This window comes from Streptomyces sp. NPDC007901 (genome assembly GCF_042959465.1).
Classification (GTDB): domain Bacteria; phylum Actinomycetota; class Actinomycetes; order Streptomycetales; family Streptomycetaceae; genus Streptomyces.
The window spans coordinates 1-57,000 of sequence record NZ_JBIBKW010000008.1 but is presented as its reverse complement, the minus strand read 5'-3'; the positions used below and the strand labels follow the sequence as shown (position 1 = coordinate 57,000).

The window sequence follows — 57,000 nt, the reverse complement described above, 5'->3', positions numbered from 1 at the left end:
CTCGGCATCCTCGGGCAGCCGCAGCGCCTGGCCGCCGCTGCCCATCACGAACGTCACGACGGCCCGGGGCGTGAGCCGCCAGGCGGGCGGGCGCGGTCCGGAGTCGTACGCGGCGAGGAAGGCCAGCTCGGTGGCGTACCGGTCCTCGGGCGGCACGATCTGGCGGAGGGGAGCGGCACTCATGGGCGGTTGTCCTTCGGCGGTACGGACTTCGGCGGTACGGACTGCGGTGGTGGGGACGTCGGTGGTACGGATCGTGGTCATCGACGGCGGCCTCTCCGGGTGGTCCGCGTCGTCAGTTCCTCGTACGCGGGCGCGTCTGCGGCCCGTACGCGCTCCCAGGCGCGGGCGAACAGCTCCGGCACCGGGACCAGCGGGAGGGTGCGGTCGCCGTCGGAGACCGGGTAGAGGGCTTCCTTCCAGGTCTCCACCGGCAGGGCCGGGGCCTTGAGGTCGCGCCAGCCGCAGGGCAGGAACAGGGTACGGCCGGCCCGTGGGCGCTTCGCCTCGACGACCAGATCCGTCGCCGCCAGTTCGGCGCGCGCCTTCTTCGTCCGGGCGGGCTTCCAGCCGGTCCAGCGTGCGCAGTTGCGGTCGGTCGGGTCGGGCAGCGCCAGCAACTGGAGGTAGAGCGCGGCGGCGTCGGTGCCGAGGCCCTTGGCCTCCGCGACCTCGGCGACCAGCGCGGGCACGCTGACCGTGGGGTCCTGGGCGGGCCCGGCGGGGCCCTCGGCGGCGAGGGCGCGGGCGAGGTCGTCGCCGAGGATCGTCCGCAGCGTGCGCGGACCGGATCCGCGGCCCGGACCGACCAGGCCTTCGAGGAGCCCGAGGACCGGGTCGTCCGGGCCGCTCAGCGCGCTAGGCCGGAGCAGCACGGTCTCGACGTCCCCGTACCAGGGGCGCAGCACCAGCGCGTCCCCGGCCCGCGTCCTGCCGTACGCGTCACCGCCGCCGGTCTTGGGCAGGCCGTACGCCTTGCGCAGTTCGACGGCGGTCGAGCCGCCCTTCTCCGTCCACTCGACGTCGATGTCGAGCAGCAGCTCGGGGTCGGTCAGCCGGTGGCGCACCGCGGCCAGTCCCGCCGGCAGCGCGGCCCGCAGCGGATGCCCGTACGGCAGGACGTACGCCAGCGCGGCGAGGCTCTCCACGGCCCCGGTCAGCGCATGCCGTCCGGGCACCGCCGAGGGGTCCTCGGGCACCAGGTCGCCGTCCTTGTCGGGGCGCAGCACGGTGGTGCGGCTGAGCCAGGGGGTGCGCGCGGGGTTGAGCACGGCCTCGGCGTACCCGCTGCCCGGCCCGAGGAGGTCGGCGCCCAGGTCCTCCGGCAGGCGCACCAGCGTGCCCAGCCGCTCGGCCCACAGCCGGCCCGAGGCCGCCGTGTCCGGCCCGACCGTCCAGAGTTCGGCCGGGTCGTCCGGCAGCAGCGCGCCGAGCAGCGCCCGCTGGTCGTCGAGGGCGAGCGTGTTCAGCAGTTCGGCGCCGAACTCCCGCTGACGGGGCTTCAGGCCGATGGCGGCGAGGCCCGCGGCGAGCGGGGCGTTCGGCAGGCCGGCCAGCAGCACGGTGGCCTGGAGGGTGCCGAGCCCGCCGTCCGTCGCCGCCACCAGGGCCTCGGGAGCGTCGGAACGCCAGGGCGCGGCGCCCTTCTCCCGGACCAGCCGGGCCAGTTCGGCGAGCCGGTCCGCGGGGATCCCCGCGGCGTACCGGGTCTCGCCGGCCAGGGTGAAGTGCCCGACGGGGCCGAACGCGCCGGACGGGTCGTGGTCCAGGGCCAGCCACTGGACCCGGTCCTCGGCGTGGTCGACGTAGTGGCAGCCGAGGACGACCACCGTGCGGCCGTCGCGGCGCAGCACCTGCCCCGCGCGCTGCTGCTTGTCGTGCTGCTCGGACAGCACGATCTCGCGCACCGTGTTCCCGAGCCCCGGGAGCGGTCCCTCGGTCAGGACCTCGAAGAGCAGGAGCAGCGGCTCCCGTTCGGCCTCGCTGAGTGCGGGCGAGGCGGCGCGGTGGGCGAGGGGCCGCAGCACGCCGAGGAGGGGCGGCCACACCATCCCGAGGCCGGGGATCGTGTGCTCGTCGCTCTGCCAGCCGTCGCCGACGGCGAGCCGGTCACGGCCGGGCAGCGGCTTGCCGTCGGCGGGCTCCCCGGACAGCACGTGGTTCACCGCGCGGATCTGCCGCAGCACGGTCCAGTCGCTTCCCCAGGCGTTCTGCAGACCGGCGACGCCCGAGACCGCGTGCGCCAGGGTCCGGTCGTCGCCGTGGCGCGGCCGGTAGCCGGCGAACATCCCCTCGGTCCGCCGCCGGGGCTGCCCCGGCCCCTTCTGCGGCGGCGCGGCGAGGGACGCGGCCGACTCGGCGACCCGCACGGCCGCCTGGACGAGGGCGGCGACCCCGGCCAGCAGCCGCCGGTCGGTGAGTTCGGGCAGCGCCCGCGCCACGGCGGCCGTCGTGACCTCGTCGGCGGCGGGCACCGCGGCCCTGGCCCGGTCGTCCTTGCCGGCCCGGGTCAGCGCCTCCTGCCGTTCGGCGAGCGCCGTCGCCGCCGCCCGCATCAGCGCACCGGCCGTCTCGTCGGTCAGAGCGCGCAGCACGCCCGAACCGCGCTCGTCGCGGGGGCGCAGCGCGTGCCAGAACGCGACCGGCGGCACCAACCGGGTGCCGGCCGCGTACGCCCCGCCGGACCCGCCGAAGGACACCTGCCCCAGCTCGGTGCCGTCGTCCGCGTGCAGGGCGACGCTCTGGTACATCTGCGAGACGAGCGGCTCGGCCCCGCCCGGCAGCCGCAGCGCGCCCAGTGGCACCCCCGGCACCCGGCCGTCGCGGCCCGCGCGCAGGGTGACCGTCCGGCCGTCCGGGGTGCCCGCGGTCGTCCGCGCCGCGGCGTCCTCGCCCGCCGTGCCCTCCGTGCGCACCCACCGGCCCAGCACCGTGCCGTCGGTGCCGAACGGGCTGTTCTCCAGCCCGGGTTGCAGCGGCAGCACCTCGCAGGAGCCGTGCTGCAGCGAGGCATCCTCGCGGACGGCCGACGCCAGCAGCGCGGGCAGCGAGGCACGTCCGTGCTCACCGGTCACCGGGTCGTACTCCAGCCACACCGTCTGCCGGCCGTGCCGGCCCTGGCGCCAGTACGTGACGCCGTCGCCCATGACCGGGCGGCTCGGCGGCAGCACCGTGTCCCCGGCGTGCAGGGTACGGCCGCCCGTGGCCCGACCGCCGCCGGGCAGCGGGATCGACGCGTTCGCCGCGTCCATGCCGGACCACCAGCTGGGGATCTGCTCACCGCCGACCGTGAACACCTCGGACGGACGCGCCGACCAGTAGCCGTACTGCTTGGAGCCGTCCCGCCACATCACCAGCAACTCGCCGTCGGCGTACCGGAGCCGGGGGCGGTGCCAGCGGTCCAGGTCGGCGGGCAGCCGCAGGTCGTGCGTGAGCAGCACCCCGTCGGGGCCGACGACGACCGCCCGGTGCCCGCGCACCAGGATCAGCGCGGGCCACGCCTCCGTGACCGACAGGGAGTCGTCCTGGTCCTTGCGGACCGCGCCGTCGAGCAGCTCCAGCGCCTCCTCCAGCGCGGGCCAGCCCAGTTCGTCCAGGACGCCGGTGCGCAGCGTGCGGCCGAGCACCGGTGTGACGTCGTACTCGGCGAGGCGCCGGACGGCGAGCGGGCTCTTCTCCAGCACCGTCCGGAACGGGCGCAGCCGGCCCAGCTCCCAGTCGGCCCCGGGCAGTCCGGTGGCGGAAGTGAACGCGGCCGTCGCCCCCTGGAGCCACTCGACCAGTACGTCGCCGAGGATCGGGTGCTCGGCCACCTTGGGCAGGTCCTTCGGACCCTGTCCCCGGCCGAACGCGTCGACGGCGCGGAACAGCAGGGTGCGGTACCGGGAATCGGTCGCGACGGCTGTCAGATCGCGCTGTCCGGGCCGCTCGTCGCGCAGCCAGTTGGTGAGAGGCAGGTGGATGTCGGTGTCCGGGACCGTCAGCGGGATCCGTTCGGCCACGCACAGGTCCAGCAGGTCGATGTCGGCGCCGTTCTGCCAGCGCCCGGTGAAGAGGTCGACGGGCCTGCCGCCCGCGCGCAGCCGGGGCGCCATCCGCTCCACCAGCGCGAGCGTGGCGGGGGAGCGGTGCGAGTACGCCGCTCCGTGCTTGCGGTGCGACGCCCAGCGGCTGAGCCAGTCCGCCGCGTCGACCTCACCGCCGCTCTCCCCCCTCTCACCGCTCTCTCCTCCCTGGTTGCTCCCGTCGCTCTCGCCGGTGAGCAGCAGGTCGGCTCCGCACTCGGCCAGCAGCGCGAGCCAGAACTCGTCGTCCGCCACCTCCCGGCCCAGCCCGGCCGGCATGATTTCCAGCAGCCGCGTGCGCACTTCGGGCCGGCGCTCGGCGAGGGACGGCAGCACGCCGCGGTAGGCGGTCCAGAAGGACGCGGGCGCCCGCACGGCGGCGGGGGAGGCGAGCAGGTCGGCGACCAGGGCGCACTCCTCGGTGGCCCGGTCGAGCCCCGCCGCCCTGATCAGCCCGCGCGCATCCTGCGGCAGGGAGGCGTACGGCGGCATCCCGGCCGCGCAGCGCTCCACCGTCAGCTGCCGGAACTGCGTCCAGGCGGTGGCCGGTTCGAGGCGCCGGGCGAGATCCCTGACGTACTCCTTGAGCGCCTTGACGGTGAGTGCCCCGGCGAAGGCGAACTCCAGGAACACCGCCCGCTGCCGCTCCTCGTCCACGCCCAGGGCGTGCACCCGCTCGGCCTCGCGGGCCTTGCCGAAGAACGCGGCGGCGTACGTCGTGTTCTCCTGCTGGAGGAAGACCCGCGCGGCCTGTTCGTAGAAGGTGGGCAGGAAGTGCGGGACCGCGCGGCCCAGTCGCTCGCCGAGCGCCTCGAAGCCCTCCTTCGCGTTGCCCGGCTTGGACTTGGCCTGCCGGGTCAGCCGCTCGACATCCTTGACCAGGGCGAGGGCGTGATGGCCGTTGGCCGGATCGTGCACCAGCGCCCAGGCCGGGAAGCCGAGCGTCTCCCGGCGCACCTGACCGACCTCGGGCGCCTCCGGCTCCCGGGCGAGACCGAGGAACTCCAGGGCCAGGTCCTCGGCCTCGCCGAGGGTGCCCGGCACCAGGCGCACCACCGCGCGGCCGTCCAGGGCGGGGTGGGTGTAGGTGCGCGCGGTCAGCACATCGGCGTCCTCGCGCGAGCTGGTGCCCGGGGGCAGGACGGCGCCGGCGTCGAGCAGCGCGGCCGTGGTGGTGTCGTCGTACCGGATCATGCCGCCCGCTCCTCGTCCTCGATGTCCCGCCCGGCGTACAGCGCCGCCGCCATCCGCATGCCCTCCGACCAGGCGACCGGGCCGACCTGACCCAGCCTCAGCGTCCGGCCCGCCGGATCGGTCCACACCAGCGGGCCGGTCTCGATCTCGGAGTAGCCGTCGAAGTCGCCGACCCAGACCCGGGCCTCGACCCCGCGGCCCCCCTCCAGCACGGAGCACACGGCGTATCCGCCGCGCACCCGGTACCCCAGCTGCGTGGCCCTGCCGTGCAGGAACCGCAGCTCCTTGAAGACCCCGCCCGCGTACTCCTCGACCTGGGTGCCCTCGGCGTCCAGGGCGGCCGGGCGGTGCCAGACCTCGCGGAAGAGCTGCTGCGCCTGCTGCTCGACCCCGAGCTCGACCGCGAACTCCCGCAACTCCGCCAGGTCTTCGAGCAGCACCGGGTGCGGCAGCCGGACCAGGTCGGGCGCGATGCGCACGGTGTCGCCGTCGAGGTCGACCAGGCCGAGCCCGCGCTCGGCGTCGGCGTCCCGCAGGAATCCGGCCACCTCGCCGTCGGCGCCGGTGACCACCACGTCGCGCAGCGCGGCCTGCCAGGCGGGGTCGGGCCAGACCCGGGCGAGGACGGCGAGCGGCACCGGCAGCGAGCGGGTCATCCATCGCTCCACATCGGCCAGACACCGCTGTTCGTGCCGCTCCAGCCACTCCGCGAGCTGCCGCAGTCCGGCCACGGCCGGATCGTCCGCCAGCTTCGCGGGCACGGACTTCAGCCGCCGCCCCGCCGCGTTGCGGCAGACCACCTTCCCGTCGTCCAGGGCCACCTCGTAGTCCCCGGCCGTCACCCACCCCATGCGTGCCTCCCCGCACCGCAGTGATCAAGTGATGGGGACTGTAGGGGAGGCCACTGACAACGCCCTGCGCGGTCTCCGCCAGGTCGGGAAAGTGCCAGGTCAACCGGGTGCGGATGGTGTGGACGGCCGCCTCGGAGCCGGCTGCCCCGGAGCCGGCCGGTACGACAACGGCCCCGGACCGCAGGCGGCAACGCCTGGACCGGGGCCGTACGACCGTCTCGGGGCCGGGACGTCAGTCCTGCCCCGCCTCCTTCTCCCGCTGCAGGCTCTTCAGCCGCGCGCCCTCCTTGCGGACCTCCGCCTGGGTGGTGCGCTCCTTCTCCAGCCACGCGGGCAGCTCGCGCTTGAGCTCCTCGATCTGCTCGGTGGTGAGCGCCTCCGTCACCCCGCCGCGGGCCAGCCCCGCGATGGACACGCCCAGCTTGGCCGCGACCACCGGACGCGGGTGCGGCCCCTTGGCCCGCAGTTCGAGCAGCCACTCGGGCGGGTTCGCCTGGAGCTCGGTCAGCTCGGCGCGCGAGACGACGCCCTCCTGGAAGGAGGCGGGTGTGGCGGGCAGGTACACCCCCAGCTTCTTCGCCGCGGTCGCGGGCTTCATCGTCTGGGCGGTCTGGTGCGAACTCATGAGGTCAAGGGTATCGGCCGGGTGCGCAGGCCCTGACCACCGCCGGTTACCCTGGTCCGGTGACAGGCTCGGAGGAAACACCGTCGTTCCGGCTCGCGTACGTCCCCGGCGTGACGCCCGCCAAATGGGTTCGGATCTGGAACGAGCGCCTGCCGGACATCCCGCTCACCCTCCACCAGGTCACGGCCGCCGAGGCGCCCGAGCTGCTGCGGGCGGGCGACGCGGACGCGGGATTCGTACGGCTCCCGGTGGACCGTACGCTCTTCAGCGCGATCCCCCTCTACAGCGAGACCACGGTGGTCGTCGTCCCCAAGGACCACGTGATCACGGCGGCCGAGGAGGTCACCGTCGCCGATCTCGCCGACGAGGTCCTCTTCCACCCCCTCGACGACGTCCTCGACTGGGACGCGCCGCCCGGCGAGCCCGCTTTCGAGCGCCCCGCCACCACCGAGGACGCGGTCGAACTGGTCGCCGCCGGGGTGGGTCTCCTGGTCGTCCCGCAGTCCCTGGCCCGTCTCCACCACCGCCGGGACCTCACCTACCGCCCGCTCACCGACGCCCCGCAGTCGACCGTCGCCCTGTCCTGGCCCGAGGAGGCCACCACGGAGCTGGTCGAGGACTTCATCGGCATCGTCCGGGGGCGCACGGTCAACAGCACGCGGGGCCGCCAGGCCGCGCAGTCGGCACAGGCAGCGCAGGGTTCACAGGACAAGCCCAAGCGGGCGCAGAAGCCGGCGGCCGGCAAGGCGACACCGGCCGGCCGCACCGCGCGCGCCCGCGCCACCGGCGCGCAGTCCGCGAAGTCCGCGAAGTCCGCGAAGCGCGGAAAGCCCCGCCGCCGGTCGTGACCGGGGGCCGGGTCCCACGCCCGCTCCCGATCTGCTCCCGCGCGCCCCGATCACCCTCCCCGATCCAAGGCCCCCGCGATGTCACGATGCCTCCGGACAACCCGGACATTCACCGCTGGAGGCGCCCGTGAGCACTGAAGCAGCCCCGGACGAAGCCGTCGATCCCCGTACGTCGTCCGCGTTCCTCGTCAACGAATCGCTCGGCTACCTCGTCCCGGCCGCGCTGCGTGCCGCCGCGGTCGTCGGGGTGGCCGATCATCTGGCCGACGGCCCCCGCACCCCGGCCGAACTGGCCGCGGCCACCCGCACCGACGCGCGGAACCTCCACCGGGTGCTCCGGCTGCTCGCCACCCGCGGCATCTTCGAGGAGGACGACAGCGGACGCTTCCGGCTCACCTCCATCGGCGACACCCTGCGCAGCGACGCCCCCTGCTCGGCGCGCACCGCCGTCCTGATGAACACCGACCGCAGCATGTGGCTGCCCACCGCCGACCTGAGCCGCTGCGTCAGCGAGGGCACGTCCGCCTTCGAGCACCTCTTCGGGCTGCCGTTCTTCGAGTACTTCGCCCAGGACGAGGAGACCGCCGACGTCTTCCACTGCGGTATGGCCGCGATGTCCGACGCGGAGAACGAGCCCATCGCCGCCGCCTGCGACTTCCCGCCCACCGGGACGGTGGTCGACGTGGGCGGGGGCCACGGCGGCTTCCTGCTGGCGGTCCTCGACCGCCACCCCGGTCTGCGCGGCATCCTGTACGACCGGCCGCACGTCCTGGCCGGCGCCCGGCTGGACACGCCCGGGACCGCGGGTCGCTGGTCCACCGCGACCGGGGACTTCTTCACCGACGTACCGGAGGGGGACGTCCTGGTGCTGAAGCGGATCATGCACGACTGGGAGGACGACCAGTGCGTGACCCTCCTGGAACGCTGCCGTGCCGCGCTGGCACCGGGCGGGCGGATCCTGGTCGTCGACGCGGTGGTCCCGCCCGGCAACGCACCCCATCAGGCCAAGGCCCTGGACCTGCTGCTGATGGCGGCCCTGGTGGGCCGGGAGCGCACCGAGCCGGAGTTCGCCGGGCTGTTCGAGGCCGCCGGTCTGAAGCTGTCGCGGGTGGTGCCGACCTCGACCGTGCTCTCGGTGGTGGAGGGGGTCGCCGCCTAGGACACCCTGGACCCGGTCTCCGGTACCGGCTCGGCCTCCGGTGCCTTCGTCCGCTCCCGCAGATCGGCTACCGCCAGGCACAGGGCCACCAGGATGAACCCGACGGACGTCAGCAGACCGAGTTGGAGCGCCTCGGCGGCCGGGCCGCGGTTCGCGAGGTGGGCGAAGTACACCGAGCCCACCACCGCGATCCCGGCCGCCGAGCCGACGCGCTGGCCGGTCTGCAGCACCCCACCGGCCGCACCGGCACGCTTCACCGGGACCCGGGTGAGGGTGAGCGTCGTGTTGGGGGAGACCGTGACGCCGGAGCCGAGCCCGCCGATGATCATGGGCACCACCGTGGCCCACCCCAGGCTCTCCATCGGCACCAGCCGCACCACCGCGACGATCCCGAGCAGCCCCAGCGCCACCCCGCTCAGGCCGATGACCACCAGTTTGCGTCCGTGGCGCACCACCAGTCGGCCTCCGAGGGCGGCGCCGACGGCCGAGGCGACCGCGAAGGGCAGCACCGTGACGCCGGCGGCCAGCGCGCTGTATCCGGCCGCGTTCTGCAGGAACAGGGCCATGACGAAGAAGACCGTGGTGAAGCCCGCGAAGTAGCTCAGGCTGATCAGCGAGCCGAGCGTGAAGGACCGCAGCGAGAACAGGTTCAGGTCGACCAGCGGGGCCCGCCCCAGCCGTCCCTGCCGCCGCTCCCACACCCAGAACAGACCGAGCAGCAGCGCGCCCACCGGCAGCAGCGCCCACTTCTCCCGCCCGGTCCACTGCTGCTCCTGCACCAGGGGCAGCATCAGCGCGAGCACCCCGCAGCCGAGGAGCAGCACCCCGACCGGGTCGAACCGCTCCCGTCTGCCCGCCGTCCCGGGGAACCGGGGCAGCAGCCGCAGTCCCGCCGCGAACGCGACCACGCCGATGGGCAGGTTGACGAAGAACACCCAGCGCCAGCCGTCGTCCGTGCCGACGGCGTCGATGATCAGACCGCCCGCCAGCGGGCCCACCGCTGTCGACACCCCGATGACACTGCCGAGCAGACCGAAGGCCTTGGCCCGCTCGTCGCCCTGGAACATCTGCTGGATCAGGCCCGAGGTCTGCGGTGCGACCATGCCCGCCGCCGCGCCCTGGACCAGCCGGAACAGCACCAGCCAGTCGGGGCTCGCGGCCAGCCCGCAGGCCGCCGAGGCCAGCGTGAACACGGCGAGCCCGAACAGGAAGGACTGGCGCCGCCCGCGCATGTCGCCGAGCCGGCCCGCCGGGACCAGCGCCAGCCCGAAGGCCAGGGCGTATCCGGAGACCACCCAGGACTGGGCGGCCTCCGTGGCACCCAGCCGGTGCTCCATCGATGGCAGTGCCACGTTCACGATCGAGGTGTCGAGCAGCGAGATGAAGCCTGCCGTCAGACAGACCCCGAGCGCCCGCCACCGCCGGTCCTCGGTGTCCGGCCGCTGCGGCTTTGCCCAGGTCGTGGTCATACGGCCACGCTATGCAGTCAGGCCTGGTCCCGCGCGGGGAGCGGGGCGATCGAATGCCTGTTTTGGTCCGACCGGGTGACGGTCCGGCTGGTGGGGTCCGGGTGATGGCCGCCCCGGCCCGGCTTCGGCGCGCCTACGACGTCTTGCGATCAGCGCGCGTACGACGCCTCCCGCGCCGTGGCCACGATCCGCTCGCCGTCCGCCCCGGCCAGCAGTCCGCCCGCCACCCACGCGTCCACCACCGACCGCACCCGCGCCACCAGCGCCCCCTTGTCCCGGAAGGGCGCCCCGGCCCAGATCTCGTCGAGCAGCGATCCGCCGTCGGCCCCGGCCGGATTGGCGACCCCCGAGTCGAGGCCGCCGAACACCACCGTGGGCTCCGAGCGGCGGAAATAGGCATGGGTTGGGTCCTCGGTGCCCTCGTGGAAGGGGGCGAACTCGGTCCCGTCCAGGGTGAAATGGAGCGGGGTCCCGGCCACCGGGGACAGCGACGGCAGCAGGTCGCCGGAGAGCCCGGCGTTGCGGTACAGCCCCAGCTCCAGGTACTCCGTCGCCGGGCTGCGGCCGACCAGGTTGACCGGCCCGTAGAACAGGGTCTGGACCGACGGATCGTCGAGGGCCCTCTCGACCCGCAGCCGGAACGGGACCGACACCCGCACGGTGTCCCCGGGCCGCCAGGTCCGGGACACCTCGAAGTAGCTTCCCGGCACCGGGGTGCCCGGCACCGCACGCCCGTTGACCGTCACCCGGAACCCGGCCGTCGCCCACGCCGGTACCCGCAGCCGCAGTGCGAAGGCGGCGGACCGCGCACTCCCGCCGACGGTGAGCGTGCTGCCCTGCTCCCGGGGATAGCCGGTGCGCTGGCTGACCGTGACGCCCTTCTCGGCCCAGGTCAGCGTGGACGGGCTGTAGAGGTTGACGTACAGGGCGCCGCCGTCGCCCGCCGCGCAGTACACCGAGTCCTGGTACTTGGTGGCGGACTCCATGCCCGTGCCCTCGCAGCAGGTCGTGCCCTGCTTGGGCGTGTAGTCCCGCACATGCCCGGGCGTCAGCCCGATGAAGTACGTGACCAGCGGCTTCTCGGCGTCGGCCCGGTCCTGCTTGGAACCGAGCACCTGGTTGTACAGCGCCCGCTCGTAGTAGTCCATGTACGCCGGATCCTGCTCGTGGAAGAACAGCGACCGGCTCAGCTTCAGCATGTTGTACGCGCAGCAGCTCTCGGCGGTGCTCGCGCTGATCGTCCCCGCGATCACGTCCCGCGCCTTCCAGAACTCGGTCGTGCTCGTGCCGCCGATCCCGTACATACGATGCGGTACGACCATGCCCCAGAAGTTCCTCGCGGCCGTGAGGTAGCGCTCCTCGCCGGTCGCGTCGTACAGCCGGACCAGGCCGGTGAAGATCGGGATGTGCTGGTTGGCGTGCAGGCCGTCGAGCGTGTCGGTGTCCGCCGCGCAGGCGTCGATGAGGCTGTCGAGGTCGAACAGCCGGGCCAGTGCGAGGTGTTCGGCCTTCCCGGTGAGTTCGTGCAGCTCACAGATGGCCTCGACGATCCCGCCGAACTCGCCGCTGGAGAAGATCCCCCACATCCGCTGGCGCGTGGTGGCGGGCAGCACGGACAGCCGCGCGTACATCCAGTCGCCCATCCCGGAGGCGAGGTCCAGCGCCCGCTCGTCGCCGGTCGCGGTACGGGCGTCCAGCAACCCCCGCAGGATCTTGTGCGCGGTGTAGTACGGTGCCCACACCTTCGTGTAGTCGCTGCCGGTCATCGACTCCAGCAGGATGAACTGCGTCTCCGGGTAGGCCGCGAGGAACCCGGGGTGGCTCGGCCCGCCCCAGGTACGGCGGAGGGCGGCGTCGAGCCCGCGCCCCGACCCGTCCGCGAGGTCCGGCCCCGACGTCTCGTCGAAGGCGTAGGAGACGAGGTCGCCGCGCGCCCGCACGCTCTGCAGACCGGCGATCTCCTCGTCGCCCAACGCCCGCGACCACACGTCGAACCCGCCGAAGGCGCCCGCGAAGATCGGGTCGTTGGCGTAGAGGGAGCGCCCGAGCCAGTGATGTGCCAGCGCCCCGAGGGCGGCCGGGGTGAGCGACATGGCCGTGTTCCGGGCCACGGCCGAGCCGTTGACGTACAGCGTGCCGGTGCCGTCGGCGATCGTCACCGCGAGGTGGCTCCACTGGTCCACGGGCAGCGCGGCCGTACCGTCGAGCCCTTGCTCGCCGCCCGCCCCGCCGGTGGTGATCGCGAAGCGCGGCACCCCACGCGCGTTCCGCGCGGCCAAGTAGAGATACCGGCTGGTGTCGTTCCCGAAGTCGAACACCCGCGCCCAGGCGTCCGCGTGACCGGGCTTCACCCACGCGGACAGCGTGACGGCCGAGGCGCCTTCGAGCACTCCGGCCGGCAACTCGACGTACTGGTACGACCCGCGCTCGTTCTCGACGGCGCGCCCGCCGAGGACCCCGTCGACGCTCAACACGGACGGATCCCGCCGCAGGGCCTCGCGCACCTCGCCCAACGCCCCCACCATGGTGCGGACCTTCGCCGCGAACACCTCCTCGCCGGTGCTCGCGTACGCCTGCGCCAGCATGGTCAGGAAGTGCCCCGTGTAGTGTCCGCGCAGATTCCCGTTGGCCTCCCCGTCCAGCCCCTCCCAGCCACCCGGCGCGACCGCACCGCCCGTGTCCAGCCCCGCGTTGGCCCGGAACACCTGCAACAGCCGGTTCTCGTCGTAACCGCGTGCGTGGTCGAGCATCAACGCCCGCTTGTCGGCGAACAGCCCCGGTTCGAGCGCCACCTCCGCGAGCCCGAACGGCCGTACCGTCCACGCCGCTTCGGCGGCAGCCGCCCTCCCCCCGACCGCGACACCGGCCCCGGCGGCGGCCAGTGCCGTCACCTGGAGGAGGGTCCTTCGGGAGAGGGACTGCGCCATGGGCTCCTCATTTCCTGCCGTTTGATATATCGAACATCGTTCGGTAAGCCGTCCAGAAGATAGGGAAGGGGCGCGGGGGCGTCAATGGTCCGGACGGGATGCGCGGTCAGGGCTGGTGGGGGCGGGGGACGCGGGCCAGCGCCGCCCTGATCGTCTCCGCGGGGTCGGGGAGGGGGACGCCGAGCCGACGGATGAGGGAGACGACCTCGGGGATGCCGGTGCGTTTGCTGAGGGCGGTCTTGTGGAGGTATTCGAGCGGGAAGTGCCCGACGTCCGGCAGCTCGCCCTCGGGCAGTTCGTCCACCCGCAGGAGCCGCAGGGCTTCGCTGAAGGCGAGCCCCTTCGGGAGAGTGTCGTGCGAGGTGGGGATGTTGCAGGCGTGCAGCCGCTTGGCCACCGCCGTGGGGCTCGCGCCGACCTCGCGGGCGGCCAGCAGGACAACGCTGAACGGCACGACCCGGTCGTCCGCGGACCACCAGCTGACGGGGCCGTTCGGTAGGAGGAGTTCCCTGTCCAGTCGGGTGGGGCGGATCGGCACCGCCAAGGGAACGTCCAGACCGAAGGCCCGCATTCTGTTGGTCTTGTGCCGCAACTCCGGAAGGTTCTCGACCTGGTGGAAGACGTTCACATAGTGGACATCGCTCTGCGGCGTGAGCCATTCGCTGTAGACCTCGTCCCACAGCAGCCAGATGTCGGCGGCGGAGGCGTCGGAGGGAAAGGGCTCGGGAGGTGCGAACCCCATGGACGCGAACCGGGCCAGCACACGTGGCGGCTTCAGTCCGAGTTTCTCCGCCACTTCCAGAACATGTCCCGCCGGCACCGAAGTGCCCTCCAGCCAGGGGCGCTTGCCGTCGGCGTTGACGCTGAGCAGGAGCAGGGTCTCGTCCGTCGGATGTGTTGGCAGCCGGTCGGCGTCGGTCCGCAGTCCGTGGGCCGAGAGTCTGCCGCACACCTCGGGCACGGGCAGGCCGAGTTTGACGCTCAAGTGGGCGATGTGGCCCAGGGGAACCGTCGCGTCGGGGTCCAGGCAGCCGGCGGACCTGTTCTCCGGATCGAGCCAGAGCAGGTCGTCCCCTTCAGCGGCCTCGCCCAGCGCCACGACGCCGTCGGCGAGGCGATAGCCGAAGCTGCGCAACAACCCGGCGGTCGACGTGACACCCGCGCCGGAGCGTTGGGCCGCATGCACGAGATCATCCAGCGTGAGGGCGTTCTTGCGGTTCAGGTAGCCGCCATAGACGTTCGTGAGCGTTCTGGCGCTACTTGTGGTGAGTTCGGCGTCTTCCGACCACCGCCGGGGGTCGTTGTCCTCGAAACCGAGATGGGCGAGGCGGTGGGCGACCTCGCGGCCCGTGAGACGCAGCCTGCTCGCCGAGCGGGCGATGGCCCCCAGGCTCGGGGCTCCCTGCCATCCTCTGTTTCCGTTCTCCGACAGCAGGAGCCACTGGTCGGACAATGTGGGCATGTGCACGGGCCTGGGATCCTCGATCTCCGGGCACACCTCGGCGAGCAGCCGCAATGCCGCGCGTGGCCGGCGAGCGAGGACCCGCCACAGGTAGATGTGATCCGGCGCTTCGCCACTGACGATGGTCCAGGTGGGCCGCCGGGCGTACCCGGCGCCTTCCGGGTGCCGGTCGCTCGGCACCATGGACACATCGGCCGGGAAGAAGCCCGTCTGTCCGCCGCCGAAGGTCATCCCTCGGTAGGTCATGTCCAGTGCCGTCGCGGAGAACGCGGACGCGACGATGTCACCCAGTACCGCGCTGCCCTCAGCGACGTTGCAGAGCCACACGAAGTCCGGCCAGTCGCCGTCGCCGTCGGTCAGCACGTCGGTTGCGGCGCCGAGCAGTTCCCGCACGGGCCGTGCCACGTCGTCGACAACGTTCCGGCGATCCACCGAGAGCCGCGCCGGGGCCGATTCACCGCTCAGATTGACCACGGCGCCGATGAGGCCGGAGCCGCTCGACGAGAGCACTCCGTCGTGTCCCGTGGGTTCCACGAGCAGACCGTCCACCAGCAGCGCGCCGCCGTGCTCGCACCAGATGACCTGGGGGTCGGCGCAGTCGCGGGGCCAGTACGCCTGACGCCCGTGGGCGTTGAGTCCGAAGGCCTCGGTCCGGGGCCCGGTATCCCTTTCCTTGAGCTGTCCCACGGTCCACGTGCTCGTCCGCCCTCCGTGCTGTGCCGACACGGGGAACTCCGCGAGGGCCAGCACCCGTTCCAGGACGTCCACGGCCGACCAGGACGCCGGATCGACATCGGACCGCAGATACAGCCGTACCCGAGTCCCCGGTTGCCGGCCCCGGGCCGCGGTCTTCACGATCCGGAAGAGATGGCCCGGACTGTAGATCGACACATCGAGGACCGCCCCTGGCAATCCGTCGGTGTCCATCCGGCAGGTGGTGACGCGGATTTCCTCGGCGAGCATGAAGTAGCTCAGCACGCCGATCCCGAAACGGCTGTTGGGATACAGCTTCACCGGCGGATCCAGCGACTCCCACCGCGCCCGCTCCAGCTTGAACTCCAGCTGCTCCGCGAAGCGCGCGCCGGCATGCGAGAAGACGCCGCGGAGTTCGGCCTCGCCCATGCCGATGCCGTCGTCCACGCAGTCGAGGTAGGCCCGGCCGTCGTCGTCGAGCCCCTGGACGAAGGAGATGCTCCCCGTGTACGGCTCGCCCGGCGCAGCGGTGGTGCGGTCGAGGTACTCCTGCCGGGCGCGCCGGTAACGGCAGGCGTCGAGCGCGTTCTGGTACAGCTCCCGGACGGCGAGATCGCGGTCCTTGTACAGCTCGATCCCCATGGCCAGATCGAGGACACGGCGACCGTCGCTGCGGAATCGCGCGTACCCGTCGAAGGCGCCCCGGCTGGGCACCACACCGTCGGCGGACAGCCGGGTCGGCAGCTCCGGCACGGGCTGGTTGACGCGTTCGCGCACCGTGCGCCGTACGGCGTGCAGCAGGGCGTCGGCCCGCCCGGTGTACTCCCGCAGCCCTTCGACGACCGCCTCGTGGTGGCACTCGGCGCGGAGCACCGGGAGATCGCGGGAGCCTCCCCAGTCCGCGTCCGCGAGCGTGCGGCGCAACTCGTCCAGGTGCACCGGGTACGGGATGGCGAGGTGCTCGGCGACGATGTCCGGCAGCGCCGTCATCTCGGCGGACATGCCGTACGCGAGAGCCAGCAGAAGGGCGACCCGCTGGAAGCGGATCTGCTGGTGGCCCGGACCGCAGCGGACCCGGTCGTCGCTGGGAAGGAGGTTCAGGAACTCCGGGTGACAGACGTCGGGCCCTCGTCGGAGCCCGTGCAGCAGGGCGGTCACCCGGTCGGCCGCGAGCGCCCCGCCCAACTCCTCCGCGGCCGGGCCCAGTTCCGCCAGGAGGCCCGGAACCGACGTCGCGTCGGTGAACTCCTCGTGCCGGGTCAGCCAGCGGTGGCAGAGCCACCAGCCGACCAGAGGCTCGGCCTCCGGGTCCCGCAGCGCCCGCTGGACCAGCGCCTCGCTCTCCTCCGTGAAGACTTCGTACGCCCGCCGCAGCGCCCCGGCGTCCGGCTCGGCCCGCAGTGACCAGGGCCGGATCTCCATGAGCTCCGCCGTCCGCCGCAGGGAGTGGACCCGGTGGAGGAAGGGGAACAGCACGAGGAGAGCGGCTTCGGCCGGATAGAGGTCGAGGCCGGCCGGCTGAGACTGCTGAGCCTGGTCCGCGCGCTGTTCCCGGGGAGGCTCGCCGAGCAGCAGGCCGATGTTGTCGAGGAACGCGGTCGCGATGCGCGCGTCGCGCCACGGATCCTGTTCCAGATGCCCTTCCAGGTCGTCGCGCAGAGAGGCGAGACGTGCGACGGCGGCGGCGACGTGCCGCCGGTGGTGTGCGCTGTCCCTACCGGACGGCACATGTCCCCACACCCCGGAACCGACGGCCTTGCGCACCCAGGCGTCCGCGTCCGGTGCACCGGCCTCGGCCTGCGGGGACGAAGCCTCCGGGTGCACGTTGATCTGGCCGATCGATCCGGCCTGGATGACCGTCGTCGCCGTCGTGTTGCCGCCCACGATGTTGTTGTGGGTGCCGCTCTGCGTCAAACCGCCGCCCCCCTCTGGCACTTCTCAGGAATCTAGACGAGCGCCTTCGTGAAGTGGTCGGTTTTGGACAGCTGGGGCCGGCGTGCCGTTACGGCCGTGGCGCCCGGCCCATCGACTCCACCAGCGGCAGCAGCCGGTGCGGAACGCGTTCGCGCAGGGCCACCTCGGTACGGGTGCGGACGACGCCCGGCAGGCTGATCAGCTTCTGGATCACGTCCTCCAGATGCGCGTTGTCCCGGGCCACCACCCGGGTCAGCAGATCCCCGCCGCCGGTGATCGAGAACGCCTCGACGATCTCCGGTACGGCGGCCAGCGCGTCCCCGACGTCGTCCAGGTGGCCCTGGGTGACCTCGATGTGCACGAAGGCCAGCACCGGGTGGCCGAGCGCGGCGGGGGAGAGGGCGGGGCCGCTGCCGGTGATCACACCGTCCCGCTCCAGCCGGTCCAGACGGGCCTGCAACGTCCCCCGGGCGACACCGAGGATCCGGGCGTACTCGCGGACGCTGGTGCGCGGCTGCTCCAGCAGCAGCCGCAGGATGCGGGTGTCGAGCTCGTCCACGGTCATGACGTACGACTGTACCAATGGCTCATGCGGCCATCCCGTCGACCTGGGCCATTGGCGCGCACAACGCTCGACCTCTCGTCCGTGGAGTGGGCCAATGGCGCAGCGAAAAAGGTGACAGTTGAACCAGTGGGCCGCACGATGCTCTCATGGTGTGTGTCGATGGCGCTGCGGATCCCCGCGGCGCCATTTCTGTGCCGTTCGAGCGCCGTCCAGGTGCCGTCCGTGTGCCGTCCGTGGGAGGGGAAGCAGTGCTGAAGAGGGTGTTCGTGGCGCCGGACCCGGGGCGGGTGCGGCTGCGCTTCGCCGCGCGGGCCGTGCTGGGCATCGGCCTGGCCGTCGTGGTCTGCGGCCTGGCCGGGCACTCCCTCGCGGGCGCCGTCACCGGCGGGCTCGCCGCGCTGCTCGCCCTGTTCACGGTCGCGGACCCCACGGTGCGCGGGCAGGCCGTCACCACCGCGCTGCTGCCCGCCGTGGGCCTGCCCGTGCTCGCCGCCGCGGCCGAACTGCACGCCGTACCGGTCGCCCGCGACCTGGCCTTCCTCGCCGTGATCGGCGCGGGCGTGTACGCACGCCGCTGGGGGCCGCGCGGCCACAGCCTCGGTGTGTTCGCCTTCATGACCTTCTTCGTGGCCCAGTTCCTGCACGCCACCCCCGGACAGCTGCCCGAGCTGTCCGCCGCCGTCCTGCTCTCCGTGCTCTGCGCCGCCGCCGTCCGCTTCGGCCTGTGGTGCTACGAGCGTCACCTGTCCCCGGCGCCCGTGCCCGCGCCGCCCGCCGGCACCGGCCTGGCCCGGGTGACCACCCGGCAGGCCGTGCAGGCGACGGCGGGCGCGGGTTTCGCCCTGGTCGTCGGTCAGCTGGTGTCGGGCCAGCGCTGGTACTGGGCGGTCGGCGCCACCTGGTGGATCTTCGTCAACACGGCCTCGCGCGGCGAGACGCTGGTCCGCGGCTTCCGCCGGGTCCTGGGCACGGTCATCGGCATCGCGCTGGGCCTGCTCGTCGCCGTCCCCGTGCACGGCGCCCCCGTCCCCACCGCCGTCCTGGTCGCGGTCGCCGTCTTCGGCGTCTTCTACTCGGCCGCCGTCTCCTACACCTGGATGATGCTCTGGGTGACCTTCCTCGCCGAACTCCTCTACGGCCTCCTCGGCGTCCTCAGCCCCGGTCTGCTGGCGCTGCGCCTCACCGAGACCGGGGTGGGTGCCCTCGGCGCCGTGCTGGCCGTGCTGTTCGTGCTGCCGGTCACCACCCACCTCACCACCGACGCCTGGATCCAGCGCGCCCTGCGCTGCGTCCACGCCGGCACGGCCGAGGCCGCCGCCCGGCTCGCCGGCTCCACCACCGCCGACCCGGCACCCCGGGTGGCCGAACTGGAGCAGCTGCTCGGCCGGGTACGGCTCTCGGTCGCCCCCCTGGTCCATCCGCTCAACCCGATGCTCGGCCGCAAGCGCCGGGCCCGCCGCGTCCTCACCCTGCTGGACGACTGCGCCCGGGAGATCCGCGGCCTGGTCGCCGTCGCCGCCGACCCGGAGGCCTCGCACGACGCCCGGCTGGCCGCCGCCTGCTGGCGGGTGGAGGCCGCCGTCGAGGCGCTCACCAGGGGCTCCGCACACGTCGCCGGGCCCGCTGAGCCGCCCACGGAACCCGCCCTCGCCCATCTGCACGGCCTGGAGCGCGCGCTGGCCGAACTCGCCGAGCCGCTGCGCACCCCCTCGGGGTCTCCCCTGGTCGGCGCCTGAGCCACGCCGACCCACACATCCTGGTCTAGACCGCAAACTGCTACCGTCGGCCCGGGATCGGCTCGCACCGACTCGTACCGGCTTGTGGCGGGACTTGTGGCGGGACTTGTGTCGAGAGGGGACAGCGGTGGCAGACGGCGGCAGGCGGCGGAGGGCCTTCATCGGGTCGTTCACGGCGGCGGGCGGGCCCGGGGTCGTCACGGCGGCGGTCCATCCGCACAGCGGCGCCCTGGCCCTCCTGGAGAGCGTCGACGGCGTCCCCGACCCGTCCTACCTCGCACTCGCACCCGGCGGGCGCACCCTGTACGCGGTCAGTGAGACCGCCGACGGCGCGGTGGCCGCCTACCACGTCCACGACGACAAGCCGAGGCTGGCCGGTCCGCCGGTCCCGGTCGACGCCAGCGGTCCCACCCACCTCAGTGTCTTCGACGGCCATGTCCTGACCGCCAACTACGGCTCCGGCAGCGTCTCCGCCGTCCCCGTCCGCCCCGACGGCACCCTCGCCCCCGTCCGATCCGGGCTGCTCCAGCACACCGGGTCGGGGCCGCACGAACGCCGCCAGCGCGGTCCGCACGCCCATCAGGTGCAGCCCGATCCCAGCGGCCGCTGGGCGGTCAGTGTCGACCTCGGCACCGACTCGGTCCGCGTCTGCACGCTCGACGGCGGCATCCCGGCCCTGCACGGCGAGTTCGCCCTGCGCCCCGGCTCCGGCCCCCGCCACCTGGCCTTCCACCCCGACGGCCGGTACGCCTACGTGGTCAACGAACTCACCCCGACCGTCACCGTCTGCCGCTGGGACGCCGCCACCGGCTCCCTGCGGCCCCTGAGCGAGACCCCGGTACTCCCCGGAGCCCCCGCCGGCGACGCCTACCCCTCCGGCATCGCCGTCTCGCCCGACGGCCGCTTCGTCTGGACGGCGACCCGCGGCGAGGACGTCCTCACGACGTTCACCACCGACGAGGACCGCCTCCACCTCACCTCCACCGTCCCCTGTGGCGGCCACTGGCCCCGCGCCCTCACCGAGTCCGACGGCATCCTCTACGCCGCCAACGAGCGCTCCGGCAACATCACCTGGTTCACGATCGACCAGGAAACGGGCCAGCCGCGTTACGACGGCTCGGTGGAGGTCCCGGCGGCCTCCTGCGTGATCTTCGGCTGAACAAGCGCCCCTTCAGGGGCGCGGGGCTGTATCGATCTGCGGCTACCGCCGCGTGGGCGCGACCAGCCCCCACCAACCCGCAGTCAAGAGCAGACCGCACCCACCCCAAAAAAACCGACGAGGCCCTCTCGAAGAAAGGACCCCGTCCGGAAGAAGGAACGGCACGCGTCAGCGAACCGGCGCCCCCTGCGGCTGCTGCGGAGCGATCCCCAGCGCCGTCGTGTACTTGGCCAGCGCCAGCTTCCCGATCGCCGGGTACGGCCCCAGCGGCTCCGCGGTGGCACACCCGGCCTCCTCCGCGGCAGCGGTCAGCAGCGCCGCGTCGATCTCCGGCCCTATCAGATACGGCGCCAGGGCCAGCTGCTGCGAACCGGACCCGCGCAGCTGCTCGGCGACGGAGGCGATCGAACCCTCCTGGTCCAGCGCCGCGGCCATCACCGGCACGGCCAGGCGCGCGGCGAGCAGCATGCCGGTGATGCCGGCGGCCTGCACGGCCTCGTCGCCGCCCACGGACGCGAGGATGATGCCGTCCGCGGCCGTGGCCACGGTGAACAGCCGGGCGCGGTCGGCGCGGGCCAGACCCGCCTCCGAGAGGCGCACGTGCAGCGCCTCGGCGAGCAGCGGGTGCGGGCCGAGGACGTCGGTCAGGTCGGCGGCGACCTTGCTCTCCATCACGGCCTGGCGGACCTGGCGCAGCAGCGCGCTGTCCGGACCGGCCAGCAGCGGCACGACCACGGCGACCGGGCCGTCGGGCGCCTTGAGCCCCTCGACACCGGCGGCGACGGCCTGCTCGTAGCGAGCGGTGCGCTCCTCGGCGGCACGGGCGAGGACGGACTGGAGGGTGGGGAACTCCGCGTCGTCCCCGTCCAGGTACCCGATCCTGGCGTCCAGGCCGGGCAGCTCGGAACGGGCGATGCTCACGACCTCTTCGGCGAGGCTGCGCGTGGCCGCGCTGGGCGTACCCGGCACCGCGAGGACGAGCGCGGGCGCGTCCTGGGGCGCCACCAGCGGCTCGGGGCGGCGGTGCCGTCCGGGCTGGCGGGGGCGCGGCATTCGTACTGGCAGGCCGGCGGGCCCAGTGGGGGAACTCATGGCGCCGCATGTTACTGGCTTATTGGGCTCCCTTGTTCGGGGAGGGTGCAGGTGAGCGGTATCCGTCCGGTTTTGTCTGATGAGTTACGCATGATTCGGAGGTGATCCCATCAGCTGTCGGACACTTCATGTCTCCATGGGATCAATCACCTTTTGTGTGCACCACGGAGAACATCCGTTCATCACTCGGCAGAGTGAGCCGCCCGCTGACCAGGTCACTCGCGACGCGTACCGCTCCGTGCAGCGGATCGCCCTCCGCCGGGACCTGCCGGGCCCGCGGCAGCCGCCGGGCCAACTCCTCGGCCAGCGGTACGAGAAGCGGATCGCCCAGGTGGGAGAGACCGCCGGTGAGGGCGACTCGGGGCTCTCCCGACGTGGGGCAGACGGCCGCGGCCGACTCGGCGATGTGCCGGGCCGCCGCGCGCAGGATCCCGGCCGCGACCGGGTCGTGGACGGCGCAGTCGGCGACCTGGGGAACGAAGGAGGCCAGTACGGCGGGCCGGTCGGTGCGCGGATAGAGGAGCCCGGGCAGCCCGGGCAGCGGCCCGAACCGCTCCTCGGCACACGCCCGCAGCGCGGCGGAGCCGCCGTCCCGCCCGTCGAAGGCGCGCAGCGCCGCCTCCAGTCCCGCCCGGCCGATCCAGGCCCCGCCGCCGCAGTCGCCCAGCAGATGGCCCCAGCCGTCCGCCCGCCGCCAGCCGGCCAGATCGGTGCCGGTCGCGATCAGTCCGGTCCCGGCGGCGACCACGGCGCCCGGGCGCGGACCCAGGGCGCCGACGTACGCCGTCACGGCGTCGGCGGCCAGCACAACCGTCCGCACGCCGAGTTCCCGCGCCAGCGCGCCCGGCAGTTCGGCCCGCAGGGCGTCCCCGAGGCTGGCCAGTCCCGCCGCGCCGACGACCACCGCCGCCACCCGGTCCAGCCCGTACTCGCCGGTCAACGCCCGGGTCATGGGCAGGAGTTGCTCCAGCAGGTGACCGGGGTCGATACCCCGCGTCCCCGTGCGCACCGGCTCCCGCGACTCCCGAGGCGCCGACGGCGCCCGCCCCGGCGCACCCACCACGGCCCGCAGCCCGGAGCCACCGGAGTCGACGGCGAGGAATCCCGGCCCGGTGCCTTCGCAGTCGACCGCGAGAGACTCCGGCCCGGTGCCTTCGGAGTCGGCGGCGGGCGGCCCCGCACCGCGGGCCTCGCCGCCCGCCGCGGTCACGGCAGACGCCAGTCCACCGGCTGTCCCCCCTGCTGCACCAGCAGGTCGTTGGCCCGGCTGAACGGGCGCGAGCCGAAGAAGCCGCGGTCCGCCGACATCGGCGAGGGGTGTGCGGACTCCACCGCCGGCAACTGGCCGAGGAGCGGGCGGAGATTGCGGGCGTCGCGGCCCCACAGGACGGACACCAGCGGCTTGCCGCGTGCGGCCAGCGCCCTGATCGCCTGCTCGGTCACCTCCTCCCAGCCCTTGCCCCGGTGCGCGGCAGGGCTGCGCGGGGCCGTCGTCAGCGCCCTGTTGAGCAGCAGGACGCCCTGCTGGGTCCAGGGGGTGAGATCGCCGTTGGACGGCTGGGGCAGGCCGAGGTCGGTGTTGAGCTCCCGGAAGATGTTGATGAGGCTGCCCGGCAGCGGGCGTACCTCGGGCGCGACCGAGAACGACAGCCCCACCGCGTGCCCGGGGGTCGGGTACGGGTCCTGGCCGACGATCAGGACGCGGACGTCGTCGAAGGGCTGCTGGAAGGCCCGCAGAACGTTCGGCCCCGCCGGGAGGTAGGTGCGTCCCGCGGCGATCTCCGTACGCAGGAAGTCGCCCATCTCGGCGATCTTCCCGGCCACGGGTTCCAGGGCCTTCGCCCAGCCCGGTTCGACGATTTCATGCAAAGGTCGTGGCGCCACGGCGTCACCCTACTGCCGTACACGGGTCGGCGATCAAGCCGCGGTCGCGGGGCGACCGAGGATGACCGGACCGTCGGCACGGATGACAGAAACACCCCTCCTCCCGGGGACCCGGACTCATCGGATTCACCGGACTCAGGCGACGACCGCCGCCCGCACGCACAGCACGTCCGGCAGATGGGAGGCCAACTGGCGCCAGCTGTCGCCGTCGTCGGCCGAGGCGAACACCTCGCCGTTGCGGTTGCCGAAGTACACCCCGGCCGGGTCCGCGTCGTCCGTGCAGAGCGCGTCCCGCAGCACCGTGCCGTAGTGGTCCGCCGCGGGCAGCCCCGCCGACAGCGGCTCCCAGGTCGCGCCCGCGTCGGCGGTGCGGAAGACCCGGCAGCGGTGCTGCGCGGGCACCCGGTCCGCGTCGGCGTTGATCGGGAAGACGTACGCCGTCTCCGCGCGGTGCGGATGGGCCGCCGCCGCGAAGCCGAAGGTGGACGGCAGGCCCGCGCCGATGTCGGTCCAGTGCGCTCCCGCGTCGTCGCTGCGGTACACCCCCCAGTGGTTCTGCAGGTACAGCCGGTCCGGACTGCCCGCGTCCTGGGCGATCTTGTGGACGCACTGGCCGAACTCCGGGTCGGGGTCGGGCAGGAACACCGCGGACACACCCGAGTTGGACGGCGCCCAGCTCGCGCCGCCGTCCTCGGTGCGGAAGACACCGGCCGTCGAGACGGCGACCGTCACCGCCTTCGGGTCGCGCTGGTCCGTGACGATGGTGTGCAGGCCCTCACCGCCGCCGCCCGGCACCCACTGGCCGCGTGTGGGGTGTTCCCACAGAGGCCGGACCAGGTCGAAGCTCTCCCCGCGGTCCTCCGAGCGGTACAGCGCGGCCGGTTCCGTGCCCGCGTAGACCACGTCCGGTTCGGCGGCGGCCGGATGCAGCTGCCAGACCCGCTCCAGCGAGGCACCGGTGTCCTTGGGGAACTTCACGGCGGGCCGGGCCGGTTCCGTCCAGCTGCGGCCGAGGTCGTCGGAGTGGAACACCGAGGGGCCCCAGTGCGCGCTGTCGCCGCCCGCCAGCAGGCGGGGCCGCTCGCCCCGGGTGTCGATGGCCACCGAATAGATCGCCTGCGCGTTGAAGTACGGACTCTCGTCGAACTCCCAGGTGTCACCTCGCCGCCGCCCGAGGAACAGACCCTTGCGGGTCCCCACGGCGAGCAGTACCTCGGTCATGCCGATCACCTCCATGACGTCCTTGTCACAGCCAGCACTCAGATATCGGCCAGTCTGCACCCCACCACTGACAGCCACCCGCCCGATCGCGTCCGCGCAGGTCGGAGCCGTCGTGTCGGCGGGGCGAACAAGGCGGCGGAACGCGTTCCGGAAGACGCCTGCGCGAGCGGGGCCCCTCGTGCGACCGTCGACTCGGAGATTCGCCGTGAGCAACGGGGCGGCCTCTCCCGTATGGGAGGGCGGTCCGGGCTGTCCGTGCGCGCGTGAGGAGGATGCCTTTGAAGGCGTTCCGTGGTCCGAAGGTCTGGCTGTGGCGCTGGCGGCGCAACCCGCTGAAGCGTCGCGCCGACACGGTGGAGGCCTGGGTGCTGCTCGGCGCCTGGCTGTTCACCTTCCTGGCCGGGGTGTTCGCCGGGCTGGCGGCGGCCCGGTCGGTCGAGGGCGGCCTGGCCCGGGAGCGCGTCGAATGGCGACCGGTGGTGGCGCACGTCGTCGAGAAGGCCCCGGGGACGTCCGGGCAGCAGGCCGGCTCCTCCGGCGGTGAGCGGGTCTGGGCGAGGGTGGGGTGGACCGTCGAGGACGGCTCCGCGCACTCCGGCCAGGCCCGGGTCCCGGCCGGCAGCAAGGTCGGCACGCCGGTCACCGTGTGGACGGACCCCCAGGGCCACCTGGTCACCCGGCCCGCCACCGTCTCCGAGGCCCACCTCCGCTCCGCGCTGGTCGGCGGCCTGGTCGGGCTGAGCACGGCCGCCGTCCCGTTCGTGGCCGGGCTCGTGGTGTGCGGCCGGCTGGAGCGGCGGCGGATGGACCGCTGGGACGCCGAGTGGTCGCGGCTGGGCCCGCAGTGGGGGCGGACGACCGGCTGAGGCACGCAGCGGCCCGGGGCTGCTCGGTCACCGACTCGCCAGCGCCGTCCGGCAGTCGGCGAGCAGCCGCTCGTCCTGGGCGATGCCGTGGCTGCCGTACCCGCCGGGGCGTGCCGTGTGCCGTCGGGCGGTGGCGAGTTCGGCCGTCAGCAGGTCGTGCAGCGGCGCGCCCGCCGGGCCCATCGCGGCCAGGCACGCGGCGATCGCGCCGCGTGTGTACGGGTTCTCCGACCAGGCGGACCGGAACACCGGCAGCACGGGTTCCGGATCCCCGGCGATCCGCCAGTACGCCTGTGCGGCCGAGGTCCGTTCCCACACCCGGCCGGAACCGGCCGCCGCACGCAGGGCGGGCAGCGCGTCCCGGGCGGCGGCCCCCAGCCGCCCCAGCTGCTCGGCCGCCGTCCGGGCGCTGTGGCCGCGGCCGAGCGTCAACTCCCGCACCAGCACCGGGAGTACGGCGCCGGTGTCGCCCTCGGCCGACCACAGGGCGCCCGCCGCCAGGGCCGCGTGCCGGGTGTCCAGGAGCCGGCGCAGCACGGGTGCCGCCGCCCGTGCGGCCGTCCCCAGGGTGTCGAGTGTCCGTACCGCCTGGCCGACCAGGGCCTCCCGCGCCCCGAGCCCGTCCGGTGCGCCGTGCAGCAGCCGCAGCACCTCCGGCACCGCCGCCGGGTCCTCCAGGGCGGTGACCGCGGCCAGCAGCGGGGCGGCCCGTTCGGCGGCCTCGGGCGCGTCCAGCGGGATCCGCCCGAGGCGGTGCCGCAGCGCGGGGGCGAGGGGAGCGGCCGCCCGGCCCAGATGGACCACCTCGAAGCCCAGCCCGCCGGGCACCACCGGCCGGGCCAGCAACTGGGCCAGGACCGGCACCGCGCGCGGATCACCGCTTCTGGCCAGCCCCTTGAGCGGCCCGCCCAGCGAGGGTCTGCCGCGCTCCCAGGTGTGCACCCACAGGTCGGGCCGCGCGGTCACCAGCGCGTGCAGCTCGTCGGCCGCGGGGGTCGCCAGCCGGAACAGCTCCGCGAGCACCGAGACGGCCGCGTCCCGCAACTGGTCCTCACCACAGCCCAGCTGAGCCCCGATCAGCACGACGGGCGCGGTGAAGTCCGCCCGCCACGCGCGGAACAGCCCGGCCGACATCCACACCGCGCTGCACCGGTCCGTCACGACGGGGCTGCCCAACTGGCCGACGAGCAGGGCGATCCGGTCGGCGACCCGGTCGTCCAGCGCCCGGTGCAGGGTGCGCAGCAGATACGCACCCTCCTCGTCCGACGGCCGCAGCCGCCGTATCCGGCCGACCAGGGTGTCCGCGTCCGGCCGGTCGGGACCCGCCGTGCGCCGCTCGGACCGCTGCCTGAGCAGCCGGACCGCCGTCGGCACCAGGTCGGCGGGCAGCCGCTCCGGCGCGCCGAGGGCCAGCTGGCCGAGCGCGGCGAGCCGCGTCCCCGGGGGATGCGGCGGTCCGCCCTGCGCGGCCAGCAGGTCCACCGCCCCGGCCGCCCGCGCGGGATGGCGCCGTACGAACAGGCCGAGCGCCGCCGTCAGGGCCAGCAGCACCTGCTCGTCGCGCTCGACCGCGATCCGCCGTCGCAACAGCCCCAGCACCCGCGCCGGTTCGTCGAGGAACCGGACCAGCGCCCCGGCCGCCGCCCGCCGTACCCCGGGGCAGGGATCGTCGGCCAGCGGCACGAACGTCCCGGCGCCCGCGCGCACGGCGGCACGGGCCGCCGGACCGGCGCTCTCCGTGCCGATGCTGACCAGCAGTTCGACTATGGCGCCCCGGTCCGGCACCTCCGGGCGCGCGGCGAGCGCGAAGAGGAACGGGACGCAGGCGAGCGTCGAGTCGTACACGTTCCCCTGGTGATGCACCGAGCCGTACATCCCGTCGAGCGCGACCTCCCGTTCGGTCGCGTCCGCCGAGGCCAGTCCCCGCAGCAGACCGGGCACGTCCTCCGCGCTGCCGTACGCGTGCCGCAGCGAGGCCCAGTCGACCTCGTCGATCCCCGTGAACACGTTGTCCTCCCCGGGCGAGTACCACCTGCTCAGGAGTCTGCACCACGGCACTGACAACGATGCGGAATCGGACGGCGACTGTGTGCGATCCGTCGGCGGGCACCGGCCAGGGACACCCGATGAGGGATCAATTCCCGCCAGGCAGCGCCCGTTCGAGGATCGGATCGAGGCCGGTCCCGGCGGGCAGGGTGCCGAAGGCGTGCCCCCAGTCGCCGCCGAGCCGGGTCGCGCAGAAGGCGTCGGCCACGGCGGCCGGGGCGTACCGGACCAGCAGGGAGGCCTGGAGGGCCAGCGCCATCCGCTCGACCAGCCGGCGGGCCCCCGCCTGATCGGTCCCGGCCAGATCGCCCTTCAGGCGGGTCACGGCGGCGTCCAGCCGGGCGTCCGCCCCGCGCGCGTGCGCGAGTTCGCCGAACAGGGCGTCGGCGGCGCCGGGTTCCCGGGACAGCGCCCGCAGCACGTCGAGCGCGTTGACGTTGCCCGAGCCCTCCCAGATCGACAGCAGCGGGGCCTCGCGGTAGTGGCGGGGCATGCCGGAGTCCTCGACGTAGCCGTTGCCGCCGAGGCACTCCAGGGCCTCCGCCGTGAAGGCCGGGCCCCGCTTGGTGACCCAGTACTTGCCGACGGCGGTGGCGATCCGCCGGAAGGCCCGCTCCTGCTCGTCCCCGCGCACCGCGCGGTCGGCCGCCCCGGCGAGCCGCAGGGTGAGCGTGGTCGCGGCCTCCGACTCCAGGGCCAGGTCGGCCAGGACGTTGCGCATCAGCGGCTGGTCGATCAGCCGGGCGCCGAACGCGCCGCGGTGGCGGACATGATGACCGGCCTCGACGAGCGTCTTGCGCATCAGGGTCGCCGAGTTCATCACACAGTCCAGCCGGGTGCAGTTGACCATCTCGATGATGGTCTTCACCCCGCGCCCCTCCGGGCCGACCAGCCAGGCCACGGTCCCGTCGAACTCGGGCTCCGAGGAGGCGTTCGACCGGTTGCCGAGCTTGTCCTTCAGGCGCTGGATGCGGAAGGCGTTGCGGCTGCCGTCCGGCAGCACGCGCGGGACGAGGAAGCACGACAGGCCGCCCGGTGCCTGCGCCAGCACCAGGAAGACGTCGCACATCGGCGCCGAGGTGAACCACTTGTGCCCGCGCAGGGTGTACACGCCCGGCTCGGCCGTGGGAGCGGCCGCCGTGGTGTTCGTCCGGACGTCCGAGCCGCCCTGCTTCTCGGTCATGCCCATCCCGGCGAGCAGCCCCGGCTTCTCGGCCGGCGTGCGCAGCCCGGGGTCGTACTCCCGGCTGGTCAGCAGCGGTTCGTACACCTTGGCCAGGTCCGGCTGGGCGCGCAGCGCGGGAACGGCCGCGTAGGTCATCGAGGTGGGGCAGCCGTGGCCGGATTCGGTGTGTCCCCACACCAGCCCGCCCGCCGTCCGCGCGACATGGGCGCCGGGCCGGTCGTCCGCCCAGGGCGCCCCCGCCAGCCCCTCGGCCACGGCCGTCCGCATCAGATGGTGCCAGCTGGGGTGGAAGTCGACCTCGTCGATCCGGTTGCCGTACCGGTCATGGGTGCGCAGCTCCGGCTCGTGCCGGTTGGCCAGCTCGCCCCACTCCTGCGCCTCCGCGCTCCCGGCGCGCGCCCCGAGCCGCCGGATCCCCGGCTCGGCCCACTCCGCGCCCTCCCGGCGCACCCCCTCCAGCAGGGCCGGGTCGTCGGAGGCGTCGTAGGGGGCGAGCGGCGGCGCCTGGTTGGTGACGTCGTGGGTGGCGTACTGCGGTTGCGGAAGCGCGACGGTCGAGTCCATGCCCCCCATGTTGCACTCTTCCTGCGGCCGTATCAATAATGCAACAAGAAGCCGCACGTACAGTACGTGACCATGCGCATGAACGTGTCCGCCGAGCCCGCCGGCGCCGACCTGCGGCCGCTGTCCGCCCGCTCGGTCGTGCTGAGCCTGCTGCTGGGCACGCATCCGCCCGCGCTGCCGGTGAAGGACCTGGTCCGGCTCGTCGAGCCGTTCGGGGTCGGCGGCTCCACGCTCCGGGCCGCGCTCAGCCGGATGACGGCGGCCGGCGATCTGCGCCGCACCGACGACGCCGTCTACGGCCTCAGCGACCGGCTGCTGGCCCGCCAGAGCCGCCAGGACGAGGCGGTACGACCGCGCACGCGCGCGTGGCACGGCGACTGGGAGATGCTGGTCATCACGGCGACGGGCCGCGGCCCGGCCGAACGCGCCGATCTGCGCACCCGCCTGACCGCCCTCCGCCTGGCCGAACTCCGCGAGGGCGTCTGGCTCCGCCCGGCGAACCTGGCCAGGCCGCTCCCCGGCGACCTCGCCGACACCGCCCAGTCCTACACGGCCCGCCCCGACCGCCCCGCACGCGAACTGGCCTCCGCCCTCTGGCCGTTGACCACCTGGGCCACCGCCGCCCGTACCCTCCTGACCCGAGCGGCCGCCTCCCGCCTCCCACCCGACCGCTTCACCGTCTTCGCGGCGGCCGTACGCCACCTGCTCGCCGACCCGGTGCTCCCCCCGGAACTCCTGCCCGCGGACTGGCCGGGCGACGACCTGCGCACCGCGTACGCCGACTACCGCGCGGAACTGGGCGAGCCGGCAAGTCACCCGGCCGACTGACCTCCCCTACGGCGCCGTCCCGACACCACGGACCCAGACGGCAGGCGGCGCCGCCACCGCACCCTCCGCACCACCCCGCGCCTCGGCGAGATCCGCCCAGCCGATCACCCCGGGGGCACGGTCGGCGAGGAACGCCTCGACGACGGGCCCGAGGTCGTCGCACGCCACACAGGCGGCGCCGAACGGGAGGGCGTCGGCGGCCACCGAGCCGGTGGAGCAGCGCAGTTGCCCGGCCTGCGGGTCGTGCCACACGTAGAACGTCGCCGTGCCACGGAAACCGGTGGTGCGGATCCGGGCCCCGATCGCCTCGGCGGTCCGCTCGAAGGCGTCCACGACCTCGGAGACCGACAGGGACCGGTCCGCCTCCTCCAGCCCCAGCCACCAGGTGTTCGTCTCCTGCTCCGCCCGCCGGTCGGCCGGATCCAGCACCAGAGGCTCCTCGGCGATCTCCGCAATCGATGTCAGCAGCACCACAGAAGTATCCGCGCCGGAAACGAGATGCGCCGCTCCGCGGGGCCACCGCATACTCCGTACCGATGCTGTTCGGCGAGGGGAAGACGTTGTTCGCAGCGGGGGACGGGGACTTGGGGGACGTGGGCGGGAGCGGACTCGACGGTCGGCTCAGGGCCGCGGTGCGGGCGGGGGACGCCGAGGCCGTGCGGGATCTGCTGGACGGGGGCGCGGATCCGGACACGCCGGACGGGGACGGGCTGCCGCTGCTGTGCGCGGCGGTGGCGGCCTACGACGGGCCGGTCGCCCAGGCGCTGGTGGAGGGCGGCGCGGATCCCGACCGGGAGCTGCCGGACGGGACCACACCGCTGTGGCGCGCGGTTGACGGCGGTTCCCTGGAGGTCTTCTCGGCGGTGCTGGGCGAGGAGCCCCGGCTGCGCCTTCCGGAGGCCTCCCGTGAACGGCTGCTCGCGCTGGCCCGGGGCTGGTACGAGACGGGCGCGGCCGAGGAACTGCGGCGCAGGACGGGTGCGCCGGGTCCGGCCGTCACGGTCCGGGTGCAGGACGACGAGTACCGCTGGGTCGACCAGGTCTCCCTCGGCGGCCTCGTCGTGCGGGCCGGGCACGGTGCCGTCCTGACCTCCCTGGAGTGGGCCTTCCGCATCCTGACCCCCGTCGACGAACTGGTCGCGCGCGCCGTCCGGCAGGCGGACGAGGACCATGTGGACTGGTCCGAGGTCTGCTGGACCCTCACCCGTCGGCGCAGCTTCGAGACCTGGTCCGCCGTGGTGGCCCATCGGCACGCCCCGGACCGGGTGCCCCGCCGGTTCGTGGTGGACTACCTGCGCACGCGGGGACTGGTCGACTCCAGCCGCTCCTACGAGCAGCAGGAAAGCGAGCTGCTGGCCGCCTGGGTGACGGAGGAGGCGGACGGCGGGATACTCGCGCAGGTGCTGGAGATGTTCGCCTGGCACGACCGTCCCGACGAGGAGGCCGTAGGCCTGCGCTACGCCGCCCACCCCGACGCCCGGGTGCGCCGCGAGGTGCCCTACACCCTCTGCAGCGGCTCTCTCCCGCACACGCCCGCCGCCCGGGCGGCCCTGCGCACCCTCATGGGTGACCCGGACTCCGAGGTGCGGCTCGCCGCCTGCGCGGCGAGCACCCGGGACGCGGACCTCCTCCCGGACAGTACCCGGACCCTGCTGGCGCTGACCGAGGCACCGGAAGCCGGTGTGCGGGGCGCGGCCGCGGCGGAGTTGTCCCGCCCACTGGACCGTACGCCCGCCGTCGCCGTCGCCGACGGCCTCGCGGCACTGCTCGGCGACGACAGCCAACTCGTCCGCCTGGAGGCCGCCTACGGTCTCGCCCTGCGCGACGACCCGCGCACCGCCGAGGCGATCGAGCGGGTGGGACCGCTCGGCGACGGCTTCGAGCACGACCACCGGGTCGGCGAGCTCTGGCAGTGGAAGTGGCGCAAGGCGCACCCGGCCGACGAGTGACGGAGCCGTCGCCGCCCGGCGACGGCTCCACCGGTCACGCTCACTTGTAGGTGATGTCCGAACTCGCGTACTTGCAGTACGTCCCGTCCGGGCCGCTCCCGTTCGTCGTGGGCTCCGCGCCCGTGTTGTTGCCGATGTACTTCTGGCACGGCACGATCTTCTTGCTGCTGTCCCCGACGATCGTGATGTTCTTCAGCGTCGCGCTGTCGCCGTAGTTGGTGTTGATCCCGACGAGCGCGGTGCCCTTGTAGGTCGCCTCGATGGTGTTCAGGTTGATCGTGCGCTTGTACTGCGTGGAGCAGTTGCCGCACGAGCGGACCAGCTTGCCGAAGGTCTGCACGGCGAAGTTGGACACGTTGAGCGTCCCGGCGCCGTTGAACTGGAACACCTTGTCGCTGGCCTCCTTGGCGCCGCCGCCGGAGACGGTGTAGACGTTCGACGACGAGGAGCCGCGGAAGGTGGCCGCGTCCTCGCCGACGTCCTCCCACCAGACGTTCTGCAGGGTGCAGCTGCCCTCGCAGTGGATGCCGTCCGCGGCGGGGGCGCCGATGATGACGTTCTTCAGGACCGTGCCGGCCGCCAGGTCGAGGATCGGGTCCTGGTCCTCGCTCTGGCCGCCGCTGCCCAGGTCTCCGCTGCCGTACAGGCGCAGCATCCCGTAGTCCTTGGTGCCCGACAGCTTGATGGTCGCGGTGACGGCCTGACTGCCGCTGGCCGTCGGCCAGGTCGCGGCGTCCGCCCGGGTGCCACCTGTCATGATCATGCCAAGCGAGAGCCCGAGGGCGGCCAGTCCGCCCGTCAGTGCGCGCGCACCGGTCCGTGCTCGTGAAGTCATGTCCCGTATGCCTTCTTTCGAGTGGGAGTCTTTCCGGTGTCCCGTTGATCAGATGAGTGAACGACGTCCGCGATGTCGAACCATCGGTCACAGTGCTGAACGGAACGTAGGGTGAAAGCGCTTTCTAGTCAACGCCCCGCGCAGCATCCGTTCCGCTCGCCCGCTCGTCCGCAAAGTGCGATGGAAGCGCTTCCATGGGTGGTCGTGGCCATGCCACGATGACGGCGCCCAACGGCACCACCTGCACGGTCAGTTGACAGCAGCTCCGCTGTCGCCCCTCGTCAGGAAGGCCCCCGTGAAGCCGAAGCCCAGCAGAACACCGCTCGCCGCGCTCCTCGGCGCCTGTGTCCTCGCCCTCGCCCTGGTCGTGACCGCCTCGGCGCTGACCGCACTGGTCCGCGGCCCCCGCCAGGTCGCCGCGCACCCCGACCCGGGCAGCCACTGGGTGAACACCTGGACCGGGATGCCCCAGCTCACCGAGCCCGGCAATCTGCCGCCCGCGCCCTTCACGGGAGAGCGGTCCGTGCTGGCGGACACCACCCTGCGCCAGACCGTCCGGGTCACCGTCGGCGGCCACCGGCTGCGGCTGCGGTTCTCCAACGCGTACGGCGACACCCCGCTCCCGCTCACCTCGGTGACCGTGGCGCTCCCCGAGGGCGGCCGGGCGGGCGCCGCCGCGATCGTCCCCGGCAGCCTCCGGCCGGTCACGTTCTCCGGGCGGGCCTCGACCGTGGTCCCCGTCGGCGCCCAAGTGGTCTCCGACCCCGTGGACTTCGCGCTGACCCCCGGCGCCGACCTCACCGTCACCGCGTACACCGCGCAGGGCCAGCCCGATCTGGCGCTCACCTCGCACCCGGGCTCGCGCACCACGTCGTACCTCGTCAACGGCGACCACACACGGGACGCGGATCTCACGGGTGCGGCCCATGTCGACCACTGGTACCTGCTCAGCGACGTCGAGGTGCGGGCCCCGGCCGGCACCCGGGCCGTGGCCGTGCTCGGCGACTCCCTCACCGACGGCCGGGGCTCCACGACCAACGGGAACGACCGCTGGCCCGACCAGTTCTTCGACCGCCTCCGGTCCCGCCCGGACACCTCGGACATCGCGGTCCTCAACCAGGCGGCCGGCGGCAACCGCGTCCTCAACGACGGCCTCGGCCCCAATGTCCTGGCCCGCCTCGACCGGGACGTCCTCTCTCGCAGCGGGGTCTCCTGGCTGATCGTCTTCGAGGGCGTCAACGACATCGGCACCGCCGCCGCCACCCCGCAGGCCCAGCAGGCTGTCGCCGACGACCTGATCGCGGCCTACCGGCAGATCGTCGTCCGCGCCCACGCCCAGGGCATCCGCGTCTACGGCGCCACCCTGCTGCCCTTCGGCGGCAACGCCTACGACGACGGGGCGGGCGTGCGGGAGGCCGCCCGGCAGCGCGTCAACGCCTGGATCCGGGGGCACGGCCACTTCGACGCGGTGATCGACTTCGACCGGGTGGTACGGGATCCGGCCGACCCGGGTCGCCTGCGGGCCGACCTTCAGGTGGGGGACTGGCTGCACCTCAACCCGGCCGGGTACGGGGCGCTGGCGGGGGCGGTGCCGACCGGGCTGTTCACGGCGGGGTGAGCCGGGGCCGGTACGGCGTACCGCGGATGTGGGCCGTCGACGGCAGCTGGGAGCGGATGCTCGTGGGCTCCACGAGCGTGCGAGCCCACCAGCATGCGGCCGGGGCCCGCGAAGAGGGGGCCTCGGCCGGCGAACCCGGCGGCCATGCCCACCTGATCGTGATCGTCACGCACCACCACATCCGCGACAGAGCCCGGAAGCCGGACCAGAACCCGCTCGCGCGTACACAGCCGCGCAGGCGCCCACCCATCTGCACGGTTCCCTTCGGTCGCCGATGAGTTTCGCTGTGCCGGACGGTCCGAGTCGGCACACCTGACGAAGGGAGAGCCCGATGGGCACGACACGCCTGCATCCGCCGACTCACATCGCCCGGCGCATGTTCGAGCTCCTGGAGCCGATCTGCCTGGTCACGTTCTTCGCCGACGAGTGCAACGAGGAACTGGCCGCACTCGGTCACCGGACCTACTGGGACGGTTACTTCGCCAGCCGCGCCGCGCCGCTGGGGCGGGTACCGGCGCAGATCGTGCACGCGGCCTTCTACAACTTCGCCGACGGGGAAGCCGCACGGCACATCCCGAGCGCCTGGGAGACGATTGCGCCCGAGGCCTCCGTCGCCGCGCGGGAAAGGGGCAGCGCGGCCTCCCTGCGGCGGATCCTCGGCGACGAACTGGCCGGCTCCCCGGGCCTGGTGCGCGCCGCCGACCTGACCGCCAAGGCCGCGACGAGCGCCCCCACCGAAGGCCGGGTGATGTACGCGGGGATGCGCACCCTCGCGGTGCCGAGCGACCCGGTCGCCCGGCTGTGGCATTCCGCCACCATGCTGCGCGAACACCGCGGCGACGGGCACATCGCCGCCCTCGTCGGCGCGCGGATCGGCGGCACGGAGGCCCACGTGCTCTGCGCGCTGGAGCAGGGCATCCACCCGCCGGAGTCGTTCGGACGCATCCATCACCTGCCGAAGGAGCGCCTGGCCGCGGTCATGGACGGCATGCGCGAACGCGGACTCATCGACACCGACGGCCACTTCACCGACGCCGGCCGCGCGACCAAAGAACGCATCGAAACCCTCACCGACGAACTCGCCACCCCGCCCTACGACGCCCTGTCCCCCGCCGAACTCGACGAACTGATCACCGAGCTCGAACCCATCACCGCGACCCTTGTGGCCACCGGCTCGCGGTGACACGCAGAAACAGCCACAGACCTTCATGATCAGAGAAGGCACAGGACACCGACGACCCTGCGGAGGACGCGGCGCGGGCCGCACCCGCCCGTCCTGCTGAGGGCGATGGCCTGGTGGGTCCGGCGCAGGGCGGCGGCGGGCAGGCAGGTCCGGGTCGCGGTGGATCTCGACGGCGTCGGCGGTCTAGGCGGCCTCGGCCCCGGCCGACACGCTGCCCGGGGCCGGGTCCGCCTTCGCGGGCAGGTGGTTGAAGAGCAGGTTCAGGACGATCGCGGTGAGGCAGCCCGCGCTGATGCCGCTGTTCATCACCGTCTGGAACCAGTCCGGGAACTTCTCGTAGACCGTCGGCACACCCACCGGCAGCACGCCGATCGCGACCGAGACGGCCACCACCGTCAGATTGTGGTTGTCCTCGAACTCCACCGACGCGAGGGTGCGCAGACCGCTCGCCGCGACCGTCCCGAACATCACCAGACCCGCGCCGCCCAGCACCGGAGCCGGTATCGCCGCGACCACCGCGCCCAGCTTGGGCAGCAGACCGAGCAGCACCAGGATGCCGCCGGCCGCCGCGACCACCCAGCGGCTGCGCACCCGGGTCATGCCGACCAGGCCCACGTTCTGCGCGTACGCCGTGTACGGGAAGGTGTTGAAGACCCCGCCCAGGACGGTCGAGAGGCCGTCAGCGCGCAGACCGTCGGCGAGGGAGCGCGGCCCGACCTTGCGGCCGGTCATCTCGCCGACCGCGATCAGGTCACCCGTCGTCTCGGTCATCGTGACCAGGGCCACCACCAGCATGGAGATGATCGCGGACGCCCTGAAGGTGGGCGCCCCGAAGTGGAACGGCGTGCTGATGCCCAGCCAGTCGGCGTCCCCGACCCCGCTGAAGTCCGTGAACCCGAACGGCACGGCCACCGCCAGCCCCACCGCGATGCCGATCAGGACCGCGATCCGGGCGAGGTAGGCGGGGGCGAACCGCTGCACGCCTATCACCACGGCGAGGACGAAGGCCGCCAGCGCCAGGTTCTTCGGCTCCCCGAAGTCCTTCGCGCCGGCCCCGCCCGCCGCCCAGTTGCCCGCGACCGGCAGCAGCGAGACCCCGATGATCAGGATGACCGTACCGGTGACCAGGGGCGGGAAGAAGCGCAGCAGTCTGCCGAAGACCGGCGCGAGCAGCATGATCGCCAGACCCGCGACGATCACCGAGCCGTAGATCGCGGGCAGTCCGCCGCCCGTCGTCCCGATGAGGACCATCGGCGACACCGCCGCGAACGTACAGCCCTGCATGATCGGCAGCCGGACGCCGAAGCGCCAGACGCCGACGCACTGGATGAGCGTCGCGATGCCGCACACCAGCAGGTCGGCGGTGATCAGATACGCCAGGTCGGCGGGCGACAGCTTCATCGCACCGCCCACGATCAGCGGGACGGCGACCGCGCCCGCGTACATCGCGAGCACATGCTGCAGGCCGAACGCGGCCAACTGCCGTACGGGCGGGACCTCGTCGACGGGATGGACGGGGGCGGTGGTGGTGGCCATGGCGACTCCAGAGCGGGGACGACATCCGGACAGCACGAGACCGTAAGCGGCTTGAACAGTTTGTTGATTTCCGACTCGTTGCCGATACGTGTCATGCCCACCGGATCGCGGTCGACTCCGCTACGACCTCGTGCGCGCCGCCGCCAGCAGGGAGTCCCAGTCGGCCAGCTTGACCACGCTCCGGCCGAGCCGCGCCCCGAGCGCCGCCTCGGCCCGCTCGATCGCCTGCCATCCCGTCCACTCGACCGGCTCGATGCCCGCCGAGCGCAGCGCGGCCACCGGGTCCCCGGCCACCTCCCGGCGCAGCAGCAGCGGCGCGTCCTCGAGCAGGGACATCACCGTCTCCTTGGCGTCCGGCCGGTTGGTGCCGATGACGCCGGTGGGCCCGCGCTTGATCCAGCCTGCCACGTAGTCGCCCGGCACGCTGAAGCAGCCGGCCAGGACCCGGCCCGCCGCGTGCGGAACGGTGCCGGTCTCCTCGTCGAAGGGGAGCCCGTCCAGCGGCACCCCGCGATAGCCCACCGAACGCAGCACCAGCTGCGTCTCGACCGTCTCGTACTGCCCGGTGCCCCGTACCCGGCCGCGCGCGTCGAGCTCGGTGCGCTCGAAGAGCACCGCGCCCACCCGCCCGCCGTCGTCGAGGATCTCGACCGGGCGCAGGAAGAAGCGGAGCCAGATGCTGCGCTCCGCGCCCCGGCCGCCGGCGCCGCCCCAGTTCCGCAGCACCTCGATGTTGCGCCGTTGGGCGGCGGGCAGCGCGGAGGGGTCGGCGTAGGCCGGGTCGAGCGCCAACTCGTCCGGATCCAGCAGGACTTCGGTGCCCGGCAGGCCGCCCAGCTCGCGCAGCTCCTTGGTGGTGAACCGGGCCTGCGAGGGCCCCCGCCGGCCCACCACGTGGACGTCTCTTATGCGGCTCGCCGCCAGTGCCGTCAGGGCCGCCTGCGGCATGTCGGTCGGGCTCAGCTCCGCCGCGCCCCGGGCCAGCATCCGCGCCACGTCGACCGCGACGTTGCCGACCCCGATGACCACCGCCGACCGGGCGTCGCGCACGAACCCGGCGTCGACCGCGTCCGGATGCGCGCTGTACCAGGACACGAACTCCGTCGCCGACCAGCTGCCCGGCAGCTCCTCACCGGGAATCCCGAGCCGACGGTCGGTGGCGGCGCCCACGCAGTACACCACCGCGTGGTACAGCTCCCGCAGCCGCTCCACCGGCAGCCCGCCCCGGCCCCCGACCCGTACCCCGCCGAGGAACCGCACCCGCTCGTGCTCCAGGACCGTGCGCAGATTTCCCTGCAGCGACTTGATCTTCTCGTGGTCCGGGGCGACGCCGTACCGCACGAGACCGTACGGGCACGGCAGCCGGTCCAGGACGTCCACGACCACGGTGGGGTCGAGCTGGACCAGGTTCTGGGCGGTGTAGCACCCGCTCGGCCCGGAGCCGACGACGGCGACACGCAACACGGGGGGACTCCTTGCCCGAGGGGCTGGTGGCTCCAGCATCCCACCGGCCCGACCGCCTCGACAGGGGCCGCAGGGGTGAAGCGGACGCGTGTCCGTCGGTTCGGAGTGTGATCATGAGGTTACGTTACGTACGTGCTGGAAACATCGTTTCTTAATCTTTCCGATCGGCGTGCGGAGGACGGCACGGTGTCCGTGTCGCCCGCCTGGGAGGTGCAGGAGCACACGGGAGCCACGGCGTGGTTCCAGGTCGGGCTGGTCTTCGGCGACGGCGCGCGGGTCGACGCGCTGGCCGTGGTGGCCGAGGGGCGGGTGTCCATCGAGGACGTCAAGGCGCGGCCCGCGCTCTCCCTGGCCGATCTGACGGTGCTCGCCGACTGGATCGAGGAGCCGCTCTGCAAGGCGTGCGGGATGGAGTCCTACGCGGACGAGGAGCCCGAAGAGGCCGAGGAGGGCGGCGAGTCGGGCGGTGCGCGGCGCGCCCGGCCGCCCTGGCCGCGCGGCATCGAGGGGCGCTGGCTGGTCGCCCAGGAGTACCGGGCCGCACAGGCGGAGGGCCTCGACCCCGTGCTCGCGGTGATGTGCGCGACGGGGCACAGCCGCCGCCGGTCGCTCCGGCTCATCGCGCAGGCACGCGACGCGGGCTTCCTGACGCCCGGTCACGCCCGCCGCTGACTACGGCCGTTCGGGCTCCCCGCGGTCCTCCGTGGCGAAGAACCGGGAGAGGTCCCGCCGTTCGGTAACGGGCGTGGAGTCCGGTGGCACACCCAGCTCCCAGTCGAGCCCGTAGCGTTCGAACAACTCCGCCCGCAGCGTCGGGATCGCCATCGGCACCCCGGGCACCAGCGCCGCGTACACCGCCCCCATCAGCAGGGCGCGCAGCATCGGGTAGTCGGCCGCGACCTCCTGCGAGCCGTAGCGGGCGACGGTCTCGCCCAGCAGCTCGGCGAGCCGGCGCTGCTCCGGGCACTGCACGAAGCCCTCCGCCTGCAGCAGCCCCGCCATGTGCTGGCGCATCAGCACCGGCCGCTCCCGCGCCAGTCCGAGGATCGAGTCGATGGCCCGGGCCAGCCGCTCCCGGCCGTCCTCGGTGTGCGGCTCCTGCTCCAGCGCCTCCTCCAGCGTGCGGTGCATCAGCCGGTGCACGGCGGACTGCACCAGCTGGCGCTTGCCGGGGAAGTAGTACGACACCAAGCCGCGCGCGGAACCCGCCCGGTCGGCGATGGCGCCCAGCGTGGTGGCCTCGAAACCGTGCTCGTCGACCAGCTCGACCGCGGCCTGGAGCAGCCGCTCCCGGGAACGCCTGCGCAACTCTTCATTGACCGAGGCGCTGCGCGGGGACATGCTGGAACTCCTGCGTTGACTGGCTGCCAGCCAACTATAATCGACGCAGTCGGCACCGCCCTGCGCGGGGCCTGTTCAGGGCTGCCGTCCGTCCGAGGCGACACGGGGGAGCGTCTCGGGCGGACGGCGCGACAGGTCAGGTCTGGGTGGGCGTGACCTGTCGGCGGGCCGCGCCCACCAGGTCGAGGACGGGCAGCAGCGCGTCCGGCCGTTCCGCCGCCGGCAGATGCTCCACGAAGTGCACCCGGCACCCGAGCGCCGCCGCCCCGCCGTCGGCGGGCCTGCTGTCCCCGACCATCAGCGTCTGCGCCGGCTCGGCCCCGAGCGCCTCCAGAGCGACCGTGAACAGCCGCGGATCCGGCTTCTGGACACCGTGTTCGTACGACAGCACGTACGCGTCCACGTAGGCGTCGAGCCCGTGCGCGCGGAAGACCGGGCGCAGGTCCCAGCCGATGTTGCTGACCACGCCGACCGCGATCCCGTGCGCGCGCAGTGTGCGGAGCACCTCGGCGGTGTCCGGGTACGGCGTCCAGGCGGCCGGGGACATGTGCCGCTCGTACAGCGCGTCGTGCAGGGCCGCATCCGGCAGCGCCACCCGGCGGGACAGCCCGGTGTACGCGGCCCGGTGCGCCTGCGCGCTCTCGTCCCGGACCGCCCACACCGCGGCCAGCTCCTCGGGCAGCTCGGCCGGGTTCGCCCCGCCGGGCTGCGCCCCGGCCATCTCCAGCGCCCGCGCCGCTCCCGCCAGCTCCTCCTCGGGGAGCTCCCTTCCGGCCTCGGCGAGCACCGTCCGCAGCCAGGAGTCGGTGGACTCGATACGGAAGAGGGTCCCGGAGAAGTCGAAGAGCACGGCAGTCATGCGCCGGACTCTACCTGCGGGTCAGTTCAGCTTGGCGGGCACCGGGGTGCCGTAGAAGCCGACCGCCGGCCAGCCCCGGCTGACGGCGAAGTCGCTGAGCAGATTCGCGAGTTCAACGGGGTCGATGTGGTTGCCCGACGCGTCCGAGGCGTTCGTCTCGACGCTGAACTTGATCGTCAGGTAGGTGTCGGCGTCGGCGATGCTGGAGCCGCCGGTGAAGAGCGTCCCGTCCGGGAACACCGCCGAGGCCGTCTCCGTCTCCGCGGCCTGCGCCTGCTCCGCCGATGTCGCCGTGCCGACCACCGCGCCGGCGGCCGCCGTCCCCGAGTATCCGAGCAGGGACCGTCTGGAAATGCTGGACAAAGTACCCCCTCCTTCAGCGGCGCCGCGGGAGTCTCCCCGGGCCGCCCGGCGATCGTAGGCACGTTGATCGGCCGGCCGGTCCCGAACGGGATCGTCCGCTAGTGAGGATGCTTCCGGCCGTCCCGCTCCCACTCGTACGCCAGCACCGCGAGGGCCACCACCAGGGCCCCGAGCAGCCAGCCGCCGAGCACGTCCGAGGGCCAGTGGACGCCGAGCCAGACCCGGGTCAGGCCGACGCCGACGACCGAGACCCCGGCCGCGGTCAGGGCCGTCCGCCACAGCGTGCGGCCGGTGCCGCCGCGGTGCAGCAGCCACAGCAGCAGGCCGCAGACCACGGTGGCCGTCATGGTGTGCCCGGAGGGGAAGGCGGCGTAGTGGGCGGAGTCGACCGGGTCGGGCCACTGCGGGCGGGGGCGGCCGACGGCGGCCTTCAGGGACTGCTGGGCGGCCGTGCCCAGGGCGCAGGTCAGGGCCAGCCACAGCGCGGTCCACCACGCCGAGCGCCGCCACACCAGCCACACCGCGACCGCCGCGCACAGCAGGCGCATGGTCAGCGGGTCCCAGACCCAGTCCGTCAGTATGCGCAGCACCTGGGTGGTGCCGTGGTCCGCCACGGCCCAGCGGTGGGTGGTGTCCGCGATGCCCTCGTCCAGCGCGACCAACGGGGGCCACTCGCCGGCGACGAGGGCGAGCAGCAGCGCCGAGGAGAGGGCGAGAACGGCGGTCGTGAGCAGTGGGGCGGGGCGGTCGCTGGCTGGGGGGCGCATGGCGTGATCTTTGCCGAATCATTGCCCGGAGGGCAATTCCCCCGATGGGTACGGCGTTACCCGAGCGCGCGCAGACCGGGCACGAGCGCCACCAGTACCGGGATCACCGGGACCAGGGCGGCCGTCGCGGTCAGCCGCAGCCGGTGCCGGGCGGGGAGGCGGTCCGGGGCAGTGAGCAACCGGTGGACGCGTTGCGGGACATGGGCGTGCGGGGTCGGGCCGGGGCCGAACACGCCCCGGTCCTCGTTGAGTTCGACCAGGGCGAGCGCGGTGGTGAGGCGGCCGTGCCGGCGGGAGGCCATGTCGTCGGCGGCCAGTTCGACCAGCCGGTGCATCTCGTCGCGGAACGCGGCGAACACCGGGACCTGCGGGAACCCGCCCGCCAGCGCGGCCGAGCAGTGCAGCAGCCAGTCGTGCCGGGCCTGGGCGTGACCCTGCTCATGGGCGAGCACGGCGTCCAGCTGACGGCCCTTCAGGCGGCGCAACGCGGCCGTGGTGACGACGAGCCGGGGCGCCGGACCGGGCAGCCACCAGGCGTCGGGCCGCTCGCCCTCCAGGACGACGAGACGGCCGCCTGCCGCTTCCTCGCCGGGCAGCAGCGGTGCGCGGACCAGGAGTTCGGCCTGCTGCTGCTGCCGCCCGACCCGGGCGCGCAGGACCTCACGCACCAGCATCGCCCCGCTCCAGAGCCCGGCACAGGCGAGGGTCACCGCGGTCGCCGCCGCCCACGGGCCGGTCGTACCGAGCGCGTAGGCGTCCATCACCCCGCTGGGGGCGCTCGCGAACATCTGCCCGCGCACCGCCTGCCAGGCCGCCGCCGCGCTCAGCGTCATCGACAGCGCGCAGCACAGGAGTACGGCCGCCACCACGCACTGCCACACCCACAGGGCGACCACCGGCTCCCGGTCCGACCAGTCGGCCCGGGCGAGCAGCCGGGGGCCGGCGACGGCGGTCAGGGCGCCGAGCAGCAGCAGTGCCACAGGGACCATCATGGCCAGCACCCTATGAGCGGGCGAGCGCTCAGGGGTACAGGCCATTGCGCCAAAGTGACGCAGGCAACGTTTGCGCCGGGCGTGCCGTCGGATGCTCACAGGGCCAGCAGCATCGCCACCATGCCGATGCCCATGGAGAGCCGGCACGCCCGCGCCAGTTCGGGCCGGTCGCCCCAGCGGGCCGCCCCGGTCCCGGCGGCCGCCACCGCGACCGGAACCAGCCGCGCACCGGACACCAGGACGTAACCGGTGAAGTAGAGCAGCAACGGCCCGGTCACCAGCGGGACTCCGGCGCCGCCGTGGTGGTGGGCGCCGGGGGAGGCCGCCATCACCACCGCCATGTAGACCATCGCCGCCGCCCCCACCAGGTGGTGCAGATGGTGCGGGCTGCTGCGGGCGCTCCACAGCGCGCGCAGCGCCGCCGCGCCGAACACCGCCGCGTACAGCGGCCATGCCCACGGCGGCGGTGTGTAGACGGTCGCGGGCACGGCCATCGCGGCCATGCCGAACCCCATCAGCGCCTCGCCGCCCGCGGCGCGCCGCTGTTCCTCGACGCTGCTGCGCATCCGCAGCAGGCAGTAGGCCCCGGTCGCCGCGCACAGCGCGACCAGCAGCCAGCCGGGCGAAGCCGGTCCGTGCACGCGCACCTCCCCGCTCGACGTCGCATCGATGGATGCGATGCCCCGCCGGTGTGGCGCGCACGCGGGCGCAAGGGTGTACACGGGGAGCATTCGGCGGAGCACAGCAGGTGAACGAGGTTGTTTTACGAGTAAAACACATGCTAAGTTCATGGGTATGAGCACCGCGACCCGACCCCTTCCCCTCACCGGGGTGCTGCGCCTCGGCCGGCCCTCCGACATCTGGTTCAAGCCCGCGCTCAGCGTGGTCGCCGCGGTCGCCCCGCCCAATCTGACGCTGTTGGCCCTCGGCCGTCTCGACCTGGCGATGTACACGATGGCCGGGTCGCTGTGCGCCCTCTACGGCCACAACCGCCCCTATCCCGCACGGGCCCGCACCCTGGCCCGGGTCGTGCTCGGCATGGTCGGCGGCCTCGCCCTCGCCCTGGTCGCCGCGTCGCTCACCACGAACGCGGTCGTCCTGGTCACCGTCGGCGCGCTCATGGCCGCCGTACAGAAGACGCTGTGCGACGCCGGCCGGGTCGGCCCGCCCGGGAACGTGGTCCTCACCTTCATCACCTCCGCCTCGCTGTTCGCCCCGCAGAGCCTCGGCCAGGTACCCGCCCATGTCGGCCTCGCGCTGGCGGCGGGCGCCTGGGCCTGGCTGGTCGGCATGGCGCCCGGGCTGCTGCGCCCGCACGGCCCCGAACGCCGGGCCACCGCCCACGCCCTGAACGCCACCGCCGCCTACGCGGCCACCCGCGGCACCGGCGACGGCCACGCGAAGGCCCGTGCCGCCGCGGCCGCCGCCGTGCAGGCCGCCTGGCAGTCCCTGCTCGCCACCGGCGCCCGCACCGACCGCACCCGGCGCGCCCTGGAACACCTCGTCGTCCGCGCCGAGGTCGCCCTCGCCGCCCCCGCCGACGCCGACCCCGGGCGGCTGCGCGGCTGGGCCCGCGACCTGCGCGGCACCGGACGCATCCCGCGGGTGGCCGGCGCCGACGACGAACTCCTCGGCATCGACGCCGAACTCGCCGCACCCCCGCGCCCGTTGTGGCACCGGCTCGGCCCGCTCGCCCCCCTCGCCGCGCGCACCGCGCTCGGCTGCGCCCTCGCCGGCTACGCCTCCCTGGCCCTCGGCGTCGGCCGCCCCTACTGGGCGCTGGTCACCGCCGCCTCCCTCTACCAGGCCAATGTCACCCTCACCTGGAGCCGGGGCGTCCAGCGCGTCGTCGGCAACCTCCTCGGCGTCCTGGTCTTCGCCGCCGTCGTCCCCTTCGCCCATCTGCACCCGGCCGCCCTGGTGCTGTGCTGCCTCGCCTTCAACTTCGGCGCGGAGGCGCTGATCGGCCGCAACTACTGGCTCGGCAGCGTCTGCGTCACCCCGATGGCCCTGCTCATCACCGAGTTCGCCCGCACCCAGGACGCCGGGCAGCTGATCACCGAGCGGGTCGTGGACACCCTGGTCGGCGCGCTCGTCGGGTTCGTGACCGCGATCGTCGTCACCAACCGCCGGGCCGGCGACGGCATCGAGCACGCCCTGACCGCCGTCGAACGGGCCCGGGAGCAGGCCGCCCGGCTGCTCGCCGAGCCGCAACCGGCCCCGCGCGCCCTGGAGACCGCCCGGCGCACCCTGTCCGCCGCCCTGGCCGACCTGCGCGCCGCCACCGACGCCGCGTCCGGCGAGTGGTGGCAGCGCGCACTGCCCCAGGAGCGGGTCGTGCTCGCCGAGCAGTCCGGACACCGTACGCTCGCCGCGACGGTACGACGCCAGGAACCGCACTCCTGGGACGGCGCGAGGACAACGGAGGACGTACGGCCATGACGGCGACCAACGGACGACCGGCGGCCGGCAGCGACGCGGACAGAGGCGCGGGCGGGGGAGCGGGACGGGGGGCGGACAGGGAGGACACGGTCGCCGGTGTCGTCCGGCAGTGGCGGTCCGTCCACCCCGAGCTGGACACCGCGCCCATGGAGGTCATCGGCCGGATCAACCGCTGCGCCGCCCTCCTCCAGCAGGCCGAGGACGCCCCGCTGCGCCGGGCGGGCCTCAGCCGCCCCGAGTTCGACCTGCTCGGCGCGCTGCGCCGTACCGGCCACGAACTGACCCCGAGCGAGCTGGCCAAGGAGACCTTCTCCTCCGGCGCCGCCGTCACCAAACGCCTCAAGCAGCTCACCGAGCGGGGCCTGGTCGAGCGGCGTGGCGACAGCCGGGACCGCAGGGTCGCCCACCTCCGCCTGACCGACGCCGGCCGTGACCTCGTCGACGGCATCCTGCCCGAGCAACTCGCCTACGAGACGGCCGTGCTGTCCGTCCTCGCCCCCACCGGGCAGGGCGAACTGGCCGGGCTGCTCGCCGAGTTGCTGGGACGGCTGGAGGGCCGGATGGGCGCGCTGCGGGCCTGACGGCCGCGCCGCGGACGCGCGGCCGTCGGCTCAGCTCTCCTCGTCCTCCGTGAAGACACCGAACACCGCTCCCCGCGGGTCGGCCAGGACGGCGATGCGCGGACCGTCCGGCACCGTCATCGGCTCCGCCCGCACGGAACCGCCCGCCGCCACGGCCGCCCGTGCCGTCGCGTCGACGTCCTCGGTCGCGAAGTACGGCAGCCAGTGCGCGGGCACCTCCGGCGGGTACCGGTCGCCCATGTCGGCCATACCGCCGAACTCCTGCCCGCCGACGGCGAACTCCGTGTACTGCTCGGAACCCTGGGTGCCCCAGCCGAAGACCGTGGTGTAGAAGTTCCCGGCCCGGCCGGTGTCCCGGGTCGCCAGCTCCACCCAGCCGAGCGTGCCGGGCGCGTTGAGCAGCCCGGCGCCCGGGAACGCCCGCGCCTCCCACAGCTGGAAGGCCGCGCCGGTGGGGTCGAGGGCGACCGAGAAGCGGCCCGCGTCGAAGATGTCCATCGGGCCGACGACCACCGTGCCGCCGGCCTCCTGAACCAGCCGCGCGGTCACGTCCGCGTCGGCCACCGCGAACGACACGTTCCACGCGACCGGTTGGGACTCCTGGTACAGCGGGGTGAGCGCCGCGACCGCCGCATCGCCGAGATGCGCCACGGTGTAACAGCCCGCCGCCTGTCGCGGGTCCGTCTCCGGACGCCAGCCGAACAGCTCCGTGTAGAACCGCTTGGCGCCTTCCAGATCGTCGGTCCCCAGCTCCGTCCAGCAGGGTCCACCCGGCACCGGCTTGTCGAACTCCATGGCCCCTCCTCACACGGGATCTCCCCTCCGACGCTAGACCCCGCCTGTGACAGCGGCCATCGGGAAGCCGTGCGCTAGATCCCCGGCCGGTACCGCAGCGGATGGTCGGCCGGTACCTCCACCAGCACGATCCTGATGCCGTCCGGATCTGCGATCCACATCTCGACCAGGCCCCAGGGCTCCCGGACCGGTGGACGCACGATCTCCACGCCCCGCGCCAGCAGCTCCTCGTGCGCCGCCGTGACGTCCGCGACCTGCAGCCACAGCTGTACGCCCGGCGAGGCGGGCGCGTCGGAGCGCCCGGAGACCTCCAGGAAGCCGCCGCCGAGGAAGTAGACCGTGCCGCGCTCCGGGCCCGTACCGAACTCGCGGTAGACGGGGAGGCCGAGCCGCTCGCCGTAGAAGGTGCGGGAGCCCTCGGGATCGGTGGGGTGGAGAAGGGTTCGGCTGCTCAGTACGTGCACCATGCAACGGGAGCCTAGTGCCACCCGGGGGCCGGAACCCGGAGCGGACCAGCGGCGTTAGGCTCGTCCCCGGCTCACCGCGCCCGAGATCGGAGTACCCGCCCATGGAGAACGCCGCCGCCGGCCTGACCTTCCGCGACGCCACCGACGCCGACGTGGACGTGCTCGTCGCGCTGATCGAGTCGGCGTACCGGGGTGACGCCAGCCGGGTCGGCTGGACCACCGAGGCGGACATCCTGGACGGGCAGCGGACCGACCCGGAGGGCGTCCTCGAGGTGATCAAGACCCCGGACGGCAAGCTGCTCGTCGTCGAGCAGGAGGGCCGGGTCGTCGCCTGCTGCCAGCTGGAACACCGCGGCGCCCACGCCTACTTCGGCATGTTCGCGGTCAGCCCCGCCCTGCAGGGCGCCGGCGTCGGCAAGGTCGTCATCGCCGAGGCGGAGCGCCGGGCCCGGGAGGACTGGGCCGCCACGGAGATGCACATGACCGTGATCTCGGTGCGGAACGACCTGATCGCCTGGTACGAGCGGCGCGGCTACCGCCGTACGGGAAGGATGACACCGTTCCCGTACGGCGAGGAGCGCTTCGGCATCCCGCTCCGCGACGACCTGCAGTTCGAGCTGCTGGTCAAGCCGCTGGTGTGACGTCCCGGCCGCAGGTCACGCGGTGAAGCGGGCGGTGCGTTTGATCTCCGGGTAGTCGGTCGTCGCGCCGTCCAGCTGCAGCGCGCGCACCAGCCGCAGGTCGTCCTGGGTGTTCACCACCCAGCCGATCACCCGCAGATCCGCCTTGCGGGCGCGCTCGACGACCTCCAGGGTCAGCCGCCGGATGTTGAGGCAGAGGGTCTCCGCCCCCGCCTCCTGAGCCCGCTCGACCACGTCGGTGCCGATGGGCAGGCTGGCGATCAGCGCGGTGCGCACACCCGGCACCAGCCGGGCGATCTCGGCGACGGCCTCGTCGTGGAACGACGACACCTCCACCCGGGACACCAGGTCCCGCCGCAGCATGACCTCGGCCAGCGCGCGGGCCGCGGCCACGTCCTTGATCTCGGCCTGCAGCGGCGACCGTACGGCGTCCAGGACCTCCTCGAACACCGGCACCCGCTCGCCCCGGCCGGCGTCCAGCGCGCGCAGTTCCTCCAGGGTCTTCTCGGCGATCGGGCCGGTGCCGTCGGTCGTGCGGTCCACCTCCGCGTCGTGCATGACGACCAGGGTGCCGTCCTTGCTGAGGTGGAGATCGAGTTCGATCAGGTCGAGGCCGGCCTGCTGGGCGGCGACGAAGGAACGGAGGGTGTTCTCGGGCTCGACGCCCATGACTCCGCGGTGACCGATGGTAAGGAAGTTCAAGATTCAACTCGCTTCCGTCGACGGCGGCGGTGGGGGCACGCGCGCGGGCCGTACGACGGACGTCGCTGTCCACGCGGTTGGGCGCAGCCTAATGGCCGCTCGCCTCGATGAACCCGTACGTACACGGGGGATCGGTGTGCCGGGCGCACGGCGTCTGGCCCGTGCCCGCGTTCGCGGTCACCCGGGGGTGGGCGCGTCCCGCCGCGCATTGACCGGCCGGATCCGTCCGGTCCCGCGGATCTGACGCCCTCTCACCGTTCGTAGTGGATGTGAGCGCATTCACGGTTTAGCACAGGAAAAAACGCGGTGAAGATGGGGTGCCGCAGGATAATTTCCTGAGGGCCCCCTTGCTGGGAGAAACCCCGTATGCATACGGTGTCCTTACGTGAGGTTCTGCCGTAGAGGATGGGTCATGACGGAAATTCTTGTGCAGGTGGGTTCGGAGGGGCAGGTTCCTCCCGTGGCCAGGGTGGTCGAGCACCCGGCGTGGCCCGTGCTCAAGAAAGCCGTGGAGCGGATCCGGCCATGGCAGTCCATGGACGGTTCGATCGACTTCGACGCCGAGGGCGCGCCCGCGCGGGCCGACGCCGAGACGGCCGTACGGCGTGTCGTGGAGGCCGTGGCGGAGCTGTCCCCGCTGCTCCCGCACGACGCCGACTACCACCGCGCCCTGGCGGCGGACCTGCGGCGCTGGGCCGACGACGGCTTCCGGGTGCCCGACTTCCTCGACTCGCTGCTGGCCTTCCAGCCCGCGGCCGGCCGCGCGGACGGCCTCCAGCACCTGGTCGTCTTCCCGATGTACACGCAGAACGGCAACCCGGACCGCAACCTGGAGGCGGTCGTGCTGCGCATGGTCTGGCCGGACTGGCTGGCCGAGCTGGAGCGCACCCGCTACGACAACCCGCTGTTCTGCGGCATCACGTTCGAGGACTTCACGGCCGGCTACGACACCAACTCCGCCGTCCTCTTCCCCGAGACCATCGCCGTGCGCGAGGCGCCGGAACGATTCTCCTGGGGCGGTATCTTCTGCGACCGCGAGGCCGCCCGCTTCCGCCGGGTCACCGACGCGGCCGTCGACATCCTCGGCCTGAGCCTGCCGGAGGACATCGCCGCCATGGTCCACGACCAGAAGCGCTGCGAGGAGGCCTTCGTCCTGTGGGACATGATCCACGACCGCACCCACAGCCACGGCGACCTGCCCTTCGACCCGTTCATGATCAAGCAGCGCCAGCCGTTCTGGATGTACGGCCTGGAGGAGCTGCGCTGCGATCTCACCGCCTTCAAGGAGGCCGTGAAGCTGGCGGCCGACGGTGTCCCGCAGGCCTGTGACGTGCAGTACGCGGTGCTCTTCGACCGCATGTTCCGCTTCCCGGTCACCGGCGACCGCGTCCGCAACTACGACGGGCTCGGCGGCCAGCTGCTCTTCGCCTACCTGCACAAGCACGACGTGGTCCGCTGGACCGACAACAAGCTCGCCATCGACTGGGAGCGCGCCCCGCAGGTCACCAACCAGCTGTGCGCCGAGATCGAGAAGCTGTACAAGGACGGCATCGACCGCCCGAAGCTCGTCCACTGGTTCGCCGGGTACGAGCTGGTCGCCACCTACCTGGCCCCGCACCCGGGCTCCAAGTGGGCCAAGGGTCCCGAAGCCCTGGACCTGACCCTCCCGCCGCGCAAGCTCGTGGACGACGTGCTTCCGGACGAGTTTCCGCTGAGCATGTTCTACGAGGCCCTGTCCAGGAAACTGAAGAACGTGATCGCAGAGACCAAGGGCATCACGGCGGACAGCGCCGAGCCGGTCGCCGCGTGAGCGACCGGCACCGGAACACGGCTCAAGAGGGGAACGACATGGTGGGCAACGGGGCTCTCAGTGGTGCGGTGATCGCGGTGGCCGGCGCGGGCGGTCCGGCGGGGCGTGCGACGCTGATGCGGCTGGCCGAGGCCGGCGCGACGGTGGTCGGGGCCGACAACGACCCGCAGCGGCTGTCGGAGGCCGTGGACGCGGCGCGGTACGCGTCCGGCGGCGCGAGCGTCACGGGTGACACGGTGGACCTGCTCGACCTCCAGTCCACGCGGGACTGGGCCACCCACATCGAGAAGGACTTCGGCCGCGTCGACGGTCTCGTCCACCTGGTGGGCGGCTGGCGCGGCAGCGAGACCTTCACCAAGACCAGCCTGGACGACTGGGACTTCCTGGAGCTGCTGCTCGTCAAGACCGTGCAGCACACCTCCCTCGCCTTCCACGAGGCGCTGCAGCTCAGCGAGCGCGGCCGGTACGTCCTGATCAGCGCCTCCGCCGCGAGCAGGCCCACCGCGGGCAACGCCGCGTACGCCGCGGGCAAGGCCGCCGCCGAGGCGTGGACGCTCGCTCTGGCCGACTACTTCCGCAAGGCCGGGGGCCCCGAGGGTCCGACCTCCGCCGCTGCCATCCTGGTGGTGAAGGCGTTGGTGCACGACGCGATGCGCGCCGAGCGGCCCAACGCGAAGTTCGCGGGCTTCACCGACGTCAAGGACCTGGCCGAGGCCATCGAGGGCGTCTGGCACAAGCCCGCCACCGAAGTGAACGGAAACCGTCTGTGGCTGACCGAGAAGCCGTGAACCCCCCGAAGACCGACGCGCGTCGCCACCACGACCCGCAGGTCCGCGGTTTCGCCAGTGACAACTACGCCGGAGCCCACCCCGAGGTGCTCGCCGCCCTGGCCCTGGCCAACGACGGCCACCAGGTGGCCTACGGCGAGGACGAGTACACCGAGCACCTCCAGCGGATCATCCGCAGCCACTTCGGGGCGAGTGCGGAGGCCTTCCCGGTCTTCAACGGCACCGGCGCCAACGTCGTCGCGCTCCAGGCGGTCACCGACCGCTGGGGCGCGGTGATCTGCGCCGAGAGCGCGCACATCAACGTCGACGAGGGCGGTGCCCCCGAGCGCATGGGCGGCCTCAAGCTGCTCACCGTGCCCACCCCCGACGGCAAGCTCACCCCGGAGCTGATCGACCGGCAGGCGTACGGCTGGGACGACGAGCACCGCGCGATGCCGCAGGTGGTGTCGATCACCCAGAGCACCGAGCTGGGCACCCTCTACACGCCGGAGGAGATCCGCGCGATCTGCGAGCATGCCCACGCGCACGGCATGAAGGTGCACCTGGACGGCTCCCGGATAGCCAACGCGGCGGCCTCCCTGAACGTCCCGATGCGCACCTTCACCAACGCCGTCGGCGTCGACATCCTCTCCCTGGGCGGCACCAAGAACGGCGCGATCTTCGGCGAGGCGGTCGTGGTGATCAACCAGGACGCCGTCAGCCACATGAAGCACCTGCGCAAGCTGTCCATGCAGCTGGCCTCCAAGATGCGCTTCGTCTCGGTGCAGCTGGAGGCTCTGCTCACCAAGGACCTGTGGCTGCGCAACGCCCGGCACGCCAACGAGATGGCCCAGCGGCTCGCCGAGGGCGTCCGGGCCGTGCACGGCGTGGAGATCCTCCACCCGGTGCAGGCCAACGGAGTCTTCGCCCGCCTCCCGCACGACGTGAGCGTGCGCCTCCAGAAGCGCTTCCGGTTCTACTTCTGGGACGAGGCCGCCGGGGACGTGCGCTGGATGTGCGCCTTCGACACGACCGAGGAGGACGTGGACGCGTTCGTGGCGGCGCTCAAGGAGGAGATGGCGCGCTAGCCCCAGCCTCGCCAGTGCATAGATATGCGGTCACCTGAAAAGTAATTGACTCTCGGGTGATCGCATTCCTATGCTCTGCGGACATGGAGCTGATCCAGAACACCGCCGACCTTTCCGCGTACTTGGCCGCCGACGAGGTCATCGACCATCACCATCCCGTGGTCCGGGAGACGGCCGCCCGGCTGGCCGCAGGGGCCGTGGACTCGTATGCCTATGCGCGGGCCGCGTACGAATTCGTACGGGACACCGTCCCGCACTCCCAGGACTCCGGCGACCTGCACGTGACCTGGCGCGCCTCGGACGTGCTGGAGCGGCGCACCGGCATCTGCTACGCCAAGGCCCACGCCCTAGCCGCCCTGCTGCGCGCCGAGGACATCCCCACGGCCCTGTGCTACCAGCGGCTGGCGCACGACGGCGGCGCCGGCCACGCCGTGCACGGCCTGGTCGCCGTCCGCTTCAACGGCGCCTGGCACCGGCAGGATCCGCGCGGCAACAAGCCCGGCGTCGACGCCCGGTTCTCCCTCGACGGCGAACGGCTGGCCTGGATCCCCGACCCGCAGTCCAATGAGATGGACTACCCGGTCCTGTACGCTGAACCTCACCCGGCCGTACTGGGCGCGCTGCAGACGGCGCCCGACCGTCCGGCTCTCTGGAAGACGCTCCCCACCGCACTCTGAGGCAAGGCAGATGACTCTCACGCTCACCGTGTCCGACGAGGTGCGCGCCCTCGCGCCCGGCTTCACGCACCTCGCGATCGAGGCCCACGGACTGGTCAACGGGCCCAGCACCGAGGCGAGTTCGGCCCTCCTCGACGACGCGGCCCGGCGTCTCGCCGTACGCCTGGACGGGCGTGCTCCGCACGAGGACCCGCACATGGCTTCCTGGCGCGCCGTCTACACGGCGTTCGGTTCCAAGCCGTCCCGCACCCGCAACTCGGCCGAGGCGCTGGCCAGGCGGGCTCTCGCGGACGGCGGCCTGCCCCGCATCAACCTGCTCGTGGACCTGTACAACGCGATCAGCGTCGCCCACCTGATCCCGGTCGGCGGCGAGGACCTCGACCTGATCCAGGGCGGGATGCGCCTGGTGCGCGCCACGGGGGAGGAGGACTTCGTGACCGTGGCCGGGGGCGAGGAGAGTGTCGAGCACCCCGACGCCGGGGAGGTCGTGTGGTGCGACGACGAGGGCGTCACCTGCCGTCGCTGGAACTGGCGCCAGGGCCCGCGCACCCGCCTCACCGAGCGGACGACCTCGGCCGTCTTCCTGCTGGAGACCCTCGCCCCGATGCCGGTGCCCGAGGTGGCGTCGGCGGGCGCCGAACTCGCCGAGTTGCTGGAGAAGTTCAGCCCGGGCGCCCGCATCGAGGTGCGCGCGCCGGAGTCGGCGGGCTGAGGCTCAGATCGCCTCGGCCGCCTTGAGCTGGTCCACCGTGGGGGCCGTGCCGCCCAGGTGTGCCGGGAGCCACCAGGTGTCGGTCGCGTCCTTCGGGCGGGCGGGGTAGGCGCGCTGGGCGGCGTCCAGGAGGTCCTGGACCCGCTCGCGCAGACGGCGGGTGATGGCGCCCGCGTACTGCTCGCGCGAGGCCTCGACCGGCTCGCCGACCCGGATGGTGATGGGGATGTGGTTGCGCTTGAAGTTGCGCGGCTGGCCCTTGGTCCAGATGCGCTGGGTGCCCCACAGTGCCATCGGGATCAGCGGGACGCCGGCCTCCTGGGCGAGCCGCGCCGCACCCGACTTGAAGCTCTTCAGCGTGAAGGACTGGGAGATCGTGGCTTCCGGGAAGACGCCCACGATCTCACCGGACTTGAGCGAGTCCAGCGCGTGCTGGTAGGCGGCCTCGCCCTGCGTGCGGTCCACCGGGATGTGCTTCATCCCGCGCATCAGCGGTCCGGAGATGCGGTGCCGGAACACCGACTCCTTCGCCATGAACCGCACCAGCCGCTTCTGCGGAAGGGCCGCCAGGCCGTCGAAGACGAAGTCCAGATAGCTGATGTGATTGCTCACCAGCACAGCGCCGCCCGAGCGCGGGATGTTCTCGGACCCCTGGCAGTCGATCTTGAGGTCCCAGACCTTGAACAGCGTCTTGGCGAAACCGATGACGGGACGGTAGACCAGCTCTGCCATGGGTGGGACGGACCCTTTCTGCTTCTGCCTGGGGAAGGGGCTCCCGGCGGGAAAGTTACGCAGCCGTAGGTTTACGGCGTCTCGCAGATCGTGCCCGAAGAACGGACGGGGAGCCAGCCCTGGTGCCCGGGCGCGGCGAGATTCTCGTCACGTTGGCCCCTTGATCCACCTCGCGCTTTTAACCCGCCTTTACTCCGGGCGCGCCGTCAACCGCCGCATGAGCAGGAACATCTCGCAGCCCAGGCAGTACCCGAACGCAGCATTGAGGAAGGCCGCGGCGAGCGCGAGCCCGGTCGCCGCGAGCCCCAACCAGGCGGCGCCCAGCGCGAATCCGACCAGACCGAGTCCCGCGAAGACCAGTCCGACCGCCTGCGCGAACCGCGGCGGCTCCGGCGGCTCGAACTCCGCAGGAGGGCCGAGCCGGGGCCGTACCAGGGTCCGGAAGACCCAGCCGTACGGCGAACGGTGCACACCGCCGGCCGCGCCGAGCGCGAACGCCAGTGTCTGCCAGGCGAGGATCCAGGGGCTGCGGGAGATCAGTGCGACGGCCAGCACGACCGTCGTCACGGCCGCGCCGAACCGCGGCCCACGTGCGTCGATGTCCATGAACCAAGGATTCCGTCCCGTGAGCCGGTAGGGGAGTCGGGAATCTTTGCAGTCTTGTGAACGCTGAGCCCGGTGGGCGCGGGTCTCGTCGATGCTGGTGCGATGACGACCGGACTGGTGGTGTGCCTGGCGGTGCTCGCGGCGGCGAGCGGATACGGAGTGCTGCACAAGCGGCGGAGCGGGAGGGTACGGGTGCGCGGGCGGGACGACGGCAAGCGGCTCGGAGCGGCCGAACTGGGGGCCGAACTCGGCGAACGGGCCACGCTGGTGCAGTTCTCCAGCGCCTTCTGCGCCCCTTGCCGGGCCACCCGGCGGGTGCTCGGCGAGGTCGCCGGGATCGTCCCCGGGGTGGCCCACGTCGAGATCGACGCCGAGGACCATCTGGACCTCGTGCGCGAGCTGGAGATCCTCAAGACGCCCACCGTGCTGGTGCTCGACGCGGACGGCCGGGTGGTCCGCCGGGCCACCGGACAGCCCCGCAAGGCCGACGTCATCGCGGCACTGGGAGAGGCGGTCTGACGGGTATGCCGATGACGGTGAGGCAGCTCCCATATCCCGGAACGTACTTGACTGGGCGCACCACCTATCGTCAGCCTGACCGTATGCCTCACGAAATCCTTCTCTACGGGCGGGTCCATGTGGACCTGGCCCGCACCGCGAGCGCGCGCTGTCCGGGTCGCTGAGCACCCCGGACCCTCCTCCACGCCGCCTCCCGCAGACGAAGGACAACTCCATGACGGCCACGCCCGACCTCGGCACCCCTCAGCTCGCCTCTCCCGACCTGCTCCGCTCCGCCTTCCGGCGGCACGCGGCCGGTGTCGCGGTGATCACCGCGCGCGGCGCCGACGGCCCGGTCGGCTTCACCGCCACGTCCCTCACCTCCGTCTCCGCCCAGCCCCCGATGCTCTCCTTCGGCGTCGGCACGGGTGCTTCCAGCTGGCCCGCGATATCCACCGCCGAGCACATCGGTGTCCATGTCCTCGGCGAGCACCAGGAGGAGCTCGCGGCCACCTTCGCGCGCAGCGGCGCCGACCGGTTCGGGGCGCCCACCGACTGGCGCGAGGAGCATGCGGGGGTCCCGGTCCTGGACGGCGTCCTGGTCTGGCTGGTGTGCCGGATCGTCGCGCGCGTGCCGGCCGGTGACCACCGCATCGTGCTGGCCGAGGTGGTCCTGGGCGACTCCTCCGGCGCCGGCCGTCCGCTCCTCTACCACCAGGGCGGGTTCAACGGACTGCGGGATTGATCACGCGCCCCTCGTTCTGCGGACGCGTCGAGTTCCGGTTACGCTGCGTTGCGAAGGTCACAGTTCAAAGCGCTTGCTTAGCGGGAGCGAGCTGGGTGTACTGGTGAGTAATATTTCGTTCGGAGCGCGCGGCCGCCCCGACCGGGATGAGCCGCTTGAGGCGCCTATGCTGCCTGCAAGAGGCAGCCCAGAAAAGACGATGCAGTAGGAGAGCCGGCGTGAGTCTGAGGATCGTTGTCACTGTGAAGTACGTGCCCGACGCCACGGGCGACCGGCACTTCGCCGATGACCTGACCGTCGACCGGGACGACGTGGACGGTCTGCTCTCCGAGCTGGACGAGTACGCGGTGGAGCAGGCCCTGCAGATCTCGGAGAACTCCGACGACGACGTCGAGGTGACCGTGTTGACGGTGGGTCCCGAGGACGCCAAGGACGCGCTGCGCAAGGCGCTGTCGATGGGTGCGGACAAGGCGATCC

50 protein-coding genes and 1 pseudogene (1 of these 51 only partly in view) are annotated in these 57,000 nt (G+C 73.1%); 22 read left to right on the top strand and 29 right to left on the bottom strand.

The window, feature by feature from the left end; all coding sequences use genetic code 11:
• The 4 genes from ACFZDK_RS25775 to ACFZDK_RS25760 form a co-directional block, all read right to left on the bottom strand.
• Positions 1-183: the beginning of an AAA family ATPase gene (locus ACFZDK_RS25775; protein WP_390976009.1), read on the bottom strand. 975 nt of this gene lie to the left of the window's left edge; the window shows 183 of its 1,158 coding nt (coding positions 1-183); its start codon is at positions 181-183; its stop codon lies off the left edge, out of view.
• A 77-nt stretch (positions 184-260) separates the two neighbouring features.
• Positions 261-5,258: a hypothetical protein gene (locus ACFZDK_RS25770; protein WP_390976007.1), complete on the bottom strand. Its 4,998-nt coding sequence runs from the start codon at positions 5,256-5,258 to the stop codon at positions 261-263.
• Positions 5,255-6,109, bottom strand: coding sequence for a DUF4132 domain-containing protein (locus tag ACFZDK_RS25765; RefSeq protein WP_390976005.1), 855 nt, complete (start codon positions 6,107-6,109; stop codon positions 5,255-5,257). Before ACFZDK_RS25765 ends, ACFZDK_RS25770 begins: the two co-directional genes overlap by 4 nt.
• A 232-nt stretch (positions 6,110-6,341) precedes the next feature.
• Positions 6,342-6,734, bottom strand: a complete 393-nt coding sequence (locus ACFZDK_RS25760; protein ID WP_390976003.1) for a DUF5997 family protein — start codon at positions 6,732-6,734, stop codon at positions 6,342-6,344.
• A 59-nt stretch (positions 6,735-6,793) separates the two neighbouring features.
• On the opposite strand from ACFZDK_RS25760, the gene ACFZDK_RS25755 reads away from it, so the two are divergent.
• Both ACFZDK_RS25755 and ACFZDK_RS25750 read left to right on the top strand, forming a co-directional pair.
• The gene (locus ACFZDK_RS25755) at positions 6,794-7,582 is read left to right on the top strand and encodes a LysR substrate-binding domain-containing protein (RefSeq protein WP_390976001.1); all 789 of its coding nucleotides are present in this window, start codon (positions 6,794-6,796) and stop codon (positions 7,580-7,582) included.
• A gap of 127 nt (positions 7,583-7,709) precedes the next feature.
• Positions 7,710-8,741, top strand: coding sequence for a methyltransferase (locus ACFZDK_RS25750; protein ID WP_390975999.1), 1,032 nt, complete (start codon positions 7,710-7,712; stop codon positions 8,739-8,741).
• Here ACFZDK_RS25750 and ACFZDK_RS25745 read toward each other — a convergent pair.
• From ACFZDK_RS25745 to ACFZDK_RS25730, 4 genes are all read right to left on the bottom strand, one after another.
• Positions 8,738-10,210, bottom strand: a complete 1,473-nt coding sequence (locus ACFZDK_RS25745) for a DHA2 family efflux MFS transporter permease subunit (RefSeq protein WP_390975997.1) — start codon at positions 10,208-10,210, stop codon at positions 8,738-8,740. The two genes, ACFZDK_RS25750 and ACFZDK_RS25745, sit on opposite strands and share 4 nt — an antisense overlap.
• A 149-nt stretch (positions 10,211-10,359) precedes the next feature.
• Positions 10,360-13,137: a beta-L-arabinofuranosidase domain-containing protein gene (locus ACFZDK_RS25740; protein WP_390975995.1), complete on the bottom strand. Its 2,778-nt coding sequence runs from the start codon at positions 13,135-13,137 to the stop codon at positions 10,360-10,362.
• Between the two features lie 106 nt (positions 13,138-13,243).
• On the bottom strand, positions 13,244-17,206 hold the full coding sequence (locus ACFZDK_RS25735) for an ATP-binding protein (RefSeq protein ID WP_390975993.1): 3,963 nt from the start codon (positions 17,204-17,206) through the stop codon (positions 13,244-13,246).
• Positions 17,207-17,294: 88 nt separating this feature from the next.
• Complete coding sequence (locus ACFZDK_RS25730) at positions 17,295-17,771, bottom strand: Lrp/AsnC ligand binding domain-containing protein (protein ID WP_390975991.1); 477 nt, start codon at positions 17,769-17,771, stop codon at positions 17,295-17,297.
• A gap of 248 nt (positions 17,772-18,019) precedes the next feature.
• On the opposite strand from ACFZDK_RS25730, the gene ACFZDK_RS25725 reads away from it, so the two are divergent.
• Entirely contained in the window at positions 18,020-19,507 is a 1,488-nt protein-coding gene (locus ACFZDK_RS25725) for an FUSC family protein (RefSeq protein WP_390975989.1), read from the top strand.
• 127 nt (positions 19,508-19,634) lie between these two features.
• On the top strand, positions 19,635-20,666 hold the full coding sequence (locus ACFZDK_RS25720; RefSeq protein WP_390975987.1) for a beta-propeller fold lactonase family protein: 1,032 nt from the start codon (positions 19,635-19,637) through the stop codon (positions 20,664-20,666).
• A 168-nt stretch (positions 20,667-20,834) separates the two neighbouring features.
• On the opposite strand, the gene ACFZDK_RS25715 is transcribed toward ACFZDK_RS25720, so the two are convergent.
• From ACFZDK_RS25715 to ACFZDK_RS25700, 4 genes are all read right to left on the bottom strand, one after another.
• The gene (locus ACFZDK_RS25715) at positions 20,835-21,758 is read right to left on the bottom strand and encodes a sirohydrochlorin chelatase (protein ID WP_390975986.1); all 924 of its coding nucleotides are present in this window, start codon (positions 21,756-21,758) and stop codon (positions 20,835-20,837) included.
• Positions 21,759-21,900: 142 nt separating this feature from the next.
• Entirely contained in the window at positions 21,901-22,830 is a 930-nt protein-coding gene (locus ACFZDK_RS25710; protein ID WP_390976490.1) for a BadF/BadG/BcrA/BcrD ATPase family protein, read from the bottom strand.
• A 134-nt stretch (positions 22,831-22,964) separates the two neighbouring features.
• The gene (locus tag ACFZDK_RS25705; RefSeq protein ID WP_359219760.1) at positions 22,965-23,642 is read right to left on the bottom strand and encodes a uracil-DNA glycosylase; all 678 of its coding nucleotides are present in this window, start codon (positions 23,640-23,642) and stop codon (positions 22,965-22,967) included.
• 135 nt (positions 23,643-23,777) lie between these two features.
• On the bottom strand, positions 23,778-24,863 hold the full coding sequence (locus tag ACFZDK_RS25700) for a WD40/YVTN/BNR-like repeat-containing protein (RefSeq protein ID WP_390975984.1): 1,086 nt from the start codon (positions 24,861-24,863) through the stop codon (positions 23,778-23,780).
• Positions 24,864-25,141: 278 nt separating this feature from the next.
• On the opposite strand from ACFZDK_RS25700, the gene ACFZDK_RS25695 reads away from it, so the two are divergent.
• Entirely contained in the window at positions 25,142-25,729 is a 588-nt protein-coding gene (locus ACFZDK_RS25695) for a hypothetical protein (protein ID WP_390975982.1), read from the top strand.
• Between the two features lie 27 nt (positions 25,730-25,756).
• Here ACFZDK_RS25695 and ACFZDK_RS25690 read toward each other — a convergent pair whose 3' ends face one another.
• Positions 25,757-27,736: a HEAT repeat domain-containing protein gene (locus ACFZDK_RS25690; RefSeq protein WP_390975981.1), complete on the bottom strand. Its 1,980-nt coding sequence runs from the start codon at positions 27,734-27,736 to the stop codon at positions 25,757-25,759.
• Between the two features lie 127 nt (positions 27,737-27,863).
• Positions 27,864-29,534 carry an acyl-CoA dehydrogenase family protein gene (locus ACFZDK_RS25685; protein ID WP_390975979.1) on the bottom strand — a complete coding sequence of 557 codons (1,671 nt, stop codon included), beginning with the start codon at positions 29,532-29,534 and terminating at the stop codon, positions 27,864-27,866.
• Positions 29,535-29,597: 63 nt separating this feature from the next.
• Here ACFZDK_RS25685 and ACFZDK_RS25680 point away from each other — a divergent pair, with 63 nt between their 5' ends.
• Positions 29,598-30,353 carry a PaaX family transcriptional regulator C-terminal domain-containing protein gene (locus ACFZDK_RS25680; RefSeq protein WP_390975977.1) on the top strand — a complete coding sequence of 252 codons (756 nt, stop codon included), beginning with the start codon at positions 29,598-29,600 and terminating at the stop codon, positions 30,351-30,353.
• Between the two features lie 6 nt (positions 30,354-30,359).
• On the opposite strand, the gene ACFZDK_RS25675 is transcribed toward ACFZDK_RS25680, so the two are convergent.
• Positions 30,360-30,824 carry a hypothetical protein gene (locus tag ACFZDK_RS25675; RefSeq protein WP_390975975.1) on the bottom strand — a complete coding sequence of 155 codons (465 nt, stop codon included), beginning with the start codon at positions 30,822-30,824 and terminating at the stop codon, positions 30,360-30,362.
• Positions 30,825-30,889: 65 nt separating this feature from the next.
• Between ACFZDK_RS25675 and ACFZDK_RS25670 the strand changes: the two genes are divergently transcribed.
• Positions 30,890-32,302, top strand: a complete 1,413-nt coding sequence (locus ACFZDK_RS25670) for an ankyrin repeat domain-containing protein (protein WP_390975973.1) — start codon at positions 30,890-30,892, stop codon at positions 32,300-32,302.
• 40 nt (positions 32,303-32,342) lie between these two features.
• On the opposite strand, the gene ACFZDK_RS25665 is transcribed toward ACFZDK_RS25670, so the two are convergent.
• Positions 32,343-33,137 carry a pectate lyase gene (locus ACFZDK_RS25665; protein WP_390975972.1) on the bottom strand — a complete coding sequence of 265 codons (795 nt, stop codon included), beginning with the start codon at positions 33,135-33,137 and terminating at the stop codon, positions 32,343-32,345.
• A 295-nt stretch (positions 33,138-33,432) separates the two neighbouring features.
• Here ACFZDK_RS25665 and ACFZDK_RS25660 point away from each other — a divergent pair, with 295 nt between their 5' ends.
• From ACFZDK_RS25660 to ACFZDK_RS25650, 3 genes and pseudogenes are all read left to right on the top strand, one after another.
• Positions 33,433-34,755, top strand: coding sequence for a GDSL-type esterase/lipase family protein (locus tag ACFZDK_RS25660; protein WP_390975970.1), 1,323 nt, complete (start codon positions 33,433-33,435; stop codon positions 34,753-34,755).
• 23 nt (positions 34,756-34,778) lie between these two features.
• Positions 34,779-34,874: pseudogene (locus ACFZDK_RS25655) on the top strand (IS5/IS1182 family transposase); the annotation flags it as partial.
• A gap of 212 nt (positions 34,875-35,086) precedes the next feature.
• On the top strand, positions 35,087-35,938 hold the full coding sequence (locus ACFZDK_RS25650; RefSeq protein WP_390975968.1) for a MarR family transcriptional regulator: 852 nt from the start codon (positions 35,087-35,089) through the stop codon (positions 35,936-35,938).
• Positions 35,939-36,121: 183 nt separating this feature from the next.
• On the opposite strand, the gene ACFZDK_RS25645 is transcribed toward ACFZDK_RS25650, so the two are convergent.
• Positions 36,122-37,474: a solute carrier family 23 protein gene (locus ACFZDK_RS25645; protein ID WP_390975966.1), complete on the bottom strand. Its 1,353-nt coding sequence runs from the start codon at positions 37,472-37,474 to the stop codon at positions 36,122-36,124.
• A gap of 120 nt (positions 37,475-37,594) precedes the next feature.
• Positions 37,595-38,938, bottom strand: coding sequence for an FAD-dependent oxidoreductase (locus ACFZDK_RS25640; protein ID WP_390975964.1), 1,344 nt, complete (start codon positions 38,936-38,938; stop codon positions 37,595-37,597).
• A 186-nt stretch (positions 38,939-39,124) separates the two neighbouring features.
• Here ACFZDK_RS25640 and ACFZDK_RS25635 point away from each other — a divergent pair, with 186 nt between their 5' ends.
• Positions 39,125-39,610, top strand: coding sequence for a DUF6214 family protein (locus tag ACFZDK_RS25635; RefSeq protein ID WP_390975962.1), 486 nt, complete (start codon positions 39,125-39,127; stop codon positions 39,608-39,610).
• Here the strand turns inward: ACFZDK_RS25635 and ACFZDK_RS25630 are convergent, their stop codons facing one another.
• From ACFZDK_RS25630 to ACFZDK_RS25605, 6 genes are all read right to left on the bottom strand, one after another.
• A complete protein-coding gene (locus tag ACFZDK_RS25630) occupies positions 39,611-40,279 on the bottom strand; it encodes a TetR family transcriptional regulator (protein WP_390975960.1) in 669 nt (222 codons plus the stop codon).
• 136 nt (positions 40,280-40,415) lie between these two features.
• A complete protein-coding gene (locus ACFZDK_RS25625) occupies positions 40,416-41,138 on the bottom strand; it encodes an HAD-IA family hydrolase (protein WP_390975958.1) in 723 nt (240 codons plus the stop codon).
• A gap of 21 nt (positions 41,139-41,159) precedes the next feature.
• Entirely contained in the window at positions 41,160-41,501 is a 342-nt protein-coding gene (locus tag ACFZDK_RS25620; RefSeq protein ID WP_390975955.1) for a twin-arginine translocation signal domain-containing protein, read from the bottom strand.
• 98 nt (positions 41,502-41,599) lie between these two features.
• A complete protein-coding gene (locus ACFZDK_RS25615; protein WP_390975953.1) occupies positions 41,600-42,268 on the bottom strand; it encodes a phosphatase PAP2 family protein in 669 nt (222 codons plus the stop codon).
• A 56-nt stretch (positions 42,269-42,324) separates the two neighbouring features.
• The gene (locus ACFZDK_RS25610) at positions 42,325-43,260 is read right to left on the bottom strand and encodes a M48 family metalloprotease (protein ID WP_390975951.1); all 936 of its coding nucleotides are present in this window, start codon (positions 43,258-43,260) and stop codon (positions 42,325-42,327) included.
• Positions 43,261-43,355: 95 nt separating this feature from the next.
• The gene (locus ACFZDK_RS25605; RefSeq protein WP_390975949.1) at positions 43,356-43,901 is read right to left on the bottom strand and encodes a DUF5134 domain-containing protein; all 546 of its coding nucleotides are present in this window, start codon (positions 43,899-43,901) and stop codon (positions 43,356-43,358) included.
• A gap of 154 nt (positions 43,902-44,055) precedes the next feature.
• Here ACFZDK_RS25605 and ACFZDK_RS25600 point away from each other — a divergent pair, with 154 nt between their 5' ends.
• Both ACFZDK_RS25600 and ACFZDK_RS25595 read left to right on the top strand, forming a co-directional pair.
• Positions 44,056-45,702, top strand: a complete 1,647-nt coding sequence (locus tag ACFZDK_RS25600; RefSeq protein WP_390975947.1) for an FUSC family protein — start codon at positions 44,056-44,058, stop codon at positions 45,700-45,702.
• On the top strand, positions 45,699-46,283 hold the full coding sequence (locus ACFZDK_RS25595) for a MarR family transcriptional regulator (protein WP_390975946.1): 585 nt from the start codon (positions 45,699-45,701) through the stop codon (positions 46,281-46,283). Before ACFZDK_RS25600 ends, ACFZDK_RS25595 begins: the two co-directional genes overlap by 4 nt.
• A gap of 30 nt (positions 46,284-46,313) precedes the next feature.
• On the opposite strand, the gene ACFZDK_RS25590 is transcribed toward ACFZDK_RS25595, so the two are convergent.
• Both ACFZDK_RS25590 and ACFZDK_RS25585 read right to left on the bottom strand, forming a co-directional pair.
• Positions 46,314-47,078 carry a VOC family protein gene (locus ACFZDK_RS25590; RefSeq protein WP_390975944.1) on the bottom strand — a complete coding sequence of 255 codons (765 nt, stop codon included), beginning with the start codon at positions 47,076-47,078 and terminating at the stop codon, positions 46,314-46,316.
• Positions 47,079-47,152: 74 nt separating this feature from the next.
• A complete protein-coding gene (locus ACFZDK_RS25585; protein WP_390975942.1) occupies positions 47,153-47,545 on the bottom strand; it encodes a VOC family protein in 393 nt (130 codons plus the stop codon).
• Between the two features lie 101 nt (positions 47,546-47,646).
• Between ACFZDK_RS25585 and ACFZDK_RS25580 the strand changes: the two genes are divergently transcribed.
• On the top strand, positions 47,647-48,186 hold the full coding sequence (locus ACFZDK_RS25580) for a GNAT family N-acetyltransferase (RefSeq protein ID WP_390975940.1): 540 nt from the start codon (positions 47,647-47,649) through the stop codon (positions 48,184-48,186).
• A gap of 15 nt (positions 48,187-48,201) precedes the next feature.
• Here ACFZDK_RS25580 and ACFZDK_RS25575 read toward each other — a convergent pair whose 3' ends face one another.
• The gene (locus tag ACFZDK_RS25575; protein WP_390975938.1) at positions 48,202-48,888 is read right to left on the bottom strand and encodes a glycerophosphodiester phosphodiesterase family protein; all 687 of its coding nucleotides are present in this window, start codon (positions 48,886-48,888) and stop codon (positions 48,202-48,204) included.
• A 412-nt stretch (positions 48,889-49,300) separates the two neighbouring features.
• Between ACFZDK_RS25575 and ACFZDK_RS25570 the strand changes: the two genes are divergently transcribed.
• From ACFZDK_RS25570 to ACFZDK_RS25550, 5 genes are all read left to right on the top strand, one after another.
• A complete protein-coding gene (locus ACFZDK_RS25570) occupies positions 49,301-50,698 on the top strand; it encodes a DUF6421 family protein (protein ID WP_390975936.1) in 1,398 nt (465 codons plus the stop codon).
• A 41-nt stretch (positions 50,699-50,739) separates the two neighbouring features.
• Positions 50,740-51,486 (top strand): SDR family NAD(P)-dependent oxidoreductase, encoded by a 747-nt coding sequence (locus ACFZDK_RS25565; protein WP_390976488.1) that lies wholly within the window; start codon positions 50,740-50,742, stop codon positions 51,484-51,486.
• Complete coding sequence (locus ACFZDK_RS25560) at positions 51,483-52,553, top strand: beta-eliminating lyase-related protein (protein ID WP_390975934.1); 1,071 nt, start codon at positions 51,483-51,485, stop codon at positions 52,551-52,553. The genes ACFZDK_RS25565 and ACFZDK_RS25560 overlap by 4 nt, the downstream gene beginning before the upstream one ends.
• Before the next feature lie 83 nt (positions 52,554-52,636).
• The gene (locus ACFZDK_RS25555) at positions 52,637-53,230 is read left to right on the top strand and encodes a transglutaminase domain-containing protein (RefSeq protein ID WP_390975933.1); all 594 of its coding nucleotides are present in this window, start codon (positions 52,637-52,639) and stop codon (positions 53,228-53,230) included.
• A 10-nt stretch (positions 53,231-53,240) separates the two neighbouring features.
• On the top strand, positions 53,241-53,942 hold the full coding sequence (locus tag ACFZDK_RS25550; protein WP_390975931.1) for a phenylalanine--tRNA ligase beta subunit-related protein: 702 nt from the start codon (positions 53,241-53,243) through the stop codon (positions 53,940-53,942).
• 3 nt (positions 53,943-53,945) lie between these two features.
• Here the strand turns inward: ACFZDK_RS25550 and ACFZDK_RS25545 are convergent, their stop codons facing one another.
• Positions 53,946-54,674, bottom strand: coding sequence for a 1-acyl-sn-glycerol-3-phosphate acyltransferase (locus ACFZDK_RS25545; RefSeq protein WP_390975930.1), 729 nt, complete (start codon positions 54,672-54,674; stop codon positions 53,946-53,948).
• A 189-nt stretch (positions 54,675-54,863) separates the two neighbouring features.
• Positions 54,864-55,280 carry a DUF4395 family protein gene (locus ACFZDK_RS25540; RefSeq protein ID WP_390975928.1) on the bottom strand — a complete coding sequence of 139 codons (417 nt, stop codon included), beginning with the start codon at positions 55,278-55,280 and terminating at the stop codon, positions 54,864-54,866.
• 102 nt (positions 55,281-55,382) lie between these two features.
• On the opposite strand from ACFZDK_RS25540, the gene ACFZDK_RS25535 reads away from it, so the two are divergent.
• The 3 genes from ACFZDK_RS25535 to ACFZDK_RS25525 form a co-directional block, all read left to right on the top strand.
• Entirely contained in the window at positions 55,383-55,799 is a 417-nt protein-coding gene (locus tag ACFZDK_RS25535; protein ID WP_390975926.1) for a thioredoxin domain-containing protein, read from the top strand.
• 214 nt (positions 55,800-56,013) lie between these two features.
• Positions 56,014-56,523 carry a flavin reductase gene (locus ACFZDK_RS25530; protein ID WP_390975924.1) on the top strand — a complete coding sequence of 170 codons (510 nt, stop codon included), beginning with the start codon at positions 56,014-56,016 and terminating at the stop codon, positions 56,521-56,523.
• Between the two features lie 218 nt (positions 56,524-56,741).
• A partial coding sequence (locus tag ACFZDK_RS25525; protein WP_390975922.1) for an electron transfer flavoprotein subunit beta/FixA family protein occupies positions 56,742-57,000 on the top strand: 259 nt, incomplete at its 3' end.

Excerpts from the sequence above, each read along its gene's own strand:
- ACFZDK_RS25770 (WP_390976007.1), bottom strand. The coding sequence starts at position 5,258 with ATGATCCGGTACGACGACACCACCACGGCCGCGCTGCTCGACGCCGGC.
- ACFZDK_RS25765 (WP_390976005.1), bottom strand. The coding sequence starts at position 6,109 with ATGGGGTGGGTGACGGCCGGGGACTACGAGGTGGCCCTGGACGACGGG.
- ACFZDK_RS25760 (WP_390976003.1), bottom strand. The coding sequence starts at position 6,734 with ATGAGTTCGCACCAGACCGCCCAGACGATGAAGCCCGCGACCGCGGCG.
- ACFZDK_RS25745 (WP_390975997.1), bottom strand. The coding sequence starts at position 10,210 with ATGACCACGACCTGGGCAAAGCCGCAGCGGCCGGACACCGAGGACCGG.
- ACFZDK_RS25740 (WP_390975995.1), bottom strand. The coding sequence starts at position 13,137 with ATGGCGCAGTCCCTCTCCCGAAGGACCCTCCTCCAGGTGACGGCACTG.
- ACFZDK_RS25730 (WP_390975991.1), bottom strand. The coding sequence starts at position 17,771 with ATGACCGTGGACGAGCTCGACACCCGCATCCTGCGGCTGCTGCTGGAG.
- ACFZDK_RS25715 (WP_390975986.1), bottom strand. The coding sequence starts at position 21,758 with ATGAGTTCCCCCACTGGGCCCGCCGGCCTGCCAGTACGAATGCCGCGC.
- ACFZDK_RS25700 (WP_390975984.1), bottom strand. The coding sequence starts at position 24,863 with ATGACCGAGGTACTGCTCGCCGTGGGGACCCGCAAGGGTCTGTTCCTC.
- ACFZDK_RS25685 (WP_390975979.1), bottom strand. The coding sequence starts at position 29,534 with ATGGGGGGCATGGACTCGACCGTCGCGCTTCCGCAACCGCAGTACGCC.
- ACFZDK_RS25680 (WP_390975977.1), top strand. The coding sequence starts at position 29,598 with ATGCGCATGAACGTGTCCGCCGAGCCCGCCGGCGCCGACCTGCGGCCG.
- ACFZDK_RS25670 (WP_390975973.1), top strand. The coding sequence starts at position 30,890 with ATGCTGTTCGGCGAGGGGAAGACGTTGTTCGCAGCGGGGGACGGGGAC.
- ACFZDK_RS25665 (WP_390975972.1), bottom strand. The coding sequence starts at position 33,137 with ATGACTTCACGAGCACGGACCGGTGCGCGCGCACTGACGGGCGGACTG.
- ACFZDK_RS25650 (WP_390975968.1), top strand. The coding sequence starts at position 35,087 with ATGGGCACGACACGCCTGCATCCGCCGACTCACATCGCCCGGCGCATG.
- ACFZDK_RS25645 (WP_390975966.1), bottom strand. The coding sequence starts at position 37,474 with ATGGCCACCACCACCGCCCCCGTCCATCCCGTCGACGAGGTCCCGCCC.
- ACFZDK_RS25630 (WP_390975960.1), bottom strand. The coding sequence starts at position 40,279 with ATGTCCCCGCGCAGCGCCTCGGTCAATGAAGAGTTGCGCAGGCGTTCC.
- ACFZDK_RS25625 (WP_390975958.1), bottom strand. The coding sequence starts at position 41,138 with ATGACTGCCGTGCTCTTCGACTTCTCCGGGACCCTCTTCCGTATCGAG.
- ACFZDK_RS25615 (WP_390975953.1), bottom strand. The coding sequence starts at position 42,268 with ATGCGCCCCCCAGCCAGCGACCGCCCCGCCCCACTGCTCACGACCGCC.
- ACFZDK_RS25610 (WP_390975951.1), bottom strand. The coding sequence starts at position 43,260 with ATGATGGTCCCTGTGGCACTGCTGCTGCTCGGCGCCCTGACCGCCGTC.
- ACFZDK_RS25600 (WP_390975947.1), top strand. The coding sequence starts at position 44,056 with ATGAGCACCGCGACCCGACCCCTTCCCCTCACCGGGGTGCTGCGCCTC.
- ACFZDK_RS25595 (WP_390975946.1), top strand. The coding sequence starts at position 45,699 with ATGACGGCGACCAACGGACGACCGGCGGCCGGCAGCGACGCGGACAGA.
- ACFZDK_RS25590 (WP_390975944.1), bottom strand. The coding sequence starts at position 47,078 with ATGGAGTTCGACAAGCCGGTGCCGGGTGGACCCTGCTGGACGGAGCTG.
- ACFZDK_RS25585 (WP_390975942.1), bottom strand. The coding sequence starts at position 47,545 with ATGGTGCACGTACTGAGCAGCCGAACCCTTCTCCACCCCACCGATCCC.
- ACFZDK_RS25580 (WP_390975940.1), top strand. The coding sequence starts at position 47,647 with ATGGAGAACGCCGCCGCCGGCCTGACCTTCCGCGACGCCACCGACGCC.
- ACFZDK_RS25570 (WP_390975936.1), top strand. The coding sequence starts at position 49,301 with ATGACGGAAATTCTTGTGCAGGTGGGTTCGGAGGGGCAGGTTCCTCCC.
- ACFZDK_RS25555 (WP_390975933.1), top strand. The coding sequence starts at position 52,637 with ATGGAGCTGATCCAGAACACCGCCGACCTTTCCGCGTACTTGGCCGCC.
- ACFZDK_RS25550 (WP_390975931.1), top strand. The coding sequence starts at position 53,241 with ATGACTCTCACGCTCACCGTGTCCGACGAGGTGCGCGCCCTCGCGCCC.
- ACFZDK_RS25545 (WP_390975930.1), bottom strand. The coding sequence starts at position 54,674 with ATGGCAGAGCTGGTCTACCGTCCCGTCATCGGTTTCGCCAAGACGCTG.
- ACFZDK_RS25540 (WP_390975928.1), bottom strand. The coding sequence starts at position 55,280 with ATGGACATCGACGCACGTGGGCCGCGGTTCGGCGCGGCCGTGACGACG.
- ACFZDK_RS25535 (WP_390975926.1), top strand. The coding sequence starts at position 55,383 with ATGACGACCGGACTGGTGGTGTGCCTGGCGGTGCTCGCGGCGGCGAGC.
- ACFZDK_RS25530 (WP_390975924.1), top strand. The coding sequence starts at position 56,014 with ATGACGGCCACGCCCGACCTCGGCACCCCTCAGCTCGCCTCTCCCGAC.